The sequence below is a fragment of the Acidobacteriota bacterium genome, assembly GCA_038040445.1.
Classification (GTDB): domain Bacteria; phylum Acidobacteriota; class Blastocatellia; order UBA7656; family UBA7656; genus Onstottus_A; species Onstottus_A frigus.
In genome coordinates, this window is the sequence record JBBPIG010000033.1 from 1 (window position 1) to 57,671 (window position 57,671).

The following is a 57,671-nucleotide window of genomic DNA, read 5'->3' on the forward strand; positions in this document are numbered from 1 at the left end:
AGGGTAAGGCGATTCTGTCTTTGCCAGTTCCCCAGGTTGTATTGTTGGCCGGATTTTGAGAGCCAAGAAAGTAGGTGCCGACAGCCCAGGGATTGCTACCCGTGTTCTTCATAGTAACTCTGACTAGGTAGTCCTGGTTTAAGAGGCCAAAACTGCCGGGTCCGATGGCGAGCCAGGCGTCAGTGGGACAGGGCTCTTTGTAGAGCATAGAAACAAACTGGGCGTCATTGCCATTTACCGCGGTCGGCTCGACTGTCGCGATCAACTTCGTTCCCGCATAGATGTATTCCTTCGATGGGCCGCCTGGGGAAAGGCTCATCACCGATACTTCGCCGGAATCTCTCTTCCCCTTTCCTTTCGACCTCACTTGCGCCAGGAGGCTCGTTCCAACGACACACACCAACGCTAACGTGATCGCAGCCGTGACCTTGTTTCTGCGGCCTCGCGTCGATGCGGTTGCGGGTCTTCGTCGTGTTTGCTTCTTTGACATTGCGGCTCCTTAGACACACCTATCCAACGAATCGCAGGCGAATTTCTTCGGCGATCTCATCTGTCTATTCTGTTGGCTGGCTCTTACCCCGCCGTCCGAACGCGAGACGCAGGAGCAGCTCCGCGCGGGTCCGGCGCTCGAATTTGAGGAGCCACGGTTTGCCCGCTTTCGACTTTCTCTTCGGCCCTCATATGTATATACAAGCGAGCCGAGAAAAATTGCGCACTTTGAGAAAAATATTTACGATTTCTTTTCGAGCCGGCAGAAACGCGCATTGTCCGGTCGAGTTCTATTGAGCCGGTTCTGAACGGATAGGGTCGGCAACCGTGCGCTGGCTCTTGATCGCCAACGCAAGGGTCTTACGACAGAGCGGGCATTCAACAAGGTGAGCCTCCGTCGACGCATTCTGATCGGACGCAAGGTTCTGGTCCAGGTATGCAGACAGCAATTCTATCGGTGGGCAGTCATCGGCCAAGTTTCACCTCACCTTCAATCCACTACGGTCTTAGAAGCATCCCCAAGAAACTGCGGCATGACCAAATACAGCCATGCCAGAAAAACTGCGCAGTAATCTAATGGGGATGGTAGGCGCGACGCAACCGCTCGGGAGAAGGGACCCGAATTCGCCGCGCTTCCGAGGCTAGTTGTGTCGTGGCCGCCGCTGCCTGTTTGCTTACGAGGCCTTCAGAAACACCAGGAGTGAGTGCGCGGGGTTCTCCATCACATCGAGCAGACACTCTTTGATGGCCTCTGGCCCAAGGTGATGCTTCACAGCGAGAACGGAGATGATCTTTTTTTTGAGCTTGAGATGAATGTGCTGGAACTGACGAGTGATTCCTGAAGCGTGAACGCCAAGTACCTTTGCGATTTCAACCAGACGAAGCCCTTCTTCATATCGGAGCAAGAGCATCAGCCGTTCGCGATCCGTCAGGCTTTCGCTTGCCAGCTTGAAGCTTTCGGACAATATCACTGCGTACCTGTTGTTCCTAAGCGCCGCCTCGATTCTACCGAGACTCGCTTTGTCAGCAACCTCAGCCGGGTGATCGCTGCGCTCGAAGCTACTCCACTTGGGCAGATGGTAGTTAATTGCACGCCGGCTGATTACGACTCGCAGCCAAGTGGCCAGGGACTGCCGTCCGTCGAACGAAGCTATGCGGCTACGTCCGGAGCCATCAGGCAGAATCAAATCACTAAGCAGGTTATCAGCAAGCTCGCGGGCCACCTCATCGGTAGGCGAGACAAATCTGGCGACGTCATTTATGTACTTCTGGTACGCATTTATGAACCGCCTCCAGGCTGACTCGGTCGGTTGCGCGCAGGCGAGCGCGAGATAGAGATCAGTTGTGCGAAGCGTGCGGACGAAGCTCAATAGGGTCGACGCCGGTGCGTTTGAGCCGAGATGCTTTTCGATGGCTACATACAGATAGCTCTCGAACACTTCAAACTGCAAATCGACCTCGCCGTGGACCGCATAACCGTTAGAAAAAGCCTGAGCGGCGAGCGAAGACAAAACCACTTCGGGGGAGCTTGTCATTTCCCTCTCCGGATTCTTTTAGACTTAGGCTTAGACGTTCAGCTTGGGACCCAGGCAGCTCGAATCAATCTCTCGCTCACCAAGCTGTCAGAGCTACGGACATTCAGAAAGCCGACACGTTTCTAATACAGCGGGGTGATCTTGTCAACAATAATCGCATTCCCCAACGATTGCGTTTCCTGGTGAGAGGTTGACCATCGCCTCTCTATCCCTTTTAATTGTTCATCAACTTCATCTGTTCAAGATCATCCTATGACCGACCTCCCAAAAGCCTACGAGCCGCACAGCGTCGAGCAGAAGTGGTACCCGATCTGGCACGCCGCCGGGTACTTCAAACCAAGCGGCCATGGAATTAAGTACTGCATCACGATCCCGCCTCCCAACGTTACCGGCTCCCTTCACATAGGCCACGCGCTCTGCTACACGATTCAGGACGTGCTGATCAGATGGAAACGCATGCAGGGCTACAACGCGCTGTGCGTGCCGGGCACAGACCACGCGGGAATCGCCACTCAGAACGTGCTCGAAAAGCAGTTGAAAAAAGAAGGGCTCACTCGCCACGATCTTGGCCGCGAACAATTCGTCGAGCGCACCTGGCAATGGGTGCACGAGTATGGAGGCGTTATCCTTTCGCAGCTCAAGCGGCTGGGCTGCTCATTTGATTGGGACCGCACCCGCTTCACGATGGATGAAGGCTACATCGATGCGGTGATGGAATGCTTCGTGCAATGGTGGGAAGCCGGGTTGATCTACCGCGGCAAGCGCGTTATCAACTGGTGCCCGCGCTGTCTGACCGCGATCTCGGATATAGAAGTCAACCACGAAGATCGCCCGGGCAAGCTTTACCATATTCGCTACCCTTTCCAAGACGGTTCGGGTCTGGTCACGGTTGCGACGACGCGGCCCGAGACGATGCTGGGCGATACGGCCGTTGCCGCCAACCCTTCCGACGACCGGTACAAGAAGCTTTTCGGAAAGCTCATAATATTGCCGCTCGTGGGCCGCGAAATTCCGCTGATAGCCGACGACTATGCCAGGTCCGAATTCGGCAGCGGCGCCGTCAAGGTGACTCCCGCGCACGACGTCAACGACTTCGAAGCTGGAATGCGGCACAACCTGCCAAAGATAATCGTCATCGATGAGCACGGGCGAATGACTGCCGGCGCGGGCGAGCGATACGCGGGGCTCGATCGCTACGAGGCGCGAGAGCTCGTGCTTGCAGACCTGGCGGCGCAAGGACTGATCGAGAAGATCGAGGACTACGTCGTGCCTGAAGCCAGTTGCGACCGATGTCATACGGTAATCGAGCCTCTCCTTTCGGAGCAGTGGTTCGTGCGCATGAAAGAGCTTGCCCAGCCCGCGATCGACGTGGTCAAGCAAGGGCGCGTGAAGTTCATTCCTGACCGCTACGAGCGCACCTACCTGGACTGGATGGAGAATATTCGAGACTGGACGATCTCGCGCCAATTGTGGTGGGGCCATCGCATCCCGGTGTGGACGACTGAAGACGGCGAGTACATAGTCGCGCGTTCCGAAGCGGAAGCCCTCGAAAAAGCGAACGGCAAAGCGATCAAGCAAGACGAGGACGTGCTGGACACGTGGTTCTCCTCGGGACTGTGGCCTCAGGCGGTGCTCGGCTGGCCCAGGCAGACAGAAGACCTGGCGGCTTTCTATCCGACCTCGGTGTTGACCACCGCGCGCGACATCATCTACTTGTGGGTGTCGCGAATGATCATGTCGGGTCTCTACTTCATGCACGAGATTCCGTTCGACGACGTGTACATTTACGCGACGGTGCTTGATGAACAAGGCCGGCGTCAAAGCAAATCGCTGGGCACCGGCGTCGATCCGCTCGATGTAATAAAACTCTATGGGGCGGACCCGTTGCGCTTCGCTCTGCTGGTTCGAGCGGCAAGAGGTCAGGACATCCGTTTCGCAAAGATCGAGAAGGACCGCCAGCCGCAGGTCGAGGAGGCGCGAAACTTCGCCAACAAGATCTGGAACGCATCGAGATTCGTGTTGATGAACATCGGCGGCGGCGGGGACATCGAGCCGCGCTGGGCGCCCTCGGACGCGCTTGCGGACCGGTGGATACTGGCGGAGTTGAACTCGACTATCGAGCAAGTCACGAGCGCGCTCGACGAGTACCGGCTAAACGAGGTGGCCCAGACGCTCTACCATTTCTTCTGGGACAGCTTCTGTGACTGGTACATCGAGCTGACCAAGGCGCTTGTCGCCTCGCGTGAAGTCAACGACCAGGTTCGCGCGGCGCGCTGCCGGATCGCTTACGTGCTGGAAACCAGCTTGCGGCTGCTGCATCCGCTGATGCCTTACATAACCGAGGAAATATGGCAGCAGCTCCCGCACCAGGGCGAATCGATAATGCTTGCTGCGTGGCCGCAAAGCGATCCGGCGCGCGACGATCCGCGAGCGCGAGAGGAGATGGGGACCCTGATCGCCCTGATTACCAAGGTGAGAAACATCCGGTCGGAAATGAACATCCCGATCCAAAGCCGGTTGAAGCTTTGCATTGGAACGACAGACCACGAAGCTCGCAAACTGGTGAATGAGAATTCGGATCAGATAAAGCGGCTCGCGCGGATTGAAGATATAACCATCTCCGATACGCTTCCCGTTTTGGAATCGGCGCCCCGCGACATCGTGGCTGGAATGGAGATCGCGATACCGCTCGGAGGCTTGATCGACTTCGACAAGGAACGGGAGCGAGTCACAAAGGAATTGACCCGCAAAGAAACCGAGGCGCGTAGCCTGGCAGCGCGGCTCGACAATATCTCATTTATGGAGCGCGCGCCTCGCGAGGTAGTTCAGGAGACGCGCGGCCGGCACGAAGAGTTGATCGCCGAGATTGAAAAGCTGAGAGACACTCTCGGTGCGCTGGGCGCAAGTTAGTCGTCTGTCAGTGTGATGCTTTCATCCGTCACAATCATCCTGACTAATTGATGATGTCAGCCGTTTGCTGGCACTGCTGCAATATGGAACTCGACCCCGGAATCATCTACGCTTTCGCCGCCGATCTATTGAAGGAAGATCTTGGACGAGGTGACATCACCACACAAAGCGTGGTGCGCGGTGGCGCCAGGGCGCGAGGACGGTTTCTGGCTAACCAGGATTTCGTGCTGTGCGGGCTTGAAATCGCCGAAGCGGTATTCGGCACGCTCGACAACAACATCCTGCTCGAGTCCACCGTTTACGATGGCGAGAACATCGCCGCCGGCACTGAGTTCGCGCGAATGGAGGGCCCAGCCGCTGCGCTTCTGACAGGCGAACGCACGGCGCTCAACATCATGCAGCGGCTTTCCGGCGTGGCCACGATGACAAAAGCATTCGTGGATCGAGTCGAGGGCACTAGCGCTCGGATCGTCGATACCCGCAAGACAACGCCGGGATTGAGGCTCATTGAAAAGTACGCGGTCACGATAGGGGGAGGGTTCAACCATCGGTTCGGACTGGATGACGGCGTGCTGATAAAGGATAATCACATCGCGCTCGCCGGAGGCGTGCGCCGAGCGGTCGAGTTCGCGCGCCGCGCGGCGCCGCACTTGATGAAGATCGAGGTCGAGGTCGGCAATCAATCACACCTTCGCGAAGCGATCGCGGCTCACGCCGATGTGATAATGCTCGGCAACATGAGCGTCGACGAAATTCGCGAGTCCGTGAAGCTGATTAGAGAGCAACTCCCCGGAGCAATCATCGAAGTCTCGGGTGGGGTCAGCCTCCAAAACGTGCGCGAGTTTGCTGAGTGCGGAGTAGATTTGATTTCAGTCGGGGCGATCACTCAATCAGCGATCGCGGTTGATATCAGCTTGAAGACGAGACCGCTTTAGGGCTTGTGGTTTCCGGTTTTCGGCCGCCAATTCGAGTTCGCGGAAACCGCAAGGCTCAGAAGCAACGAAAGCCAGGAACCAGATCATATGTCAACAAGGTCCGGCAAGACGCGCCTGCGATTCGACCATACCGAAACTGACCAGGATGCCGGCGGTCAGTGCCGTGTAAAGGTCACGCTGGCGCTTGGACAGCTTCTGTTTACGGCAGATTCGGCAGACACCGCCGATGGAAACGGACCCCTGAGAGCGGCTGCCGCGGCCACTTTGAAGGCTCTTCAAGAAGCAGCCGCCAACAAGTTTGCGTGTTTGCTTTCAGACCTCGATCACGTCAACGCTCTCGGCAAGGACCTAATCGCGGTCCTCGTCGACGTCGAGTTTCAGGGACGAGTCAACCAGGTATTCGGGAGCTGCCAGATCGCCGGAAGCGAAATCGATTGCGCGGTGAAGGCGGCGCTCAACGCCACGAATCGAATGTTTGAGCTTGCGATGCGAGGGGAATAATTGCGGATTGCCGGACCAATTGCAGATGGGGATCGATTAAGTCGGCGCGGTCATTCATAAATCCGAAGTCCGACAGTCGCAATCAGAACATGACCAGGCTCGGATCAGCTTTCTTGCGATTTGACACAGTCTCATCGACCAATGACATCGCCAAAGAGTTGGCTGCATCGGGCGCGCCTGAGGGACTCTGCGTCATCGCAAGAGAGCAGACTTCGGGGCGTGGACGGCAGGGACGCTCATGGTCATCGCCGCCCGGCGAAGGACTCTACTTATCTTTGATCCTACGGCCGGCAATCAAGGCCGCGGACTCGGCTGTGATAACGCTTGCCGCAGCCGTCGCCGTAGCGGAAGCTCTCGCCGCGGACTTCCAGGTGCCTGGCGATATCAAGTGGCCGAACGACGTATTGGCATCGGGGCGCAAGATCTGCGGCATTCTGGTTGAGTCGGCCATTGAGAACAACCGGCTTCAATACGCGGTTATGGGAATCGGAGTGAACGTCGCCCAACGCATCTTTCCGCCCGAGATTGGTGAGAGCGCAACTTCTCTTTCGCTCGAAACCGGCCGCCCGGTTGCCCCGGAAGACTTTTTGAAGCCGCTGCTGGATCGGCTCGAACGCTGGTACACGACCGCGACTGCCCGCCCCGATCGAGTGATCGCGCGCTGGGAGGAGCTTTCGTCGTACGCTCGTGGCTGCGCGGTGCGAGTCGAATCATCCGCGGGTTCGATTGAAGGAGTGACTCGCGGACTGACGGCGGCCGGAGCACTTGTGATCGAGCTCAGCAACGGCGAGACACGTGAGATCGTTTCCGGGGAAGTGAGCCTTCGAGCGGTGAGCGCGGGCCGCTGATGCCGTCAGCGGCGAGTCCGCAAAAAAAGGATAACCGCAGACTGGACAGTCTACGGTACACTGAATCGCTGAAGGCAGGCTGATCGCAGTACTCCGCAGACTAGACAGTCTACGGTACACTGAAAAGCTGAAGGCAAGGCTGACACAACTATGCTGCTAGTACTCGATGTTGGAAATACAAACACGACGCTCGGCGTTTACGATGGAACTACGCTCACGCACAGTTGGCGGTTAAACTCCGAGCGCCAGCGAACGGTGGATGAATACGGCATCATGTGCCGGACGCTGCTGCAACTGGCTGGTCTGGATTCCTCTGCGATCAAGAGTATCGCTATTTCGTCGGTCGTGCCCCCGCTCGATTTCACGTTGTACAAAATGGCGGAGGTCTATTTTCAGATCAAGCCGCTGTTTGTCAGCGCCGCCAATGCCGGTATTCCCGTGCTCTACGACGACCCGCGAGAAGTCGGCGCCGACCGAATCGTAAACGCCGTAGCAGCCCTGGCGAGATATGGCGGACCGTGCATTGTTGTTGACTTCGGCACGGGGACCACGTTCGATGCGATCTCCAAAGCCGGCGAGTATCTGGGCGGGATCATCTGTCCCGGCATACAGATTTCGGCCGACGCTTTGTTCCAGCGGGCGGCCAGGTTGCGCAACACCGAGATCCGCCGGCCAGACCATCTCATCGGCACGAATCCCACCGCCAGCATTCAATCCGGGCTCTACTACGGCAATATCGCCTTGGTGGATGGCGTGCTGAAGAAAATGGTGGAAGAACTCGGCCCGGATACAAGAATTGTGGCGACCGGAGGGCTTGCGCCGCTTATCAGCCGGGGCTCGCAGCTAATCGAAACTGTAGATCCTGATATTACGCTTGAAGGACTGAGAATAATCCACGAACGCAACGCTTCTGAAACGCGGCCGTAAGGAATAAACCGCAGAGGACGCCGAGATGCGCAGAGGATTAAGATTCCTCTGCGTATCTCTGTGTCCTCTGCGGTTTGTGCCCTGGTTGCTCTAGCCCGAAATACTCACGGGAGCTGATGTCCCGCCATTTGGGTTCTTCACCACGACGGAATGCGTTGAGCCTGGAGTGAAGATTTGAATTATTCTGAGGCTTCCAGGAGTGCTCCTCGTGCTCTTCAGTACAAGCCAGAGTCCGTCGCCCGCGTCCAGGGCGAACGTCTCCTTGGCATCGACGATCAAGACAGCCCCCGTCACGACATTCGAGCCGGCAGACTGGAATCTGAGGCCTCTCTTCTTGAATTGGAGGCCGGCTATCGTGGGAACGACCACTTGAGTCGTACTCGTGCCTTTGAGCGGGATGAAGGTCAACACCGAGTCAGGGTCATTGCTGATTATTGATATCGAGCTCGTGAACACTCCAACCGTAGTCGGCGAGAATGTAACGGTCAGGGTTTTCTTCTCGCCTCCTTTCAACGTACCCGTTCCACTGCCGGTTACTGCAAACGGCGCGTTCGGCAAGAATATGGCGGTGATCGTGAGGTCAGCCTCACCGGTGTTTTTGAGCTCAAGCAGCACCGGCGTCCTGCCGGTACCGAAATCAATCAGACCAGGGTTGATGTCCAGGTTGGCTACGGCCGCCGCCGTGCCTATGCCGCTCAGACTAACCGTGCTAACCGGCGCATTCGGGTCGTTGCTCTGTATGGTGAAAGAACCGTTTGCGACCCCGGCGGATGTGGGCGCGAAGCGAACGCTCAGAGTCACGCTTCCTGTAGACGGGATAGTCAGCGGAAGCGCGGGCTTGTTGACAATTGAGAACGGACCTCCCGGGTCGCTGATGCCTGAGAGTATCAGGTTCGCGGCGCCGGCATTGGTGATGGTGATCGTCTTGGTATCCGATTGAGTCACACGCACCGACCCGAAGTCTATCGAAGTTGGCGCCACGACTATGACGGGGTTTGCCGGAATCGGATTCGCCGGTGTTTGGGCGAAGGCGATATTCGACGGATCGGAGGTCCCGAAATTGTTAAAGGCCGACACCCGATAGAAGAAGAATGTGTTCTCGAAAACGGTAGTGTCGCTAAAGGTGGTAACGTTCGTGCCGACGATGGCGATCTCGCTAAAGCTGAATCCGTCCAGGCTGCGTTCAACGCGAAATCCACCTTCATCCCCTGAGTTGTCCAGCCACGCCAAATCGATTTGAGTTGCAGAAACCGCGGTGGCCGTAAGATCGCTCGGCGCAACAGGCGAGCGCGGCATTGAGGGCTCAAGCGAAAGTGTGAAGTCGCCGGCATCGCCTCCAAACCCGTCGACGACTACGAAGTAGGTGGTGCCGGCATCCAGGCTGCGTCGAAGTATCTCCGGAGTGCCTGATCCACCCACATCTACGCCGAAGCACCCGGCGATCGTTGCGCAGTCTGTAGTGAGGTAGACGGACGCGTCGAAGCGCCCATTTGGGGTAACCGTAATGATGTAGAGCTGCGAATCACCGGGAGTGAATTGGAAAAGAATATCCGGGCCATGCGTCGATTGTGATGACGTAAAACAGGACGCCCCCGGATCCGAATCGTTTGAAGCGCCAAATGTACTGGCCGACACTGTGAAAGGTAATCGACTGGGATCGATCACGGCCGCGCTTCCGCAAGTGTCGTTGGCGGGAAGCCCTCTGCGGAGCGAGAAGTGGAAACCGGCAGCGTTGTTATCGTGTGTCGGAGTGTCAACCACTATGAAATAGCGAGTGCCGGCGGTCAACACCGGTGTCAAAAACTCGCCACGATCAAACCCCTTTGCGTTCGCACCCGCGACACAAGTGCCCAGCGGGTTCGCGCAGTTGGTCACGACATAGAGGCTCACGTCGAAAGAGGTCTTCTGCGTCGCTCCAATCGTGTAAGTATCGGTCACGGCCGGAGCGAAAGAGTAAACGACGTCGTTACCCGCTCCCAACGCGCAGCCGCCGGGCCCCGGATCGATATCATTGGCAGCGCTGGCAAGCGTCGACTCTTCTGCGAACGGCAGCGTGGCCGGATTGATAACAGTTGCCCCTGCGCATGTGTCCGCCGCGGTCGGAGCCATCGTCTGACCGTTATCCGCGCCTCCGGATGACCCTTTGGATTGCGTTGAAGAGGCTTGTCCCGACCTCGTCAGATCAGCCGCCGTCACGATAGCCAGCAACACTATTGAGAATGCTAGAGGCAAGCGCTGCCTCAGCGATTGGCGTGCTAGAACGAGTTTCGACTTCATAACAACCTTTACTCCGTTCGACCTGAATCCCCGCGTAGATTAGCGCACACGCGCGCAACACGAACGTGGTGAGGATAGAATCCGTCTTCCTGCTGATCGTGGAACGTGGGCCTGTGAACCGCGATTATATCGGAAATCAAAGTCAGTGGTAAAGCATGTAATTTACCCTGAGCAGTTTATTGGATCGAGCGCCGACGAGACCTATGGACGCATCATCAACCAAACCACTGGGCACCAAGCCACTGGGCATCGAACTATTGTGCGCAGCGAGTTGATGGCGCCGGCGGATCGAGCAAAGAGTCGAGGCTGAGCCAAAGGCTACGGGCGTGCCGGTTGAAAATGACCGGAAGCAGCAACGCGAGGGCGAACAAAACTGTATAAGTGATCTGGTCCGCAGTTCGGTGCGCGAGAATGAAGGCGAGGTAGGTGATGAAGATAAAGGATTCAGTTGCTGCAACGTTCAGATAGATCGCCCCCACGAAGTACCCTTGCTCACGGGCAAAGACCAGCCCGCAATAGTAACACTCGCGGCGCATCTTGAAGAAAGATTGGTAAAGCTGACCGAGTCCACACGCCGGACACTTCAGCGTCAAGCCGCGAATCAAATGCCTTCTCGCTCGTGCGATTTCCACTCATCAATCTTAGCTAAGCTGCTCATCGAATCCAACCAGTAACCGGTTGCTCTCTTCCCTGATTTGACACCCTTCGAGCTGGCTGATTACCATAAGCGTCCAATTCCTATTCTTAGAGGTTTCAGATTGTCCACTCCAGCAGCTCCGCCTCTTCCCAACATAAGCTCAAGTGCGGAAACCGATCAGGACGACAAGCGGCCGCTGCTCTTCGTCTCGCTACGCAATCACGCGCTCGTGGGCGCCGCCGCCTCGTCGTTACTCGCTTTAATCGAGCTTACGGACTTGAGTGTTCAGCTCACGCCGGTGTTTCAGTCGTTCCTCGAGCGAGCAATCTTTTGTGTGTATTTCAGCTTGAATGTCGCGGGAGGCCTGGTCATCGGCGTTTTCGTTGGATTGTTTGCTTATGCGGCCTCGCTTTTGAAGAGAACAGCGCAGCGGGTTATGGCAAGAGGAAACCCGGTGAAGTTGATTCACAAGCTCATCGCCGGCGCCGGGCTTTCTGCGCTTTTTGCGTTCGTGCTCAATCAACAGCCCCAGGTTCACGCGTACATTGTCGAGATAATCCGGGAAGCCGAGAAGATTGAATCTTTGACCGAGCCGCTCCTGAATCACGAAAGGGCGGCGTCATACTTGATATTGATTGTCCTGGTTATCGCTTGCTCGATCGTGTGGATGGCAACCCTGGCGTTGAGCCGCTCCAGGCCCCAAATGCGAGCACTATGGGTTTTGAGCCTCGTGGCCCTGATCGCGTGCGCTTACTATGTGGACTCTCGCTTTGAGACGCAGCAATATGGTACTTCGATACATCGTTCGATGTTCCTGTTAAGCACGGCTCTTAGCATGTCCCTAATCGGCTCGATGTTCGGCTCGCTGTTTGGCTCCCTCTTTGGCTCGACGCCCGGCTCGATTGTTTTTCATCCGCCATCTCTACCGTTTTGGCCGGCCCTCGGGTCCCCGATCAGAACTGCGGCGCTAATCGTTGTCCCCATTCTGCTGATCGCGTCCGTGGCTTTTACCTTCGCTCACTTTGACAAGAACCAGAACCTCAAGACTCAGATCTCTTATCGCACCAGCCAGGCCAAACAATACTTCAAGCTTGCGCAGTGGGCGTTGGACTTTGACCGTGACGGTTATTCTTCATATCTTGGCGGCGGGGATTGTGATGACCGCCGTGCTGACATCAATCCGCGTCAGGTCGAGGTTGTCGGCGACGGCGTTGATCACAATTGCATCGGCGGCGAGTTGACGCAACAAGACATCGCCGATTGGAATCTCGAACATAGTTCCCTTCACAAACCGCCCGAGGCATCTGCCAGGCGGTTGAACGTGATCTACGTTTTCATAGACGCACTCAGGGCCGATCACTTGGGCGCGTACGGTTACAACAGAAAAACGAGCCCCAACCTCGACAAACTTGCCGCTCGCTCTTCGTTGTTCGAGAACGCTTACACGCCGGCGCCCAACACCTTTGAAGCATTGCCCAAGTTTACGCAGGGAACGTATTGGGACGCGCATGTTGAAACCTGGCCCGAGATCATGGCTCGCAATGGATACGATGCCCTGCTCTTTCCGCGCCGCATTTCGACTCTGCTGCGGCACGTGAGGGGAATGAGTGTCGTTGAGAGCGCCAGGGTTGGGACGTTTGAGGGGACTATTGATGCGGCGATCAAGGTGTTAGTAGACACACCACCCGATCGCCCGTTCTGCGCTTACCTTTATTCGACCGATACCCACAGGCCCTACAAGCCGCACGAGGATTTTTATTACGGGCCTTCGATCGCCGATCTCTATGACGGCGAGATTGCTTATCTGGATTTCCATCTGGGCCGATTGTTTGACTCAATGGAGAAGGCCGGCAGGCTGGACGACACCATCGTAGTCATAATGGCGGACCACGGCGAATCGCTGGGCGAGCGAGGCGTCTATAAGCACTCGTCGCAATTGTATGACGAGCAGGCCCGCGTACCGATGATAATTCACTTACCCGGTTTGCCGGCGCGGTTGATTACGGACTACGTCAGCACGATCGATCTCGGACCGACCATATTGAATGCCGTCGGACTCGACTATCCAAAAGAGTGTGCTGGGGTGAGCCTGGCGCCGTTGATGCGCGGCGAGCCGTTCACTCATCCGCCGGTGTACGGAGAGCAGACGACGCAGGAAGTCTCTCCATTCGTTCGTCCCGAGCAACAGCTCGACCCAGGGCAAAAGAAGTACATGATTATCACGCAGGATGGATTCAAGCTGATCTACAACCGGGACGCCTACAACTTCGAGCTATTCAACCTGAAAACCGACCCGGCTGAGCTTCGCAACCTGTTCGACCAGATGCCCGAGAGGGCCGCCGAGATGAAGAAGCTGCTGGGCCGATTCATCGACGTGGTTACCGTAAGCAGACCGCGGGACGCAGATGAGAGCCAGTATTTCTTCGGCCCGACCGGCGAGGTTCGGGAAGCGAAGTAAACCAGGCCAGGCACGATCGAAGGCGTGCTTAGCAGACGCCCTGGGAGATCAAATTATCTTGGTTTGACTATTCGCTGGATCAACCTTAAGTCTTTTCCGGCCATCTCCCCGCTGGCTATGAGCGCGCCCACGTACACCACAGTCAGAGCGACGAGCTTAGCCACTATCATCAACCTTGCGGAAGGAGCGAACAGAAGCGAAGCCCCGTAGACGGCGCCGGCAGCGGCAGCAATCCGCACCCCGGACACCGGCGACAACAACGCGCCGAATTTCAGCTTCAAATAAACGCACCCGGCAACAGCGCCTCCAAGCATTGATACGGTAGTTGCCGCCGCCGCTCCCACCAATCCGTAACGCGGAATCAAAACAGCATTCAATCCGGCGCTGGCTCCGAGCGTCACCACCCCAATCAGCAAAGAGACCGCCGGGTGGCCGCTTGCGGAGATGATCGTTGTGACAACATACAACAATCCGAACAGCAGCATTCCGTAGGCTACTATGCTCAACGCAATGCTGCCGGCCTGATAGTTCTGTGGGTATACCAGGCTCAACACTCCCGGTGCATTAGCCGAAAACAGAGTGGCAACCAAAGCCATGACGATCAGTGTGTAGCGGAGCGTGTTAGTGACGTAAGCCCGGGTCTTCTCGCGATCCTTCGCAAACGTTGCCTCTGACACCAGCGGAAAGATGACGAATGTCGCGGATATGATCACTTGATAGGTTATGTTGGCGACGTTGATGGCCGCGCCGTAGTGCGCCGCGTTCTCGCTCGCCACGGTTGCGTCCGGCGACGACAGCGCCTTGACTAGAATCAGGTCAGTCTTCTGCAGCAAGTTCATCGCCAGCGTGAACAGCAACAGATAACTCTGAAACCCCAGCAGATCACGCACTCGCACTTCCCTTCTTCGATCCCCATTTCGCGCAATGATCGCCGAGAGCACGAGCACTGTGGCGGCGGCGAAAGCAAAGCCGCTGATGCCTCCAGCGACACCGAAGCCGAGCCAGACCAACAACACTACGAAGGTGAGCTTGAAGGTCGAATAGGCCGCGTCGAGCGACGCCTGGGTAAGAAATCTTTTGCGTCCATTGAAATATCCGGTGAACACCGCGTAGAACGAGTAGCAGAGAGTGATGAGCGAAGATAGCCTAAGATAGTTTACAAGCCGCGGATCGTTCAGATACTTCGCGACGAGTGGCGCGAGCAGAAAAAACGCGAGTGACGCGCCGCCTCCAACCAGCACCTGCAGCTTGAGCGCCGTCGCCTTTACCGAGCCGGCGCTCTGTTCATCTTCGGAGATGCGCTTCGATACAGTCTGGTAAGTGCCGGTGATGATGACCGCGTTGATGATCGACACCACGCCGACCACAACCTGATAGATCCCGAACTGCTCGGTGGTCATCAACCGAGGAAGGACGAAATGAATGCCGTAGCCGCTCACCATGAACCAGACCTTGGCGGCGGTGATGTAGATTGTTCCTCGCCCGGCGATCGCCGCGATGTTATCCGTTGACGCTGCCGGCTTCAATTCTTCTGCTGCCAATTGAGTCATTCTTCTCTAGCGAGCTTTTAATGATCGCGCTGAACTGAGCTCCAATCCGCGACCAATCGTAAGCCTCAGCCGTGCAGCGCGCGTTCTCTTCGATCTTCCGCCGCAACCTATCACTGCTTAGGACGAGCTTCAACTTTTCGCTGAGCATCCGGCAATCGCCAGGCTCGAAGAGCAATCCATTCTCACCATCGGCTATCGCCTCGGCAAGCCCTCCGGCTCTCGAAGCAATCACAACGCGACCGGCACTAAACGCCTCCAGGCAAACGACCGGCATACCCTCAGTCCGGCCGCCGGCAAGAACGCGAGACGGAATCACAACCGCGTCGCAAACCGAAAGCAACTCTTCCCTTTCCAGCGCGCCAACTCGGCCGATGAATCTCGCGTTGATCGCTAGATCACTCGCCATGCTTTCGAGTCCGTTTCGCAGTTCCCCGTCGCCGGCGACAATCAGACGCAAGCCGTCAATCCCTTTCATCGCTTTCAACAGAACATCGAGCCCCTTGATCTCGATGAGCCGCCCGACGAACAAGATCGTGAAGGTAGCAACAGTACCTGAAGGATCAATCACAGATTGCCCGTTTGGCCTGCTGCAAATCGCCTCCGGACGATTGATTCCCATCGGCACTACTTCAGCCTTAGCCGCAGCCTCCGGGCACAACTTAATAAGCTTGCGCTTCAAGCCGGCGCTGACCGTCACGATTCGTTCGCTGCAAGCGGCGACGAACCTCGCGATGCTGCGCCCGCCGCGCATTCGCTCGAGAAGGTGAACCGCACCTGAGTGCTCGACGACAACATGAGGCTTTCCGAGCAGGCGCGAGATCGCAGCGCCGATGACTCCCGAGGGCACCATCCAGTGCGAGCAGATTGCGTCGGCTCGCAAGGCCAGGACGAAGGCGTGCGCGAAAAAACAGAGTAGTGAGATCAGGGCGGCGAGCTTCACCAGCAAGTTTGCAGACGCCAACTGATTCAGATCGCGACCGGCCTGAAAAGGGTCCAGCAGGAGCGGCAAAACGGGGCGGCATCGTTTGAGCGTGAACGCGGTGTACGCATGGCGGGGGGGCCATTCAACTGCGCTGCGATCACGCGGCGCGAGAACGGTAACACTAAACTCTACAGAAAGGGCGCGGGCGAAGTCTCGAATGTAGCCACACGTTTCGTCGTCGGGCGAGGATGGAAACGAGCTCGTCAGCATCAACAGCTTTGGCTTGTGACTATGCTTCAAGATGGGCTTCAAGATGGAACTCTGCGGGGTCGGCAACAACGGGCGGGAAAGCCAGGACGCTCGCATCTGACTTTGTTAACCGGCGTCGTCGAATGTAGCCCCGGACGATAAGGTAGAGTATCGCTGGTATCGTGCTATAAGGGTTGATGCCCGACACCTCGTCACCGTAGACGGTCTTGACCGGTACGCTTTCAACCACAAGGCCCGCACGGCGCGCCGCGAAAAACATCTCGGTCGGAAAGCCGTAGCGATCATACATCTCATCGAGTGCGAGGCGCTTCAGGGCTTGATTGCGAACGACCGCATAACCGCAGTGAGCGTCCACGCTGCCGTCGAACGCCGCGGCGTTTCGCGCCAACCAGCTAAAGAACCGGTTGCCGAGATAACGCAACCGAGGCATTGACGTGATGCTTACTTTGTCCAAGAACCTGTTTCCCTTTACGTAATCGGCCCGCGTGATCGCGCAATCAAGCAAATCGGCCAGGTCGCGCCCGTCCATCTGGCCGTCTCCATCCATCACGGCAATCAAGTCAATTTGGGAGTTCAGCACTATTCGATAGCCGGTCTTCGTAGCGGCGCCGACGCCGCGATTGGTTCTGTGTCTGACTGTTGTTAGTCGCTTATCCGTTAATCGACCAAGCACCTTCCACGTGTCATCAGTGCTTCCGTCGTCAACCGCCACGATAAGATCGACAAATGCCGGCACTCGTTTGATGGCCGGCTCGATGTGAGTTTCCTCGTTGTGCACGGGCATCACTACTGCGACGCTTTGGCCTCGATACATTTACTGTCCCTTTGCGATTCAGATGTCTCAGGTACCGTAGACTGTCCAGTCTGCGGATAACTCAACCGCAGACTGGACAGTCTACGGTACACGCGCTCGTAGCCGCAAAGCCAGTCTTAGTCACTCCCGCACCATCTCGAAAAGGCACCTAATAATTGACGGTCTGATACGGCTGTCGTAAGATGCCGCAATCACAGTCCGGTCCTCGGTTCCGCGAGAGCGCTTATGAAGCTCAGTGACAAGAACGCGATTGACGAACTCGTGGGCACTCTGCTCGACGACAAATACAGGCTTGAAGAGAAACTCGGCGAAGGCGGAATGGGGATCGTGTACCGGGCCACCCACATCCAGATGTCAAACACGGTTGCCGTCAAGTTACTGCACCCGCGTCTAGCCTCAGACTCGACGGTTGTGGAACTCTTCCGGCGCGAAGCGCGCGCGGCTGCTCAAATCCGTCACCCTAATGCCCTGGTAGTCACCGACTTTGGAGTCACGAGAGACGCTGGAATCCCTTACGTGGTGATGGAATTCCTCGAAGGCGAGGACCTGAGACACAAGTTAAAGCGACACCGTCAGCTCGACTTCGAAGAAGCCTTCCGAATACTGAGTCAGACTTGCGCGGCCGTGTCCGCCGCTCATGCCAGAGGCGTGATCCATGGAGACCTGAAACCCGACAACATCTGGCTAATCAAAACCGAGCCGGAAATGCAGGGTGTCAAGGTGCTCAACTTCGGTATCGCAAAGTTGAAAGCAGGTACGGATTCGGAGAACCTGGCGCAGAAGGGAATGATCGTCGGAACGCCCTCCTACATGTCGCCCGAACAGTGTCGCGGTGAAGAAGTCGATGCTGCTTCAGACGTCTACAGTCTCGGTGTGATTCTCTACGAGATGCTCACCGGGCAGGTGCCGTTTGATGGCTCTGCGCCGCTGACAGTAGTGCTCAAGCACATCACCGAAACTCCCCGCCGATTGCGCGAACTGCGGCCAGATATTCCCGAAGAGGTTGAGAGGGTAGTTATGCGCTCGCTTGAGAAGAGGCCAGCAGACCGGCAGAAATCGGCGGTCCAGTTGGCGCAAGAATTCGAAGCCGCGCTACATGGCGCGACCAGGACTGTAGTTCTATCTGCGCGCGATAGAACTGCGGGCTCGCCCGTTCCGTCAGCCGCGCTACCTCCGATTGAGTCTCACACCGCTGATTCTGAAACGAAGCCTCTCTACCTGGACGAGAATGTTCAGTTCACGGTCTACCGGCCACAGACGGTCCAGCCGCTCGTCTGGTCAACCTTGCTTGCCTTCGCTCACCTGTCGGAGCGACAGCCCGATGCAAACGAGAATGAGCCTGATCCGATCGAAGAGGTTCAGAGGCAGGCGCAGCGCCTACTCGGGGAAAGAATCGAGGACTACCAGAAAATCGTCCATGATAGTTCGCAGGCTGTTCCGCGCGAGGGTGAGATTACGTTTATGCCCGCGGTGCCGGGAATCGAATTCAATCCGCCAAGCCGAACCTTCAAGTGGCAAGAGAGCGTGCACCGCGAAGACTTCAGGCTTCGGGCGCCGCAGTCGCTGGACGGGCAAACGGCGCGCGGCCGGCTGTGCGTTTTTCTTGGGAGCATTTTGCTCGCGGAAGTCACACTTACCATCCGAGTTGACAGCGCGCAAACGCTCGAACCCGCAAGCTTCGACCCGGCCTCCGCGCGCTGCTATCGAAAAATCTTCGCGTCGTACTCGCACCTGGACTCGGTGATAGTCGATCAGTTCGAGCACTTCGTTCAAGCATTCGGAGATGAGTACCTGCGCGACGTAAGTCATCTGCGCGCCGGGGAAGTATGGAGCGACCGGTTGGAGAAGATGATCATCGAAGCGGACATCTTTCAGCTCTTCTGGTCGACGAACTCGATGGGCTCTGAGTTTGTGAGGCGTGAATGGGAATTTGCATTGTCGCGTCGCCAGCCCAATTTCATTCGGCCTACCTACTGGGAAGAACCATTGCCGTCCGCGCCTGAGAAGGACTTGCCACCGGAAGCTTTATCGCGGTTGCACTTTCAGCGGCTAAGCGTAGCCGGCGTCGCGCCTCCCGCCCACCCTCGCACCCAGCCATCAGTTGGCTCTCCTCCGATGCGCGCTGAGCCGGTTGCCGCTTCAAAGGCGCGCGAGGCGCCGGCGCCGGGCGGCGCTGCGGCTCCTCCGCCCGCGCCCGTGATGGAGTGGGTTCTCTGTGGACACTGCGCTGAAAAGGTTGGATCCGACGATGTCTTTTGTGCTCATTGCGGCTCTCGTCAGCCAACTCCGGGGAGCGCGGCCGCTGCAGGCTGCGCCTATGTGGGGGCGGGACCGCCCGATCGCATCACCGCGGAGCTTGTGGTCGTTGGCACACCCACCGGGTCGCTCGCCGAGGATGCTCCAGCAGCGCGGAAGTTCGACGATCGTGATTGGTCGCATCACCGGATTCGCTCACGCCCGAAGTCTCTATTGGCTCGCCGGCTTGTTCGGCTAGCCGTAATAGTATTGGTCTCTAGTGTGGTGTTTGCGGGTCTGTTCTCTTACACAAGAGCATGGGAGTCATCTATCTCGATCGACACCGTGGAAACGCGAGCCAAAGTTTATCGTGGTGATCAGCTCATCGGCACAACACCTCTTGTCTTTCAAGTCCCAACCGGCCAACGCGTCAAGCTGACGTTAAAGGCTGATGGCTATGTCGATAAGGATGTAGAGTTCACTGCGGCAGCGGGTAAGTCAAACTTCACGTTTTTGATGGAGCGAACTAAATGAATGCGCCACTAATAGGTTGCCGGCTTGTCGGACGCACCTCTGACTTTTGCTGTCGATATATAAAGGATGCCGCCGAGGATTGCATTCAGGTAGACAGGTGCGAATGCCAGAATAGAAAACGTCAGCGCCTGCTCGCGCGCTATGCCTACGCTTCCAAACAGCGCGATCATTGCCCACTCTCGCACGCCCAGTCCGCCGACTGAAATCGGCATCAGCCTTACCAGATCAACCAGAGAGATGAACGCAAACACCGTCAGCAGTTCGACCGGCAGTCTCATCGCCCACGCGACCACATAGCACCCCAGACTCCACACGATTCGGATCAAGACCGAAATCACCAAGGTTCGAAACAGCAAGGCTCCGTCGCGCCTCAACTGTGACACCGATTCGAGCGTTCGCGCCGCGGCTTCGGCCAATCGGACCGTTCTAATCCGCCGGCCAATTGCCCGGATGATTCGCGCCAGCCGCGACGAAACATAGTCGCTCATCAACATCGCTATCGCGATGAACGCAACTCCCAAAATCGTTTCGCTGACGTAGATCATCGGGTCCGTCTGCCCATACGCGCGAGTCATCAGCGTCGCGGCCAGCCCGATCAGCAATAGCGTAAAGACTCCGACCAGCCGTTCGTAAACCACAGTCGACAGCACTAACGCCTTGTCGCGCGCTTCGCGGTCAGCATAGATCAAGCGCGCCACGTCGCCGCTCACACCTCCGCCCGGAACGAAGCACGTGAAGAAAATGCCGATCAGGTAGTAGGCAAACAGACGCCGTGTCTTGAAGCGAAGGCCGCTCGCGGCCAGAATAGTTCCCCATCGATAAGCCATCAGCCAGGTCACCGCAAAGGAGGCGGCTACGGCAAGCGGCAGATAGATGACCCGCGTGTTCTTGAGCGCTTCAATCAGGCCGCGTGCGTCCGATTTCATCACCACGAACGTGAGCGCCCCGATGCCGATCACTACCTGCACCAAACCGCGCAACTTGACTCCACGGCGAGTGTCCGCGCGCTTAACGCCGGATACGGGTTGTTCCGCATCTTGCCTCGTCATTGTTGATTAGCGCTTCCCTCGAGGCTTCGAGTGGATGTTGATCCACATACGGCCGAGCTCAATAAGCGTCGCCGGAATATGGCTCGCGCGGATCGTCGAGCGGCCAGCGGGCCTTGGATAATGCCGCACTCCTACTTCGGCCATTCGAAAGCCGAAGTATCTAGCTTTCGCGAGGACCTCCGCATCGACGAAGAACTTCTTCGATTCGATACTTACCTTGTCAAACACCTCGCGCCGAAACAGCTTGAACGCGCAGTCGATGTCGCGAACTTTGATCCTGAATATGACCCTGACCAGGAGATTGAACCCCCACGAAAGCACCAGCCGCGTCAACGGGTCGAAGCGGTAGATGCGAAACCCATTCACGATATCGGCGTCGTCAATGAGCGCCAGCAGACTGGTGATCTCGCGGACGTCGAACTGATTGTCCGAGTCGGTGTAGAAAATAAGTTGATGTCGCGCGCTTGTAAAGCCGGTCTTGAGCGCTTCGGCGTAACCGCGATTCGGGTTGTGATGAAAGACGCGGATGTGCGAGGGGTCGGCGGCGGAAAGGCGATCGGCAATCTGCCCGGTTCGATCTACGGAACCGTCATCGACGATGATCACTTCCCAATCGCGCAGGTCGAGCGAGCGAAGAACGTCAGCGACTCGCTTCGTAGCTGTCTCGATGTTCTCTTCTTCGTCATAAGCCGGGAGCACGGCTGAGATGGTATCGAATGGCATAGCTACAGAAAATGATTGGTTCAAGTGAGAAATCAAGAATTGAAAATTGAAAAATGAAAATTGAAAGTTAGCGACATTTGTCAATTTGAGATTTTCAATTTTCAATTCCCGGTTCAATTCCCGGTCCCTATCCCAGGTATCCCAGTCCTCTCAGCCGCGCGCGGATTTCCTCGCTCTCCTCGTCGGTCATCAAAGGCGAGCCTTCGGGCGCGTGGTAATCAAGACCCGTCTCCCTCGAAACTCTCACCGGGTTCCCCGCAAGGTACTCCTCGGTGAAGATCTCTTCCAGCACACGGCCATCCATGTCCGGCGGGATATCAACGCCGAAGGAGTGGAGAATCGTCGGCGCGTAGTCGATAATACGGGCGCCTTCAACCCGCGCGCCGCGTCGGATCTCCGGCCCGCGCCCCAGCATTATCCCGTTCATTCGATGATCTCCGGAGTTGCCGTACACCGGGGTTATGAACTTGTTAGAGGTAAGGTCCAACGTGCCGAGCGGCTTGTTGGCCATGTCGCTCGGCAGGAATTGAATATCAGGAGACTGCTCGATATAGGGACCGGTGTACAGATCTTCACGCCGCCAGATCGGGCCGATCAGAGGTTGGTGCGTCTCAGGATCCATAAGAGCGCGCAGCTTATCGATGATCTGGCGCATTTCTGTTTCGTAGGCCGCTCCAGGTTCGACGATACCGTGCTCTTCGCGCCCGCGCAGGTTGATGAATATCTGCCCGTAGTTCCCTTTTGAAAACGCAACCGTCCGCGACCAGTCCACGTCTTCAAGCGACAGCATGAGCAAATTTGCCAGCCTCATCAGCTTCGAGCGGTTGGTCACCCCAACCGACAATCGCAGGTGCGCCAGCCCCATCTTCATCGCCGAGCGGTAAGCGAGATCAGGCGTCAGACCCAGCCTGAAAAGCGCGCGCTTGAATAGAGTCATCGCGTCGCGCTTCAGCACGAGCAGCCCTTCATCAATCAGCCACACGTTAAAGCAAAGAAACTTCTCGATTGGGCCGAAACCGTGATCCGAACCCATGTAAACAGTCGTGTCAGGGCCGGCGTCGTCAAACAACTCGCCAAGAGTCGAATCTACCGCGTGCCAGTACTCGTGTATGCGGCCTATGTGAGCGTCGTGCTCCTTGCGGTCGAAGAAGGGATGCGTTTCATCCAGCAGGTGCCACAGCTCATGCTGAAACCGGTCGGTTCCCCAATAGTGAGTAGCGAAGACCTCCCAGCCATACTGTTCCATCAGGTAGCGGTTGACCTTGGTCTTGTATTCGAGCTCGGTGAAGAGTTGGTCGAGAATCTTATCGACATTGCCAGGCGTGTAGACCTCGGTTATGTAAAGCTCATAAGGCCCAAACCTGCTTTCGATCTCTTCAACAAGGCTTTGCGGATAGGTGAAGTCGCGGCGTCCTCTTGGGGTCAGAAAATCAGAAACCATCACGCCGTTGACCATCATCGGAGGATAAGTGCAGGGGACGTTGGTTACGATCGCGCGTTTGCCCATCCGGCCGAGGATGTCCCAGAACGGAAGCCCGTCTCGCGAGTGCGAGCTTACAGGCATATCGGGCAGCGCGCCGCTTCCCTTTCTCCGTAGAAGGAACTCGAAAACGCCGTGTTTGCCAGGGTTTTTGCCGGTCATCCACGATACCCAGGCGGTCGGAGTGATCGGAGGTATAGTCGTTTCGAGCGGTCCGCGAACGCCTTCCTCGATGAACTGTTTCAGTCGAGGCATCAAGCCTCGATCGATCAACGGATCAAGCACGTCGAACGTCGCGCCATCAAGACCGATGAATAGAACTTTCTTGCTCATAGCAAAAGACCTGAACTATAGCTGATCGATTGAAAAGTTTTCAACCGAGGCTCCAAAACTGGGGGTGCTGGCTAATTGACGCGCTCTGCACAATATGGTTAACCTACAACTGCAGTTTTGAGGAATGTATGTCTGAAGAAACAGAAATCGCCTTCGTTGAGGAGCTTAGAAAGCACGAGAATCAATGGGTTGCTATCCATGAATCGGGTGAGAGCGAGACGATTGTGGGTAGTGGGTTGAATGCTGTCGAAGCCACGCGCGACGCGGAGGCAAAGGGATTCTACGACACGGTACTGTTCAAGGTCCTACCGACGGACCAAGCTTATGTTCCTGGTAACCGCAATCTGGCGCGACTCGTCACTTCAAATCTGCCTCGGAACCGCTCAAAAGTGATGCGGTATGTCACTGGCAAGAATCGAATTGAGAAAACTTCCTGAAAGTGACAGGAACGTGGAACGCGTTAGAACGCGCTTGCCACGTTACCTCGATACATGTCACGATAACACCCCCTAAAAGGAGGTCGCTATGGCTAAGCACACCGCGAAGAGTCCTGCCGTATCTAAAACTATTAAGTATTCGGGTGCCGAGAAAGTCGTGTCTATCTTTGCGGATAACTACGTTATTGCACATAAAGGGACTTCGGCTACTCTATATTTTTTTCAGGCGCAGTTTTCACGTCTCACCGGTACGCAAGCTACCGGTACGGCACCTGGCTACAGCCAGCAAGTCAGGGCCTCAGACGCGGAGTATCAGTGTGTTTCTCGTGTTGCGATGGATAGCGCAACATTTGATGGCCTTCTCAGAGCGATGGCAAAGAATCGAGGCCTTACTCTTCAGCCAGAGAAGAAGCAGGAAGATCAATCATGACCTTGAACATAGATGTCACATTGTCTGCACAGACGCCGAGTACGCGTGTAACGTTTGCGGAAGACGGTCGCCAAGAACAAGTAGTTACAGCGTCACCCCTGCCGGACCGCTGGGTCTACGATTTTCGAACCAACACTGCGACCGGTATGTATAGCCTTGACGAGTCATCGGCCGAACTTGAGCAGACGTTTACCAAGCTTGCAGAACAGTGGCGCAATGAGACTGCCCATTTATCGCTCGCCGGTGAGAAAGCGAATAGCTTCGCCTACCATCAGATCATGGCGATGGGCCCGAGGGTGCTACCTCTTATTTTTCGAGAACTCGAAGCTACAACGAGCGATTGGTTCTGGGCATTAAGGGCGATTGCCAGAGACAAGGCGCCAGTCATTAAGCCGGAGGACAGAGGAAGGGTCCGAAGGATAGCAGAAATATGGATGGACTGGGGGAAGCAGAATGGGTATGTCTCCGGCTGACGCCTGGGTGCGGCGCCATTTCCCAAATCTACGCAACGGCCAGTATAGAGTGACAAGTCTAGACACGCGAGATTACAACTGTCTTGCCTGGGCTGCCGGTGAGACTGATAGAAAGTGGGATCCTAATGACCCGGATCAGCATTGGCCAGATGGCGTGCCGCGCGAACAGACCATTCCTGCTTTCATTGCTGCCTATTCGACCTGTCGTTATGTAGAGTGCGACAATGGAGCTTTTGAGGAGGGTTACGAAAAGATAGCAATCTATGCTAATCAACGTGGCCCGCAGCACGCGGCTAGACAGTTAAATGGGGCGTGGAGCAGTAAACTAGGCGATGGCTGGGACATAGAGCATCCAACACTTGAAGGCGTAGAAAACAACGATTACGGTAAGCCTGTCGCCTATATGAAAAGGCCGATCATTCACGACGCGGAAATCATTCCATAGTATTTGTTGAAAGCCATTAGACTGGTGAGTCAACGTGCTCGCTCATTTACTGGCGTCAACAAATCTCAACCACGTCCGCTGCCAGCCCATATCATCAAGTATAAAAGAAGGATCACGCCGCCCAAACCAATGGCTATCAGCCAGCTCTCAATAAACCAGCGCCGCTTCAACGTGACCGTGACCTTCTGCCATATCTCCGCGATCCTGCGAAGCTCGCGCTTATCAAAAAAGCGAAGCGCGAACAGCAACAGCGGGAACAACAATGCCAGCGTCGCCTTGGTCGCCATCGACGCAAAAAGAGTGGCGCGATTTTGCGTGTCACCGTGAAACCAATCGTTGAAGTAGAAAGCCCCGACAAGCAGCGTTCCGACAGCCAGGATGGCAAACACTCGGCCCCACTCGTACCGGACTTTGAAAAACAGATTCGAAGCCCAATATCTGAGCGCACAAAACACTACGTACGACAGCAGCGTCGAGACGGTCGCTCCCATGATGCCGTATCGCGGGATCAACCAGAAGTTCAATCCGATGTTCACCATCAACGCCGCGAGGATGACTATCGGTGCAAAGATCGTCCGCTTCTTTAGAGTAATGCCGATGTTCAGCACCCGGGACGCGCAGTCGAGCACCGCTGCCAGCCCAAGCAGCGGGATTATCGTTGCCGCCGGCCAGTAGCTCTTCAAGCCGTACAACCGAAGCCCGTCTCCGGCTACCGCCGACACGCAAAGCGCGAAGAACATGCTCACGAACAGAATGTAGGTCAGCACCCGCGAGTAGTATTCTTCTGCGCCCTCTTCGTTCATCACCGAGAATCGCATCACCGTCCACACCTGACTGAACGGCACTGTCACCAGAATGGTCACAACCGATACCAGCGTGTTTGCCATCGAATAGGCGCCGAGCTCTCTCGGGGTCCCGTACCGCTCGAGGAAAAAGCGGTCGATCATCATGAATAAGTGAAACGATATCTGACCGAAGATCAACGGCGCGCCAAACGACAGCATCCCGCGAAGCTCGGTTGCGGAAAAACTCAGGCTCAAGTCGCGCCTCACCATCACGTAGAACAGCACGGCTTCAAACGCCCCGCCCACCAGCCGTCCGATCAGCACGTTACGAATATTCGCGCCGACGCCAATCACCAGGTACGTGATCAACACGAGCTGGAACAGAAATGCCGTGATGTTAAGAGCGGAATATTGGGCGGACTTGAACCTTGCGCGCAGGATCGAGTCCGGGATAAGCGTGATGACATCAAAGAAGCTGATAAGAAAAATAATCTGAATCAGGTTGGCGCGCGATCGATCGCCCTGAAAGACAATCGCCGACACCTGCGGAGCGGCCATCCACAAAAGCGCGGTCGCCGCGGCCGACGACCCAAGCAAGAAGATCAACGTCGAACCGACTATCCTACGGCGATGAGCCGTATCCTCAGTCTCGTAATAGTGGCGAAAGAACGCGTGATTGAGCCCGAACTTGAGTACGATCGTCACCAGCGTCAGCGTAACGGTGAGCAGCGACAATACGCCGAACTCGCCTGCCGGCAGATAGCGGGCGTACACCGGCACCAGCACGAGTCCGAAAGCGCTGTTGACCACGCTGCCGATGCCGAAGATCAGCGTGTGCTTGACCGTTTTCTTGATCTTGTCGTATATCGTGGCCGTTACTCCCGCCTTCGCCTGATGGACACAATCAGCGCGGCCAGCGTCAGCGCCGCAGCCGCGAGGCTAACGTACACTGATAGGAAAAAGGCCTTTGGCATAAACGCAAATGATACCACATGGCGGCCCGCGGGCACGTTTACCGCTCGCATCGTATGATTCGCCCGCAAGACCTCGACCGGCCGGCCATCCACATACCCGCGCCATCCGGGATAGTAGTTGTCGCTAAGCACGAGCAAGCCGTCTTGAGCGCTCTCGGTCTCAACTACCACCCGATTGCGTTTGTCTTCGATGATCGTCGCGGACGCAGCGCCCGGGTCGGCCGTCGCGATCCCATTCCCCGTCGCGATGACCACCGCCGTGTGCGTATCGAAGCGGATATCGCGCAACGCCTCGAGTGATGCCGCTGCGTCTCCCACCTCGATTACTGAGCTTGCGAAGAAGGCGCGAGGCATCGCGCCTTTGTTCTCGTACACGGACAGCCCTTCCGCCGTGGCTAACAAATCATAGCCGTCAATCGGGGGCGCCGATTGGCGAGTCAACACGTATCTGACGTTCAGAAGGTCGAAGAACGGAGAGTGGTACTCATCGAACACAACGTGGCTGAGGTTTTGTTGCGGTTCGATCAGCGACGCGAATTCGCGATACCATTTTGGAAACTGCTGGTTCTTTCCGGTCACCGTCGCAATCTGATAAGGCAGCAACGTATTGGGCGGCGCGATGATTTTTTCCGCGCCGGCTTCGCTCGTGACTCTGCGATTAGTCTTGAGATCAGACGGCACGACCAGCACGCGGCCGGGCAGCAACGAATGTAGCAGCTCGGTTATCTCGGTCTTCGGAAACACACGCGAGCGATCAAAGCTGCGGTCGAACTGGGAGCTGTTCCAGAACAGATCAGCCACCAGCAGCATGGTTATCAGAGCAAGAAAGCTCGGGCCGGCAAGTCGCCGTTCGCTGAACGCCCACACCAACAAGACGGCCAGGAAAAGAAGCCCCAGAGGAATCAGTATGCTCAAGCTGGGCGGCGCGAATTGAGCGCTCAGTGCAACGACCGCTCTTCGGATGAAAGCTACGCGGCCTCTCTCACCCGCATCAACGGTGACTCCGCTGAGCGACAACAAGTACGAACCGATCACCGCAAGCAGGACGAACGCTGCAATCCCAATGGCGAAGCGCCGCGCGAGCTTGCCGAATGCGCGAAGCCGCTCCGCGCCGGACCAAAGAAGCAAGTCCGTTCCAAACGCTACGAGCACCGCCGCCCCGAAAAGAAACAGGACGCCGGCGCGAACCGCGACTCGAATGATCTGAAGGATCGGTATGTATCGAGTAAGAGGAACATACAGGGGCGTGGTCATCATTATGATCAGCGACAACCCCGCGAGCATAGCGAAGAAGGCGACGTGATTGCGAAATGCAACGTCGGAGTTCGAAGTCTGAAAGAGACGTTTACTTCCTGTCTGCCTGAGCAAGTAAATACAAAAGCCAAGGGGCGCTAGCGCCGCTACGCCAAGATAAAGAATATGGTCGTGCGAGACCCCAAGCGCCGTGAATAGCGTGAGCATCTTCGCGTCGTAGGCCGCACCGAACAGGTTCGGAAAGATCAACGTGCCCGCGTACCACGGCGGCAGGTAGACGTAGCCAAGCTCCGCGCCCACTATCTTGCGATTCGAGTACGACAGCAGCTCCAACGACGGCGCCCATTGCGTCGCTGAAAGCGCGAAGCCCACAGCCAGCGTCAAACCCATCATCATAACCACGCGCCTGATCGCGCGGCTCCCGTTGGAACGCCGGACGAACGCGAAGAAGAGGTAGTACACGATAACCGCGCCAACGTAGTAGATCTGATTCGGGAGATACCCGCAGAAAAACTGCGCCGCCAGACACACACCCGCCAGCATCGCCTGCACGTAGCTCTTGCGTTGGATGCTGCGATCCGCAAACAACATGATCAACGGGAGCCACATCAATCCGCCCCACCAGCCGAGCCCGGTCAGGTGCAGCATCGAGTGGGCGGAGAACTCAAACACCAGCGAGCCCATCAAGGCGCCGCCCCCGCCGGCGCCCATGGACACAAGGAAGATGTACATGAAAACCGCCGCCAGCATTAGCTCCGTTATGCGCGCGACAGAATAACCAAGCGGTACGTCGAAGAACTTGTAGAACAACAGAAAAGGCGAGAGCGTGCGGGTGACTCCGTCAGCGTAGATGGGATGCCCCGCCATCGTGAAAGGGTTCCACAGCGGAAGCTCGCCATCACGATACGCGGACACTACGAAGTAGTCCCGAGTCACGTATGTGTCCGTCAGGTCGCGGCGATTGTAAGGGTAGTCCGATTGTCCGGCGTGGTAGCCCCAGGGCAACTGATTGTTAAGCGTGTTGACGTCGATGAGCGTTTCGCCGAGAAAGAACACGCGCCAGAACATCGCGATGACGGCTGCCACTATCACGATGACGTTGACTGCATGCCTCGTGAGACCAGCGTTGCCGGATGAAGAGTCAAGTGGACGCGAGTCGTTCGGTGATGCGGAACGCTCGACCTCTGGCTCAGCCATCATCCTTCATCCCCTCATCCTACAAGTAGCCGAGACCGCGCAGCTTGTCCTCGACCATCCGCTCTTCTTCCGCGGTCAGCCGAGTCTGATCGGAGCCGGTCTGCAAACCGGCGGAGTCGGCCTGCAATGGGTGCGCTGCCAGGAAGGCTTCTGTGAAGGCTGCTTGAATCACGTGGCCGTCCAGCTTATCAGGTACCGGCATGCCCGCTGCGTAGGTCATCGTCGGAACCAGGTCATAGACCGATGGCGAAGCCGTCAGCCTGGTCGAGCGCAGGCCCGGTCCTTTGCAGATCAAGATGCCCTCAGGCCGGTGATCGCCGCTCCACCAGAATCCGCGCGCGCGAACTTCTTCTGGCGGCCCACCAAGCCGGGCCGCCGAGTTCCAGTAGACATAAAGATCGCTCGCACGCTCGGTGAACGGGCCCGAATAAACCTCGTCGCGCCGAACTATCCGGTCGACTACCTTGTTTCCCCCGTCGTCGGTCCACTCGCTTAGATCTTCGATAATTCGGGAGCAGACTTCCTCGTAGGCGCTGCGCTTGACGATGCCGCCAGCGTTACGTCCTTCAAGGTTGATATTGATGACGTGGCGGCCGGGCTCGGTGTAGGCGATCGTCCGCTCCCAATCGATCGAAGAATAAAACGAATCCTTCTCCGCAGTCTGTAATCGCGCGATGCGATCTTCACCCACTCCGGCCTTGACGCGTTCCCTGACGGACACGGGCAGGAGACTGCGAGCAGCGCGGCGGCCGGCGCTGATAAACGACAGCCGGCCCGACGAGCGTCCGCTTCGAACCATGTAGCCTTTTCCTTCGAGCCACGCCGCCAGATGATAGGACGCGCCGGTGTGTGGTCCCATCCCGTGGTCCGAGATCACAAAGACTTGAGTCTCATCGTTCGCGCGGTTCAGCAGCCGCGCAATTGCTCGATCAAGCGCTCGATAGATTTCAAGAAGCGGATTGCTCGCCGCCGTCTCGGAAGGTTGATCGCCATGCAAGCCTTCATGGTATTTCCACAGATTGTGCCCCGCCCAATCGCTTGCCGTGTAGACCGTCATGAAAAAATCAACCGGCCTGTTTGCGATCAGATACTCCGCGGCGTCCGTCTGAGTCTCGATCAACTTCATCCAGGCGGTTGTCGCATCGTCGAGCCGGCCGGCTCTCATCAAATCACCCAGACCCTGCGGGGCGAAATCATAATTTGAGAATCGGCTGAAGAATTCGCCGCGGAGCTTTTCTGGACAGAACGCGCGCTCGTTCAAAGACGGGGCGTCGAGCCCGCTAACCATGAAGCCGCCAGCCTCGCACTGAGCCGGATAGGTCATCGGCACGTTTAGAAATCCGCAAGTGAGCCCATGCCTCGATAGATGTGAGCTGAGCAACTCGCCCGTTCGGTCCCCGCCTTTGAAGAAGACTTGCTTGCCGGTTGCGAAGTCGCGATCGGAAAAAACAAACAACCCGTGACGGCCTGGAATCAGTCCCGTCAGTATCGAAGTCCATGCGGACGCGCTGTGCATATTCGGAGTTGACATCAAACGCGATGACGCTCCTTCGTTCATTAGCCGCGCCAGTGCGGGAAGATGGCCGGCCGCGGTCCACGGTTCGATGAGATCCATCGTGGCCGCGTCAAGACCGATGACTAGAATCTTCATAAACAGCTCAATGACATCGGAAACGGAGAAAGCGTTGAAAAATGAAAATTTCCACTTTCAGCGGTTTCGCTCGCAGCAATCTTCAATTTGCAATTTTCATTTTCATTGTTCAATTCACTCCGGCTTGCGCGGATGAAACTTGTACCGTCTTAGATAACGCGCCCCGCCTACTCGATATAGCCCAGCGCTTTCAGGCGCTCACGCAGTTCTGCCTCTTCGCGCGCGTTGTAGACTGACTGAACCGACGCTTCGCTTGTAGTTGCCGCCGGTTGCTTGTATGAGGTGCCCCGTCGCGGAGATTCCATCGTCTCATCAAACACTTCTGTCAGCACGCGGCCATCCATATCCGTCGTCAGCGAACAACCTAGTGACGCCAGCGCGGTGGGACCGACATCGCGCAAGTTTGGCTGATTGAAAAGACTGGCCTCGCGTCCGATGCGGCGACCCCATGCGATGAATATCCCATCGCGTGAGTGAGTGCCCGTCGTCGAATCCGCCGGCACGACTACCTCGCCGTAGCTTGGACGCTCATTGTAAACATACTCATCGCGACGCGGGACCATCACCAGATCCGGCAGCCTGCTTGACCACGCGCCGTTGAATGCCTCCTCGCGGCGCATTGCCCGTTCAAACACCGGCTCTCCATCGTCAGGCGCGATCAGTTGCAGCAGCGCGCTCCGGGCTTCTTCGACAACGCTATCGAATGCGTCTTCGCTCACGATGCCTTCGCTTTCGCGGCCCGCCAAGTTCACCCAGACTCCTTTGTCTTGAGAGAAGAACGCGCGCGTCCGCGACCAGTCGATCTCTTCAAGAAAGCCGCCGCCGTATTCCACTTTTCTATCAAGAACGCTTCCATTCGGAACTGCCGCCGAAATTCTCCGCGCGATCTTTCCCTTAAGCGCTCTGACTCGAGCAATGCTCTTGCGCGAAGCGGGTGACTTGAATGTCAGCAGCCCGGCGGAAGCCAGCAGCTCATTGACTCGGACTTCAAACAGCTCCGAACAGAAGCCGTGGTCCGAGACCACCAGCACTCTGGTCTCGGCGGGAAGCTGCTCGATCAATCTCCCAACTGCAAGGTCGAGCCGTTGATATGTCTCGTGAATGAACTCTCGAAACTCGGGCGGTGTTTTTGGGTCGTGGCGTGGATGCGCCGGGTCCATATCGGCCCAGTAGTCGTGCTGCGCTCGATCGAGCACCGAGAAGACCACCATCAGAAAATCCCACTCGCCTCGCTGCATCAAAAATCTGAGAGCGCGTTCGCGGACTTCGGTCGCTCGCCGAAACTCATTCGCGCGTGCATGCTTGTCGGGGATTCTCTCAGGCTCGATAACGTAATTTGGAAACTCCGCGAGCAATTCGCTCTTGAGCGAAGCCGGATGCGTAAACTCTGACCCGCGGCCCGGCGTTAGCATTCCGGTCACCATCAAGCCGTTGATCGGCTCGGGCGGATAGGTCGTCGGGACATTGAGCACAATCGAGCGTCCGCCGTGTTCAGTCAAGATATCCCACACCGGTCTCGTCATTATGTCGCGCCCGCTCATAGCGCGTACCGTGTACTTCGAAGGGTTCTTGATGAACGGCGAGAAGACTCCGTGCATGCCTTCGCTGGTGCCGGTTGTGCAGCTAGCCCAGCCGGGAAAACTATTTGGCAGGATGGTGGAGCGAAGCGGCGCACTCACGCCCTCGCGCATCAGCCGCGCAAGAACCGGCAAACGGCCCGCGCTCGCAAGCGGATTGATTATGTCGAACGTCGCGCCGTCCAGTCCTATGATTACCGTCTTCATTCTTGTTTCTTAGGTCTCAAGCTGAACGATCATTAGCAACCACAAAGGCACAAAGACACTAAGACAGGATTTCTTTGTGGCTTTGTGCCTTTGTGTTTAGGTTCCGTCGTCTACGCATAGCCAGGCGCTTCAAGTCGGCGGCGAACTTCTTCCTCATCCTCTTCGGTGTAGCTGCTCGGCGCGGACGCCACCAGGGACATGTTTTCAAGCTTCGCGATTATTCGAGCCGCGCTTTCCTCGGGCAATTCTCGATCCGTTTCAACGATTACTTCCGAAGCAAGCGGCGCTTCATAAGGATCGTCGACGCCGGTGAAATTCTTGATCTCACCGGCGAGCGCCTTCTTGTACAGGCCCTTCACGTCGCGCTTGGCCAACACGTCGATCGGACACTTCACGTACACTTCGACAAAGGCGCCGATATCGCGCCGCAGTTCGTCGCGCACTTCGCGATAAGGCGAGATCGCCGCCGCGATCGCGACGACGCCGTTGCGAGTCAGGAGATTGCACACAAAACCAATTCGTCGAATGTTTGTGTCGCGGTCTTCTTTAGAAAAGCCAAGCCCCTTTGAAAGATTAGTCCGGATGACATCGCCGTCGAGCACTTCTACCCTGTGGCCTCGAGCGTCCAATTCGCTTTCGACAAGCCGAGCAAGCGTGGTCTTACCCGCGCCCGAAAGCCCCGTAAACCATAATGTAAACCCCTTTTGTTCCATCTGCTCTCCCGTTTGATAGATAGTCCGTTCATTCTATTGCGAAAGGCGCTGATCGTGCAAAGGAGCGAATATACACGACCACTTCGACTTGCGAAAGAACGCGGCCGATTCGGTAGTGTCCTAATCTTGTGTTGATATTTGCAGGCGCCCTGGAGCACGACACCGATGACGGGCGACGGAATATTTGGACTGCGGCGGCCTTTGTGCGTTGCCGCCGCTTTTGGTTATCGCCCACGAAACGACACAAAGCGGTGGCAACGCAAAGACGCCACCGCAGTCCAAATACGCGGTCGCCCGATAGTGTCCTAGTCGACCAACACAAGATTAGGACACTACCGCCGATTCGAAGCGAGCAGACTGAAGTCCGCAACAGCAGGCCGAAGATCATCGACTAGCCAAGGCGCCGCCGGGCAGGGTCTGAGAAGGTACCTGCCTGAGAGCGGCGCAGTCCAAAGCGGTATGAATGTTCGCCTTGACATGACTCCGCCTTAAAGTTAATAATCGCGGCGCTTCAACGACCTATTTCCGGTCTGCCAGCGTTTTCATTTGAGCTGCCTACTGGTCCAGAGCCCGCCTCTGCGGAGCTCTCATCCAACATCGAGAGGGGAACGCAATCGGATGGAGACCAAGCGAGCCGATCAGCGGAGCGTCAATCGAACGACGTTCCGGGGGCTGTTCCGGGTCAAGCCACTCGATGCGATTCTCGAAGACGCCGAAGAGCCTGAGCATCAACTAAAGCGCGCGCTCGGTCCCGTCCAACTCACCCTCTTTGGCATAGGCGCGATCATCGGCGCTGGGATATTCGCCACAATCGGTACGGCTGCCGCGGGCGACGCGAACAGGCCAGGCGCGGGACCGGCGCTGATGGTTTCGTTCCTGATCACTGCAATCGTCTGCGCGTTTACCGCGCTCTGCTACGCCGAATTCGCTTCGATGGTCCCGATTTCGGGCTCGGCCTACACATACTCTTACGCGACGCTTGGCGAAGTAATCGCCTGGATCATCGGCTGGGACCTGATCATCGAATACGCGGTTGGAAACATCGCGGTCGCGATAAGCTGGGCGAATTACTTCAAGACGTTGCTCGCCGGTCTGCACATCCCGGGGGTTGCGCCAAGCGGCATCCACATTCCTGATTGGATATCGATGGACTATCGCACCGCGGCGAAGGTGCCTGGAGTCTACGAAAATGCTCCGCACATATTCGGCAAGCCGATAATCTTCAACGTGCTTGCGGTTGCCATCGTCGCCCTCGTCACGATTGTCCTGATCTGGGGCATACGCGAGAGCGCTCGCTTCAACGCGGTGATGGTCGGCATCAAAATCCTGGTGCTCACGTTTTTCATAGTCGTCGGGTTCACTTACGTTCAACCCGCCAACTGGACCCCGTTCAGCCCGACTGGGTTTGCCGGCATCAGCGCGGGCGCCGCCATTGTGTTCTTTGCGTACATCGGCTTCGACGCGGTTTCGACCGTCGCCGAAGAAACCAGGAATCCGCGGCGCAATTTGCCGATTGGGATCATCGCTTCGTTGATTATCTGCACCCTCTTTTACGCCGTGGTTGCTTGTGTGTTTACCGGCCTGATCTCGTACCCCGAGTTGAAGGCCAAACTCGCAACCGAGCAAGCCGAACCGCTCACTATGGCCTTGCAGCACGTTGGGCAGCAATTTAATACCGACCTGGGATGGGCAGTCGGCATCGTGGCGTTCGGATCGGTCATCGCGCACACGGCGGTTCTGTTAGTGTTTCAGCTCGGTCAGCCGCGCATCTTTTTCTCGATGGCGCGCGACGGATTGTTGCCAAAGGTCTTCTACAAGGTCCATCCGCGATTCCGGACTCCACACATCTCGACGATACTGACTGGCGTCTTCGTAGCCTCGTTCGCAGCGGTCGCAAGCATCGACGAGATGGTCGATCTCACTAACATCGGGACGTTGTTCGCATTCATACTGGTCTGCGCCGGAATAATAGTCTTGCGGGTCAAAGATCCCGAGCGGCACCGTCCATTCCGCGTGCCCTTTGGCTTGGTGATTCCGGTTCTTGGCATCATCTCCTGTCTTTATCTGATCTACTTTTTGCCGCCGACCTCGTGGCTGCGGTTCGCGGCGTGGCTGAATCTCGGATTCGTGATCTACGTCGGCTACGGCGCCGTTCACAGCCGCTTGACCGGGCGCGAACACGCAGAGCGGCCAGCCGAGCACGACGCGCGAACGGCTTACACGGGCGCCTGGCTTGCGATCATTGGAGTTGGGCTGCTCGTTTTCATGCGAGGCTTCGACATATGGCTTGAAGCGCTCAAGGCGCGTGCAGACATGACCGGCTTGTCGAAGATGATTGCTGCGCTTGGCGACGTATTCAAGTCGGCGCCGTGGCTGGAAGTCTCATGGTTCTTGATCGTACCGCTGGCGCTGAATGCATTCGTGCTTTGCCCGATCGTGATAACGCGGGCGCTACGGGCATCGCGCAAAGGCGGGGGCGAGGGCCAGGCCGGCATCACATCGGCAAGCTTGATCATTGCCATCGTTCTTGCGGCGGTGACGGTAGTGTATTTCTTGCTGCTAGCGAGGCACAATCCTTAGGGCGAGGCCTGTCCGACAAACTTCAGTTTGTCGTGACTTTCGGCATCTGCTCTTCAGGGTAAGCAGACGACAAACTGAAGTTTGTTGGACAATTCTTCGGAGGAGACCACAATGGCGGACGCTGCCGTCGCAGTCGAAGACAAAAAGACCGGATTTGTTCGCGGGCTCGGACTGCTGGACTCAACGACGATTGTAGCCGGTTCGATGATCGGGTCGGGAATCTTCATCGTCTCGGCCGAGATGGCCCGGCAAGTCGGCTCGCCCGGTTGGCTTCTTGTCGCATGGATTGTCACGGGGTTGCTGACGGTGATAGGCGCGCTCAGCTACGGTGAGCTTGCCGCGATGATGCCAAAGGCTGGAGGCCAGTACGTCTACATTCGCGAGGCTTTCTCGCCAATCTGGGGATTCCTCTACGGATGGACCCTGTTCATGGTGATTCAGACGGGGACGATCGCGGCAGTCGCAGTGGGGTTCGCCAGGTACTTTGGCGTAATGTGGCCGACGCTTTCGGAAAGCAACTACATCGTGAGGCCGATTCATCTCGGGTCGAGCTACGCGATTTCGCTTTCGACCGCGCAGTTGGTTGGTTTGTTGATGATTGTGCTGCTGACGTGGATGAACACGCGCGGGCTGAAGCTCGGCAAGTTCGTGCAGAACGTTTTCACCTTTGCCAAGACTGGCGCGCTGATAGCTTTGATCGTGCTTGGACTTGTCATAGGTTTGCTGAGCGGAACCGCGGCACACGCCAACTTTGCAGACCTCTGGACTGTGCGGGGCAAGCTTCAAGCTGTAGGGCCCAACCTAACGGCGATCACCACCCTCGGTTTGTTCGTGGGAATTTGCGTTTCGCAAACCAACTCGCTGTTCTCTGCCGACGCATGGAACAACATCACTTTCACCGCTGGAGAGGTGAAAAACCCGAAACGCAACATCCCGCTGTCGCTTGCATTCGGAACCTCTCTGGTCATCGCGTTGTACCTTCTGGCGAATTTCGCTTACCTGGTGACGCTTCCGTTCGAGACGATTCAAACCGTACCCAGCGATCGAGTGGCTTCAGCTACTGCCGACGTCATCTTCCCGGGCGCGGGCGCGACGATAATGGCAGTCTTTATCATGGTGTCGACCTTCGGCTGCAACAACGGGTTGATTCTGGCTGGGGCGCGGGCTTACTGGGCGATGGCTCGCGACGGATTGTTCTTCAGATCGGCCGGTGAGCTGAACACCAGGCACGTGCCGGCGTGGGGCCTCGTGATTCAGGGTATATGGGCGGCCGTTCTGGTGTTACCGCGGACGATAACTGGGACCAATGCGGCAACCGGCGATCCCACCTACGGGAACTTGTATGGAGACCTGCTGACTTACGTGATTTCGGCGGCGCTTATCTTTTACATCCTGACGATTGCGGGAATCTTCAGACTGCGACGGACGCGCCCCGACGTCGAGCGGCCGTATCGGGCGTTCGGTTATCCGATAGTTCCGGCGTTGTACATCGTCGGAGCGGCGGTGATTTTGGCGGTGCTGTTGATGTATCAGACGGCAACGACTCTGCCGGGCTTGATCATCATCGGAACAGGCATCCCGGTTTACTTTATCTGGCGAAAAGTAGGTGTGGCTTCGCCGGAGCAGGAAGCGCAGTGAGGTCCCGCAGTGAATGCAGGTTTCGAAACAATGAGTGATGATACAAGTGGAACGAATCGATAGGGAGACCACTAGTTTCTAATCTTAGACTCATCACTCATCACAGTCACTACTCTTAGGACTCGCGGAGGATTTATTGATGGCCAATCAACTTTTCGCAAGAAAACCGCTCGAAGTATTGCTCGCTGAAATGAAGGGCGATCACAGGCTTCGCCGAGTACTCGGCCCGGTTCAGCTCACATCTCTTGGGGTCGGCGCGATCATCGGCGCCGGCATCTTTGTAGCAACCGGGGCGGCTGCTCATAACACCGCCGGTCCCGCGCTTATGATTTCGTATTGCGTCGCCGGCATTACATGCGTGTTCGCGGCCCTCTGTTACGCCGAGTTCGCCTCTATGGCGCCGGTTGCGGGTTCGGCGTTCACCTATGCCTATGCCACGTTGGGCGAGCTATTCGCCTGGATCATTGGCTGGGACCTGGTGCTCGAATACGCGGTGGGATCGGCAACGGTAGCCAACGGCTGGTCGAGCTTCTTCCAGAGTCTGCTTCCAGGGATGGGCATCCACTTGCCCGATGCGATCAGGCAGGCGCCCATTGTCTACGACGCCACTGCGGGACATTTCGTCAGAACCAATGGCATCGTGAATCTTCCTGCGGTAATCATCGTGCTCATCGTCACGGCCGTGCTGGTGAAGGGCATCCAGGAAAGCGCCAGCTTCAACGCCACTATGGTCTTCATAAAGGTAGCGGCCGTGCTATTCGTCATCGTAGTGGGCGCCTTTTACATCAACCCCGACAACTGGAAACCTTTCTCGCCCTATGGATGGGGCGGGCTGAACGTCATGGGATATACGGTGTGGGGCGAAACTGTCGGCGGCACGCCAGTTGGGATGCTCGCTGGGAGCGCGATCATCTTTTTTGCTTACATTGGCTTCGACTCGGTTTCGACGCACGCCGAGGAGGCAAAGCGGCCAAGCCGCGACGTCCCGATTGCCATCGTCACCTCATTGCTCATCTGCACCGTGCTTTACGTGGCGGTCGTGGTCGTGCTCACTGGCATGGTGAAATACACTCGGATCGACACGGGAGCCGGTGTCTCGGCGGCCTTCAAGGAAGTTGGGCTGCCCTGGGCCGAGATCATAATCGCATCGGCGGGCGTCGCCGGCATCACGTCGGTGCTTTTGGTGATGATGCTGTCCGGGCCGCGGGTCTTTCTGGCGATGGCGCGCGACGGGCTTGTTCCGCCGAAATTCTTTGCCGATATACATCCGCGCTTCCGCACGCCTTGGAAGACCACGATGCTTATCGGCGCCTTTGTATCGATAGGAGCTGGGCTGCTACCCATCGACGCCTTGCTCCAGATGACCAACATCGGAACGCTCTTCGCATTCGCGGTGGTCTGCGGGGCCGTGCTGATCATGCGCCGAACACACCCGAACGCGGAGCGCCCATTCCGTTGCCCGTTAGTGCCGCTCGTCCCCATCCTCGGCATCCTCATGTGTTTGATGCTGATGTTTTCATTGCCGGCGGCCAACTGGTTGCGCCTGATTGTCTGGCTTCTGATCGGGCTGGTCATCTATTTCCTCTACGGCCGGCGTCATAGCTTCATGAAGAAGTATCTTGCTCATGAAATCTCTGCCCACGGCGTTTCGCCCGGCGGGGCACTGGTAGACGACGTCGAGACCAAGGACGAAGCTCATCCCGATAAGCACAAGTAAACGCTTTGACAATGCCTGGGAAGCGCCGTCCGGGTCGCTCATCTCTTGCGGAAGTGAAACTGAAAAGTAAAGAGCGGCCTGGACGGTCAGGGCTTTCAGCACGCAAGTTGACGCTCATCGCTCCCCGCAGCTAGAATCTGCTTTACTTTGAAGCTATCATCGCGCGGTTAAATCTAGGGGGATGTGGCGGAACTGGCAGACGCGAAGGTCTCAAAAACCTTTAAGGGTAACCTTGTGTGGGTTCGATTCCCACCATCCCCACCAAGATCAGCAGGCAGAAGGCAGCGGGCAGAAGGCAGCACGGCTCAATCTAGTTGCATCGCGCTGCCGTTAGACCCCCTGACTTCTTTCTGGACACTCCCACTGTCTTATGAAGAAGCCTGAAATCAGCTTCGACACAATTCCGCGCTCCGCGGTCTCGAAGACCACTCTAAAGATTTGCCTCAAGTGCGCGTTCGACGTATTCACTAAACAGCTCAAGCTCACGCCGCGCACCGCCTACTCGGAACTCAAAAAGCACGTACCAGAAGAAGCCGACATCACCGGCTCGGCTACCTCGCGCCCTCACTTCTTCGGCGAGCCCGGCGTCGATCATTGTCCATATTGTAACGGCCCGAAGCGTTGGTTCGCGGAATTTCATGCTATTCGCATCGACGCTCATCCGTCATTCGAGAAAGAACGGAAGAAGCTTTGGGCCGTGCTCAAGAAGCAACCGGATCGCTATGCGCTCTGGAGCCTCGAACGAACCCAGATGCAAATCTTTTCTGAGTGGCTCGAGCGGTTGAACCGCAGCGTTAGCTTTGAGGGTGATCAGTGGTTGCTCGAAGCCGCGGTCTCGCACATCAAGCGCTCCGCGCCATCGCATGACTGGGACACCTTGCTATCAAGCGGAGTGCGAAGGGTCCAGCTCTCGCGGCAGGCGGAAGAGACCTTTAGTTACCAGGACGCGTGGCTGTACGTCTCGCCTGCGTTGTATGGCGACGTGATTATGGTGCAGCACCTGATCTCGCGCTCACATCAACACGGCGGGCGAACCTTCGAAGGAAGACTCACGTTTCAGGAACTGATCAGGCGGCTGCGAAGGATCGGCTATTTCGAGGCGAAGGGCATCGATGCGAACGATCAGTATGAAGCGTTCGAGCAAGCGATTGCCGCGCTGGTTGATTCGGGACCCGGCGCCGTGTACTATGCGGTGGACCGCAAAGACTATCTGGACAAATTGAAATCAGTTTACGAGAAGAAACGCGACAAATGAAAATCAAGACGATATTGATCAGCATTGTCATAGGACTGCTCCTCGCAGTTCCGGTCTGCGCTCAGGACACAAGCGGATCAGGATTCGTGATCTCGCTCAAAAACGGAAGCACGATTCGCGGCCGCACGCTCTCGCGCGATGACGCGACCGGCAAGCTCCGCCTGGCGATGACCGAAGCGATCGGCGGTGAAGCACGGAGCTACGCCGTCATCGCTCCCGAGGACACGGCGGAGATTCGTTCGTCGACTAGCGACGCCGACTCGATTCGAATAAGGCTAAAGGGCGGGAGCGACCTGCGCTGCAAAGAATTCGCGCTCAACGGCGACTCCGTCGCAGTGAAGCTCGGCTCCGCGAGTAAGGTGGAAGTTCGGTGGAGTGATATCGAATCGATAAGCTTTGTGCAGTGAAGGCCGAGGATAGAGGATCGAAGATCGAGGATAGAGGATAGAGGATAGAGGATAGAGGATAGAGGATAGATGATCGAGGATAGATGATCGAAGATCGCCTGTTTGCATCCTCTCGTCTCGATTCTCAATCTTCTATCCTCAATCTTCTATCTATCCCCAATCTTCTATCCCCAATCTTCTATCCTCAATCTTCTATCCTCAATCTTCTATCCTCAATCTTCTATCCTCAATCTTCTTCTATCCTCAATCTTCTATCCTCAATCTTCTATCCTCTATCTTCTATCCTCTATCCTCGATCCTCTATCCTCTATCCTCTATCCTCTAATCCCCGCCAGTACCTCATTCAACTCAGCCCACGCCAATTTCACGTGCTCGCGCGTCGTGCGGATGTTCCCTATCGCGAGCCTCAACGTCAGTTTCCCAGCAAGCTTGGTGTGAGAGAGGTACACTTTCCCTCTGCGATTCACCTCGTCCATTAAGCGTTCGTTCAGGGTATCGAGGTCGGCTTCGTTCGACACGTCTTGCGGATGAGCCCTGAAGCACACAAGGCTGAATGGAACCGGGGCGAGCCGCTCGAAGTCTTCGCTCTGCTCAACCCAATTCGCGAACTCGCCAGCCAGCGCGATCTGATGCCGGATGCGCGCTTGTAGACCTTCGACCCCGAAGTAGCGCATCACGAACCAAAACTTGAGCGCGCGAAAACGTCTGCCAAGTTGAGGCCCGTAGTCCATGAAATTCTTGACCTCGTCGCCTTCAGCGGTGCGCAGATATTCAGGCACAAGGCTGAACGCGCCGCGAAGCACGTTCATCCTTCGACAGTAGAGCACGCTCAGATCGACCGGAACAAACAAGCCCTTGTGAGGATTCACGACTAAAGAGTCGGCGCGGTCGGCCCCCTCGAGCACCCATCGCATCTCCGGCACGACTGCCGCTGATCCGCCATAAGCCGCGTCCACGTGCAGCCACAAGCCTTCATGCTCGCAGATATCCGCGATAGCCGGGACGGGATCGATGCTGGTCGTCGAAGTGGTGCCCGTGGTCGCTACGACACAAAACGGCCGCCAGCCATTTGCGCGATCCTCCTGTATCGCATGCGCGAGTGCGCCGGCATCCATTCGATAGTCGGCGTCGGTTGCGATTTTGCGCAGGCCGGCCTGTCCGATGCCGAGAGTAATCGCCGACTTATCGACTGAGGAGTGCACGTGTTCGGAGGCGTACATGCGCAGCTTCGCGCCTGTCGCTCCGAGGCCTTGCTCGCGCACGTTCAATCCGGCGGCTTCGCGAGCGGCTGCAATTGCGCACAGGGTTGATATCGAAGCGGTGTCGTAGATCACTCCCTCAAAAGATTCCGGCAATCCGAGCATCTTGCGCAGCCACTCGAGCGTGACTTCTTCAAGCTCGGTTGCAGAAGGCGACGTTCGCCACAACATTGCATTCACGTTGAACGCCGCGCTCAGCATCTCGCCCAATATGCCCGGCGCGGAACCGCTGATGGCAAAGTAGGCAAAGAAGCCGGGATGATTCCAATGCGTGACTCCGGGGACAATCACGCGCTCCAGATCGGCGAGCATCGCTTGCATGGCTTCGCCACGTTCCGGCGCGGTCGTCGGCAGCGCTTGCTTCACCTGGCCAGGTTGATTTTGAGAGAGTACAGGATAGCGCTCAGGGTGAGAGAGGTAGTCGGCAATCCATTCGACAACCTGATGGCCGTAACGCCGAAAGTCCTCGGCGGTCATATCGCCGATGTACTCTGGTTGTGATCCTGGTGTTTCGGGTTTCATTCTGGTGATGGGTATGGGTGTGATCTTCTCGCCGCAACGTGGCACGGCCTGAAAAAGGGCGCGCAAGACGCGCGGGCATCATAGTTGTCACATCATCCGGAGAGCCGAACATAATCCGCTCTGCGTTTCACTGGTGTGAAGCCCTCCGCGACGATCGCCTCTCGCAGCATCATTTCAGTCGCGCGGTGGTTCGCTCCCGCCGGAGTGATGACGTTTTCCTCGATCATCGTGCTGCCCAGATCGTTTGCCCCGTAGTGCAAGCCCTGCCGCCCGACATCGAGGCCTTGAGTGAGCCACGACGCCTGGAGATTGGGAATGTTGTCTAGATACAACCTACCAATTGCGAGCCATCTCAGATACTCATCGCCGGGAATGCGATCAGGAAACCGCTTGCCGATCGGCGTATTGTCAGGCTGAAGCGTCCACGGAATGAATGAGACGAATCCAGGACTGCGGTCTTGAAGCTCTCGCAATCTTTCGAAGTGCATAAGCCGATGATCGCGAGTCTCGCCCATCCCGAACATCATCGTTGCCGTAGTCGGTATGCCCATCGTGTGCGCGACGTCCATCACGCCCAGCCACTCTTCGGTGTTGCAATGAGTGCGCCGCTTGCGTCGAATCTCGTCTACGAGGATCTCGCCGCCGCCGCCGGGTATCGAGTCAAGACCCGCCTCTCGAAGCTCGCGAAGCAACCCTTCGACTCCAAGCCCGGTGATCTTGGCTAGATGATCGAGCTCCGGCGGGGAGAAGCAATGGAGATGAATCTTGTATCGAGTTTTCAGTTCGCGCAAAAGTCCGGTGTAATAATCAAGCGGAAGATCAGGGTGAAGACCACCCTGCATCAGCACTCCGCTGCCGCCCAGCTCGATCATCTCTTCGACCTTGCGGAAGATCTCTTCGTAACTATGAACGTAGCCTTCGGGCGAGCCCGGCTTTCGATAGAAAGCGCAAAAGGTACATACCGAAACACAGACGTTTGAATAGTTGACATTGCGATCGACCACGTAGGTCACGACGTCATCGGGGTGAAACGCCTTTCGTAGTTTGTCAGCCAGGCGCCCGAGTTCCTCAGTTGAAGCCGAGTCCTCAACCGCTTTCCACTCTTCATACGTCAGCCGTTCGCGCGCCTCGACGCGGGCGAGCAAATCGCCTACTTCGGTTCTCTCCAAGGTGTCTTCCATAGCAAGCCTCGCCGGGATTATAGCCAACGAGGAACCCAAATCAAAAACAAACGGGGCAAAGGCATTGGTCATTTGTCATTGGTCATTGGTCATTGGTCATTAGTTCTTCGTCAATGGCAAAGGTAAGCAAGGGACAAATGACCAATGACCAATGACCAACGACGAATGACAAATGACCAATGACTGTGGTAAACCGTTAGGTCAAGCGTTGCGCTCCCGTTTTGCCGCGCCGGGAAACCGTGTTGGTCTCTCGCCAATATTAACTATCGAGAACACTCACGCCGATGGACGCATACAATAAGGTCCAAAACATATCGTTGATAGTCCAACCCGGCGACAGTTTCTTCCCGATCGTCGACGCGATAGACAGCGCCACCTCCAGCATCAAGATGACCATCTTTCGAATGAACGATCCCATCGTCCGCGAGGCGATGACCTACGCCGTGTCTCGCGGAGTCAAGGTGCAAGCCCTGGTTGCTCCGGCCTCGAAGGGTTGGACCAAGCGTAATAAACGGCTTGCGGAAGAACTGTCAAAGGTCGGCATCGAGGTCACCGTGCCGAGAGCGCGGAAGGAAAAGATCAAACGGTATCACTACAAGATAATGACCATCGATAATCAGGTATCGTTGATCTTGACCTTCAATCCTACTCAAAAGAACCTTCACTACGCGCGGGACTTCGGTCTGCTGATACGAGACCAGGAGATCGCAACCGAGTTGAGCCGTCTGTTCGACTGCGATTGGTCCGGCGAGAGCTTCAAGCCGAGCGATTCGCCGCTGCTCATCAGTCCATACAACAGCCGTCAAAAAATGATGGAGTTGCTCGGTTCAGCGGAACGGACGATTCGGATACTTGATGCGAAGGTCCAGGACCAGCAAGCAATCGGGCTGCTTCTGCGCAAGGCGTCCGCCGGGTGCAGCGTAAAGATAATCAGCGAAGATACCTCCTACCACGAGGTAGTGCCGAACTATCATGTGCGCAAGCTCGCTCGTTACAAGCTGCACGCAAAGTGCGTCGTGGTTGACGGCAGCAGGTTCTTCATAGGCAGCCAAAACATCCGCGACGAGAGCCTGGATCGCCGGCGCGAAGTCGGGATCATCGTGGAAGACGACGCGATGGCGCGAAAAATAGAACGCGTGTTCGATGAAGACTGGGAGAATACAACTGAGATGCGCGCGGCCACGGAGGGCGTCGTAGCTGATGCGTGATCCGTGAAAACGTGATGCGTGAAACGTGATGCGTGACCGGATGAGTCTGATTAAACGCTTACTTCGACTGTCGGTCCGGTCACGCATCACGTTTCACGCATCACGTTTCACGCATCACACACTCCTATGACTTGCCTTCGATGCCGAATCAAGATGATCGAGAAGAAGCGCAGCTATCACAAGAAGCGCAAGTGGGCTTGTCCCAAATGTGGCGCGGCGCGTATGCAAACTCAGAAGCCGCGGCCGGCAAGAATCAATCGAGGTACACAAGTATGAACAAAGGCCATCGGACAGACTTCAAGAAGGGCGACGAGGTGAGCTTCGCCATGCCTTCCGGCGTGCTCTACGGCACTGTCACTCGCGTGCTCGGCGCGGATGAATCGGCCGCGGTTGAAATTGAGTTCGAAGACGGCCGGAAGGAAATCAAGAAGGTGCGCGACCGGGCGCTGAGCCTGCTGAGGCGAGCAAGCGGAGTCAGCGAGGTAGAGGAACGCCACTCTGACCGCGAACGCTTGAGCGATCCGGAAATCCAGCGCCTCTTCCGCAGCGAGCAGCGAAGGAAATCGTAACAATAGTGAAGCCGGGCAGAAGATCGACCGGCGTTAATGCCGGATCACTTTGCTGGTTGGCGAGTACCGCATGAGTTCACGGTACCTACTTGAAGATCGGCGAATGGTTCAGAATCGGGTTCTTGAAGCGTCAACAGGAGCACACCCAGTCCGAGATCGACCACCTGGCATTCACCATTGATGATGAAGATCTCGCTGCCTTGGCGCGGCGGCTGACGGAATACAAGATCGAAGTGGTCGATCAAAGCGCGGACCGAATGATCATCCGCGATCCATTCGGAATGATGCTGGAGCTGTGGCCCAGATCAGTTCTGCAGAGGATGGGGTTGCTCTGAGTGACGATAGTTCAGTGAATGAGCCGCGCAATGAGCTGCGACAGAGGGCTATCGTGAAAGGTTAACGGACGATAAGCAAGCAAGTAAATAATTCGGACGAAGCCGTATGCTCCAAGCCCAATTGCGAAAGCGCGCACGAGGTTGAACCGCTCCTCGAAATGATCAATCCGCTGAACTACGCTGCTTTTGTTCAACAGCACGCTCGCTGACCTTATCCAGACGACAACCAAACCCAAGAACAGGACTGGCCCGAGCAGGTTGAAGCCGAAAGCGTTCGCGAAGTCACCTTTGCCCAGCGCGCAGAACGAATGGGTCAGCCCACAACCGGGGCATGGCAGACCTGTGAAATTCTTAAAGCCGCAGATGGTGAAATACTCGCTGGCGGAGGGCTTGAACAGCACGCTCGCCAGGAACACGGCGGATAGTCCAATCAGCGCAAACACCGCGAGCCTCTTGGACTGCCCTTCCCTCGCAGGTTCAACCGCGTTATTAACTTGGTGTCCGATTGCCGAGTCAACTTCCATAAGCGCACGGCTCACAATCTGCGAAGGGCTCGACCACTCGCGGCCTCTTCCCGACCTGAGACGAAATCTTCAACCAGCTTCACGAACTGCCGCCGGTATTCTAGCATAGGCAGAAATCCGCAGTCCCGCATTGTCGCCAGCCTCCCAGCTCTTGCCAACGAAAACAATCTGCGCGCTTCCGCCGCGCCTTTCTTATCCTTCTCTCCACAGATCAGCAGGGTCGGAGAGTTGGTGCGTTTGATAACGTCTTCAAGTAAAGCGACTGCTTCCCCGGTCGATGCTGAAAGAGCCGTGTCATAAGCAGCGCGCGGGCTCAGACTCGCAAAATCGTTGAACAGGCGGTCGCGATAAGGCTGAGGAGCGCGGCGGAATCTTCTCGCGACCAGGTTTCGCAAAAGCGGATACGCGGCTAACTCACGCAGCGCAAGCGAGGCCGGCGTGAGCACCGCGAGGTCCTTGACGTCATCTTGCGCGAAGCCTCGGCGGGGGCTAACGACGATCAATGAGCGCAGGTCTTGCGGATGGCGGTCCGCGTTGACCGCCGCAATCAACGAACCCATCTCGTGGCCGACGATGACAGCGTCGAAGACATTCACCGCACTAACGACCGAGTGCAAGTCCTCGGCATGGTCTTCAATAGTGAAGCTTGCGTTGATCGAAGCAGGCTGCGAACGCGCTACGCCGCGTGAATCGTACATCACACACCGATGCCGGTTCTTGAGCAGCGCTACCGCCGGCCGCCAGCACTCACACGACATCGCCCATCCGCTAACAAAAACAAGAGGGGGCCCGTCGCCGGTGATCTCGTAGTAAAGCGGCCCGCTGTTGGAGTCCAAAAACATTTCTATTCCGTACCGACGTGCTACGTTACCTGGCGGTCACGCACAGCCGCACTTCCCGCATCGAGACGTTGATTCTGCACTTCGCGTCCCGTCATTGCAATCGGGCGTCGAGCCGCTAGCCGTTTTCTTGACACTCCTCAAACGGCCTCAGTAACATTCGCATTTGTCTCAACGGTTGGAAACGCAACATGGAACACGCTGACGAAGAGTTCATGCGACAAGCGCTGGCCGAGGCCGATGCCGCGGGCCAGGACGGCGAGGTTCCAGTCGGCGCGGTTATTGTGCTCGGCGGAATCGTGATAGCGCGCGGTCGCAACAGCGTGATTAGAGCGAGCGACCCGACTGCACACGCCGAGATTGTCGCTCTGAGAGAAGCTGCGCGAGCCGCTGGCAACTACCGGCTTACGGGCGCAACCATGTATTCGACCATCGAGCCTTGCGCGATGTGTGCGGGTGCGCTGGTGCATGCGCGCATTGCACGCTTGGTCTACGGCGCGAAGGACACGAAGGCTGGCGCGGTGGAAACTCATTTCGGTATCTGTTCAACCGATTTCCTCAATCATCAGGTAAGCGTCGAAGGCGGCATCCTTGAGGACGAATGTCGGCGGGTGCTACAATCCTTTTTTCGCGAAAGACGTAACACCCTATAGCATGCGGAGAGGTGCGAGAGTGGTTGAATCGGGCGGTCTCGAAAACCGTTGAACCCGCAAGGGTTCCGTGGGTTCGAATCCCACCCTCTCCGCCAGAGAATCAGAAGGCAGTAGGCAGCGCGCAGTAGGCAGCAAGGGCGGGTAGTTCCCTGCTCGGTTTTCTGCCTTCTGCCTTCCGCCTACTGCCCGCTGATTCAGGAGAGGTGCAGGAGTGGCTGAACTGGCAGCACTGGAAATGCTGTGTACGGGAAACTGTACCGTGGGTTCGAATCCCACCCTCTCCGCCAGAAACAGAAGGCAGAAGGCAGAAGGCAGAAAGCAGAAGGCAGAAACAGAGTCAGTGAAAGCCAACTTGGTTCTGCCTTCTGCTTTCTGCCTTCCGCGTTCTGTTTTATCAGGCTCCGGACGCCGTGCAATCGCGAGGCTGCAAACCCCGCCAGGCCGGGAACGGAGCAACGGTAGCGGTCCTCGGATGTGCCGCGGCCTCTCCGGAGCCTGACCAGTTTTTGCCTGGGAGCGTGGCGCTGACTTTAGTCTGTGTGCGAGGGTCCAATTTAACGATTTCCATAGGCTAAAGTCTGCGCCACATCGAGTAGCGTTTCACCGCAGTGCTCATTTGATCTTGCGAACCTCAATCATGTCGGACTCACACGTACTAGCCCGAAAGTTCAGACCGCAAACCTTCGATCAGGTCATCGGACAAGAGGCGATCACTCGCACGCTTAACAACGCGCTGAAGAGCGAGCGGATACATCACGCCTACTTGTTCACGGGGCCGCGCGGAGTTGGGAAAACCACGACTGCGAGAATCCTGGCCAAATCGCTCAACTGCGCGGAGCGGATCACCACAACCCCCTGCGACGCTTGCTCCTCCTGCATCGAGATCACAGCTTCGCGGTCGATAGACGTTCTGGAGATCGACGCCGCATCAAACACCGGGGTCGACAATGTGCGCGACGTCATTATCAACTCGATAACTATTGCGCCCGCGCGCGACCGCAACAAGATCTTCATCATCGATGAAGTTCACATGCTCTCGACGGCGGCATTCAACGCGCTGCTCAAGACGCTGGAGGAGCCGCCTCCTCGAGTCGTCTTCATTCTGGCGACCACCGAACAGGGTAAGGTTCCGGATACGATCTTGTCGCGCTGCCAGATATTCGAGTTCCGTTCAATAACGCTTAAGAAGATGGTTCAGGAACTGCGCCGGATAGCGGTTGCCGAGAAGATCGAGATCAGCGACGCAGCGTTGCTTGCGATCGCGCGGGTCGGCGAGGGCTCGATGCGCGATGCTGAATCGGCGCTCGATCAGGTGATAAGCTTTGCCGGCTCGACTGTGAGCGACGACGACGTGTCCGCGGCCCTCGGGCTTGTCGATACTGAAACGCTTAACAACACTCTTCAGTCGATCGCGGATCAAGACTCCCAGCGTCTTGTTCGCATAGTCGATGAAGTGGTCTCGCGCGGCTACGATCTGCGTAACTTCTGCCGCGAGATGATGGTGCATATCCGCGCGCTGCTCGTGGTCAAGATCGCCGGATTCGATTCGGAGCTGGTCCAGTTGCCTGAAAGCGAGGCCGATACACTCACGCGGCTCAGCGAATCCTTTTCAGAGCAGGATCTGCTGCGGTTCTTTTCGATCCTTACCAAGACCGAACAGGACATTCGATTGTCATCGCAGCCGCGGTTTCAACTCGAGATGGGACTCGTGAAGCTGGCGCAGGCGCGCAGGCTCTTCTTGCTCGAAGAAGCTCTTGGGCGTATTGAAGCGCTCGAATCAAGACTTGGCGTCGCAGGACCTCCGTCGAGTTCATCACCGGGCCGGGGGCCCGGTTCGCAGAGAGGTTCGCAGAGAGGCTCGCAGAGGGCCTCGCAACCAGCTCAGGACTCGACTCGTTCGTCAACAACGCCGCGCGCTGCGCCGCCGGCAACTCGGGCTCGCGATGGCCAGTCAGCCGCGGAACAACCTCAAGCGGGAGGGCAAATAGCGACATCTGCCGAAGTCGCCGGTTCTGCACCGCCAACAGCAGCGGCGGCGAGCGCCACTCCAGCGCGGTCGAGCCTGAGCGCCGAACCGACTCCGCCTCCTGAAGTCGGGGTCCCGCCGCCCCCGATTGATGAGCCTTACGACGTCGCGCCCAGTCGTGCGCCAAAACCGGCCTCCCCCCCTAAAATCGCGAGCAGCGAGAGAGGCCCTGTTGACAAGATCAAAGATGCACTCGAAGCGAAGGGGAAGACCAGGGTTGTAGCGGCACTCGACAAAGGAACGATCTCGATCGATGGTGATTCTCTTCGCGTCGCGTATTCGCCTGAGAACAGCAACTGCAAAGCAGAGATTGAAGATCGCAACAGACGCATCGCGATAGAAGATGCGTGCGAACAAGTTCTCGGCCGCAGGCTCACGCTTCGGGCTTCGATCGACGGCCAAGCGGAAGCCGCAAACATCGACGCCGCGACTGGAAGCGAGCGCGGCCCAAAGCGAAAAGAGAGTATCAAAGACGCAGCCCAGGATGAACCTAAACTTCGAGCGCTCGTCGACAAGTTTCACGGTGAGGTCATCGAGGTCATAAAACCGGAGCAGTAGCTCTCGCGGGCAGCGCGGTTTGTCTGTTTGAGCGAGCCGCAGGTCCTAGTTGTCGAAAAGCAGGAGGCAAGACGATGAAATTTCCAGGCGGGTTGGATTTGCAGGAGATGATGAAGCAGGCGCAGCAGATGCAGGAAGAGATGCAGCGCGAGATGCAACGCATTCGCGTGGATGCGAGTGCCGGAGGAGGAGTCGTAAGCGTTGCGATGAACGGCTCGAAGGAATTGGTCGATCTTAAGATTGATCCTGAAGCGGTAAAAAGCGGCGATGTTGAGATGCTTCAGGACTTGATCATCGCGGCGGTCAATGAAGCGTCCAGAAAAGCCGACGAGGCAATGAAGGGTAAGCTCGGCTCGAAGCTCGGAGGGATGGGGCTGCCCGACGGGCTGCTCTGACGCCTGCGCGTCAGACCCTTGCCTGCGGGCGCAAGATCTGTTCATCAACGTCATCCCTCTGAAAGCGAGACTATGCTCGACTACGCAGAACCCGTAACCAAGCTCATCGATGAACTTCAGAAGATGCCGGGCGTCGGGGCGAAGTCGGCTCAGCGCATGGCGTTTTACATCTTGCGTGCCGATCGGCAAGAGACCGACCGCTTGATTGAAGCCATCCAGGAAGTCAAAGACAAGATCATCTTCTGCTCGTTGTGCAACAACATCACCGACGTCGACCCGTGCCGTTATTGCACGAGCCCGCAGCGCGACCGGCGAGTGCTTCTGATCGTCGAAGAACCCTTCAACCTTGTCACTGTCGAAAAGACTCGCGAGTACCGGGGTCTCTATCATGTGCTTCACGGCGCGCTGTCGCCGATTCGGGGGATCGGGCCTGATCAACTGAAGATCAAGAACCTGTTCGAGCGGCTCCGCGTGGAAGACGTCGAAGAGATCATCCTGGCTACCAACCCCAACACCGAAGGCGAAGCAACGGCAAATTACCTGGCGAAGCTTCTGAAGCCGCTCGGCATGCGAATCACTCGCATAGCGATGGGCGTGCCTGTAGGGTCAGACCTTGAGTACGCCGACGAAGTGACGATGCACAAGGCACTCACGAACCGGATTGAGGTATAAGCGGTCGTGCGTTGGCGATAAATCGGTTTTGAGAAGCCTTGCGGTCGTGCCGCTGGCGCAGAACGATCTCGTAATCTGAAATCCTGTCAGGCTTGCCACTGATCCGTCACCGGTGTATAGTCGCGCCCGTAAACGGAGCTTGCCATGCAGATCCCCGTCTCACGTGTGCCGCCCAGGAGCAGACTACAGCCGCAGGAAGCAGCCGCAGTTAAGCCGAAACTCTTAGATCAGGTCCGGCAGGCTATTCGCACCCGGCATTACAGCACCCGAACACATCATTTTCACGAGACCGCTGTGCAGAAGGCAATGAAGCTGGCCGTCAATCGCGCCCGCATAGGCAAGCCGGCCACGCCTCATACGTTGCGGCATTCATTCGCTACGCACTTGCTGGAGGATGGCTACGATATTCGGACGATTCAGGAGTTGTTGGGACACAACGATCTCAATACCACGATGATTTACACTCACGTGTTGAACAAAGGCGGCCGGGGCGTGCGCAGCCCGGCGGATCTGTTGTGAGTCGCAGCCACCTGATTATACAAAGCGGGAATATGCGGAAACGAACGGTCTGGCTAACACTTCGAGAATTTACATCAGCTTCTGCGAAGTAATCTGTTGAACGATGACAGAATAACGGACCCAGACGGTCTCGGATCGCATTGGATTATGCGGAAAGAATCTTCTGGATAAAAGGATTATACAGGGCCGTATAATTCATGTTCGGCGGCGGCGGTGAAATAAGTGGCGCGGCAAGCTTTACCAACGCCCTTTTCTTAGTACTCAATCCAATGTGGGAGGCACAATGAAAACTCTATTTATTCTAGTTGTCACGGTAATGTTACTGTTTGCGATACGTGAATCGGCTCAGTCTCAAAGTAAGCAATCGAAATCAGCAAAACCTGAAATAACTAACGTCCAAATGCTTGAAGCACTTGCCCGACAAATGGCGAGAGACGATAATGCGAAGGTCAAGTCGTGCCAAATGTGCGGTGGGGGTGGAGATGATGACGTAAAGTGGTTTGTCAAAAGTGTCACCACCCGGAGCGTCGATCTTAATGAAGATGGAAGGCCAGAGTGGATAATGAGCCTCTGTGGTAATCACACTTGTTCGGGCTGGATTTACAGGGCGGTTGCGGGCAAGTATGAAATGCTCTTTGCGGGTTATATGGGCGATGTTTCTGAAACCGCTCCCGTGGATACCGTCAGTAACGGTTATAGAGATTTGCGGCATGATGGTGGAGCTTACGCAATGATTCTCAAATATGATGGTAGACGCTATAAGCTGACAGAATGTTTGGAATATAAACCAACCTATAATCGCCAAGGGAAGATGTTGCGCCGAAAGCTAGTCCGTCGTGGTCCGTGTCCTAAATGATTCTGGATTAACTGGCACAAATGCAGTCATTGAATATGAACAACCAAGTGTCCCGAACAACTGCGATTTGCCTTTTTACCGAGTCGCTACCGCTCCCCGTTCTGACGGGCGCAACTCCCTCTGCCGAACAACACGGTGCAGCGGAGCGCGCGAAGCGGATTCTTCATGGTTAATCGGAGTGCCTCGCGCGCGCCCGCTGACCGTGAGCGTTAGGCGGCGCTCGCCACCTTATCGCTCGATTGTTGAGAAAAATTACTTACCAGAGGCGGAAACGATGAACGAAATTCAGGGTATAGCCAGGCTTATGATTCATGAGGGAAAGCTTGAGGAATTCAAGCGTCTCGCCGCTAAGTGCATGGAACGGGCGCGCACCAGGGAGCGCGGGACGCTGCGGTACGACTGGTTCTTCAGCGCCGACCATTCCGAGTGTGTGGTGTACGAGAGATATCGTGACTCGGACGCTCTTCTCGAACAACCGTCCGACGACTTAGTAAGAAGTGTGGTGCCGCAAATAAAGCAGACACATCAACACTCTCTGACAGGGCGTCACCTCACGCGGGCATCCGTCTCTTTCATGAAAACGACGTTTGCGTTGCGGACGGTTCTGTAATCTTGCAGTCCGCTGGCTTTCTAATTCCGACAGCGTCAGCAACAAAACTTCGGCTAAGACTTTCGGCTGCAAGCCAAAGAGTGCTTTAATGGTCGCGGCAGAGTGTCGGTTGAGGCATTTGATTGTCATACCTTAACTTTAGCCTAAGTTCTCGGCCCTTTCCTATCGAACTTTGTTGGAGCATGTAATGAAATACACAATAACGATTCTTATCGTGATGTTTTTGTTGGCTCTGGTATCGTCCGCAGCCGGACAGGCTGTCGCGAAGGAAAATGGATACAAGCTTATGCCTGGTACGGAAACACCGGCTTTTAAGAAATCGTCAGATGGTGAAATGTGTCTGGTTTTCCGCGAATACATTGTAAAGACTTCCCAACGTCGAGACACAGGAGAAAACGTTACAGTTTACAAGCGCGAAGCCTCGGCTATTGCGGAAAGCGCCTGCAAGGAAACAGGCAGTTCTTATTTTGATACCGAATCCAGCGATCAATTTTTTTTCGGGCTCTCCGGCTCGCTGTTGTTCGTAAACAAAGATTCCAGTGTCGAGCCTTATCGCGACTTGACAATCTACAATTTGAAGACGCGTGAGTGGCTAACTGAAGAAACTTACACTGGAGAACCAAAACTCGTCGATGGAAGATTTGTGGTATTCGATTCAGATTCCGACAAAAGAGGCGAGGAGAAAACTTGTAAGGATTACGCGAAATGGATAAGCGAGGACTTGAGCATCACCTGGGTACAGGGAAAAAAGCTTGATCTTCAAACGCTGAAGGTATCAAATGTCGGCGGGCTTCGCTGCCTTTCGTATCGACTACGGATCCCTGGCGCATGATTGTAGGCGCTAATCCGAATTGTTCGTTAAAGGGCGAGCATCAAACAATTCGTTTGGAAAACCCGGGAGAATATTCATGAAACAGTCTAGTCACAAAATTTTTTCAGGTCTGTTCTTTGCGTTTATTTGCGGTCTCTCGATCCCGCACGTGGCTCTTGGCCAAACCGAGAAGCTGGGCATTGTCCAATACACGCCTCCGAGAGGCTGGACTAGAACGGCAAAGGTGGAAAACGTGGTGGCGTTCAGCGATATAAAACAGAGCGGCGTATTCTGCATTGTCACGCTTTACGGCGCAACAAACGGCACTGGAAATCCGGCCGGAGACTTCACGCGCGAATGGAATAATCTGGTCGCGGGGCAGATGAAAGCGGATGAAAATCCGAAGCCGGACACGCAATCGGCTGAAGGCTGGACAATACTTTCGGGCGGTTCTCCGGTTGTGGCGGATACCGGCAAAGCTCTGGCGTTTCTAACCGTTATCAGCGGATTCGGGCAAACCGTCAGCATGCTGGCTGTTTTCAATGATCCGGCATATGTAAAACAGGTGGATGATTTTGTCAGCGCGCTGGAGTTGGATAAACCCGCCGCGCCGGCAAAAACTTCGACCGCACCTGCCCCGGCGGCTGTCGATGCCAACGGCAAACTCATCATCCCACTTCCGACGCGGCAGCTCACCGTCGCCGATCTGGCGGGGGAATGGGGCGAGGGCGATAGTCGTATCGCAACGGCGTATTACAGCGCCAACACGGGAGACTACGTTGGGACAGACAGGCTCGCGTTCAGAACCAAGCACGCCATCACACAGAGCGGCGGCTATCTGAACGATTTCTTTGAGATCAGAAACGGCAGAAAACTTTCCGACAAGACAACCGGAACCGTCGCGATCAACGGGTCGGTTTTTTCTATCGTCCGAGGCAAGAGCATATCGAAGTATGTTATCCGCGGCTGGCTGGAGCTGCCCGACGCGACGCTGATGAAGATCACGGGCCCCTGGTATGACGGTGAGATTCCGCCCCAGGTATTTACCAGTCTTGAACACGCCGCAAACCTTGACAGCATCTGGGTTCGCAAGAAGTGAGGTTGGTTTTCGGTATCAATCCTCGCCGTTAAGTGCATGGAATCGAATCGCACCAAGGATTCCGGGACATTGCAGTACGACTGGTTCTTCAGCGACGATCAGTCCGAGTGTGTAGTGCACGAGAGATATCGGAACTCCGAGGCTCTTCTTGAGCACACCGCGAAACTCGGAGAGACGATGGACGCAATTTTTGCGACAAGCTCCGTCTCGGGCGAAATCTTGGGGACGCCTAGCCCAGAGCTGATGAAGGCACTCGAGGGTAGCGATGTGCGGATCTATTCTCCGTACCAGTCGATATAATTCGCACACTTGATCGCGGAGTGTACTTTGACTGGATGAGGGCGCGTGCCGGTCGTGGGCACGCCGCCTAACAAGTCATTCAACCGGAGCGCGAATAGCGTTGCTTTCATGCGCGAGACTTGTCGCTTATGACGTTGTCTGCGCGCCCGGTTAATTCGGGCGTTAGGCGGCTTCAGTATTATCGTCAGCAGAAAAGGAGTGTATCAAAGCATGAATGACGGATTCGTGACAGTTCCCCAGGGTCACAAGATAGTCACTATCCATCCCAGCACTCAGCCGCAGGTGTGGCAACTCGAATCGAAGTTTCTTGTATTGGACTTCGGCCTCAATAGCGATTGGCGAGCTTTCGTTTCAGATTTCGATGAGAGGGTAGGTCAAGTTGAAGTTCAGCCGACGGTAGCGATTCTTCAAGGCGCAATGCTCGATAGGCTACAGGCATCGGGCGAAATCCACGACTTTGTGTCGGAGTGGCAGCGCCTCAGGGAGCGAGGATGGCAAGCGGTCTGGGTATTGCCTCGGGAGGCAGCCGAACGAATGGACGCAGTTGAGTTGCTCAAGTCGGCTGGCTTCGGTGTTCATGGCTCAGCCAAAGACGGGGCGTGCTTTATCGAGGTTCACAAACCCGACGGGACGATTACCATCGGCATGACGGGGCCGAGTATTTAGTAATAGGCTCGACCTTGTAGCCATCGGCCGAATCAGCATTTGCACCGGAACCGGCTCAATGTGAGTCAAGAACCTGAGCGGAACCAGCTTTCATAAAGCGTGCGGCCTAACAACGGCATGCACCCGACGCCCCATCACGCTGCCTCTTATGAATCTTGAATTGGGGCGCGGGTGATGCCGGGCGTTAGCGTACCGCCTGATAGCACGACCGTTGAGCCCGACGAAAGTGAACGGCATGCGCTGCTAGAACACGCGACGACGGGAAGCGCGCCAGTGAAGTGAGAGGAGTAATGAAATATGAAAGGCGACCAAGCCAGTCGGCCCATTCCGCTGTTCGGGGCGAGGAAGATGGCGCGCGAACTCCTTGCGGAGGTCGACTCTCTCAGAGCGCAGTGTGACCAGTCGAGAGAGACGCTAGCGAGGCTCGGAGCTCTGTCGGTTCTTCAGCTCGAGGCCAAGCGAGCCGGTCTTGAGCGCGAGATCGTTGAGCAAGCAGCGCGGCTAGAACGAGAGCGCGCGGATGCTGCGGAAGCGCTGTGCGCAGCCAGTACGCAGCTTGATGAGGCGCGGAAGGCGATCGTTGTGACCGAGGAGTTGGCCCTGCTGCAAGAGGTCGGGATATACCGGTATAGACATCCGTTGACCGATGCTGTCGCTTATCAGAGGGAACTCGATGCCATGGAGGAGAGAATCAAGGCGATGGCGCGAAAGGACGGCGGCGCAGTTCTCGCGGCGACGGACTGGACTGTCAATGGATCGATCGTGCAAGGTCGGGCAATGGTACGAGACTTCTCGAAGCTGCTACTGCGGGCATTCAACGCTGAGGCAGACAATTTGGTCAGAGGTCTGAAACCCTACAAGCTCGACGCCGCGATCGAGCGGCTCACGAAAGTGTCGGAAGT

At 56.5% G+C, this 57,671-nt stretch carries 46 protein-coding genes, 3 tRNA genes, 1 other RNA gene and 2 pseudogenes (1 of these 52 running past the window's edge); 33 read left to right on the plus strand and 19 right to left on the minus strand.

All coding sequences use genetic code 11. The annotated features are described in order from the left end of the window. Both AABO57_25350 and AABO57_25355 read right to left on the minus strand, forming a co-directional pair. Window positions 1-490 (minus strand): hypothetical protein (locus AABO57_25350; GenBank protein MEK6289060.1); only part of this gene is annotated, 490 nt, incomplete at its 3' end. 673 nt (window positions 491-1,163) lie between these two features. Then, complete coding sequence (locus AABO57_25355; GenBank protein MEK6289061.1) at window positions 1,164-2,024, minus strand: sigma-70 family RNA polymerase sigma factor; 861 nt, start codon at window positions 2,022-2,024, stop codon at window positions 1,164-1,166. A 252-nt stretch (window positions 2,025-2,276) separates the two neighbouring features. Here AABO57_25355 and AABO57_25360 point away from each other — a divergent pair, with 252 nt between their 5' ends. From AABO57_25360 to AABO57_25380, 5 genes are all read left to right on the plus strand, one after another. Then, window positions 2,277-4,934 (plus strand): valine--tRNA ligase, encoded by a 2,658-nt coding sequence (locus tag AABO57_25360; protein ID MEK6289062.1) that lies wholly within the window; start codon window positions 2,277-2,279, stop codon window positions 4,932-4,934. Between the two features lie 83 nt (window positions 4,935-5,017). Further along, the gene (nadC, locus tag AABO57_25365) at window positions 5,018-5,869 is read left to right on the plus strand and encodes a carboxylating nicotinate-nucleotide diphosphorylase (protein MEK6289063.1); all 852 of its coding nucleotides are present in this window, start codon (window positions 5,018-5,020) and stop codon (window positions 5,867-5,869) included. An 87-nt stretch (window positions 5,870-5,956) separates the two neighbouring features. Then, window positions 5,957-6,370 (plus strand): hypothetical protein, encoded by a 414-nt coding sequence (locus tag AABO57_25370; protein MEK6289064.1) that lies wholly within the window; start codon window positions 5,957-5,959, stop codon window positions 6,368-6,370. 113 nt (window positions 6,371-6,483) lie between these two features. After that, entirely contained in the window at window positions 6,484-7,218 is a 735-nt protein-coding gene (locus AABO57_25375; protein MEK6289065.1) for a biotin--[acetyl-CoA-carboxylase] ligase, read from the plus strand. A gap of 150 nt (window positions 7,219-7,368) precedes the next feature. Next, complete coding sequence (locus AABO57_25380) at window positions 7,369-8,145, plus strand: type III pantothenate kinase (protein MEK6289066.1); 777 nt, start codon at window positions 7,369-7,371, stop codon at window positions 8,143-8,145. 90 nt (window positions 8,146-8,235) lie between these two features. Here the strand turns inward: AABO57_25380 and AABO57_25385 are convergent, their stop codons facing one another. Together AABO57_25385 and AABO57_25390 are read right to left on the minus strand one after the other, a co-directional pair. Continuing rightward, window positions 8,236-10,422 carry a choice-of-anchor D domain-containing protein gene (locus AABO57_25385; protein ID MEK6289067.1) on the minus strand — a complete coding sequence of 729 codons (2,187 nt, stop codon included), beginning with the start codon at window positions 10,420-10,422 and terminating at the stop codon, window positions 8,236-8,238. Window positions 10,423-10,676: 254 nt separating this feature from the next. Then, window positions 10,677-11,054, minus strand: a complete 378-nt coding sequence (locus AABO57_25390; GenBank protein ID MEK6289068.1) for a DUF983 domain-containing protein — start codon at window positions 11,052-11,054, stop codon at window positions 10,677-10,679. A gap of 126 nt (window positions 11,055-11,180) precedes the next feature. Here AABO57_25390 and AABO57_25395 point away from each other — a divergent pair, with 126 nt between their 5' ends. Further along, window positions 11,181-13,517 (plus strand): sulfatase-like hydrolase/transferase, encoded by a 2,337-nt coding sequence (locus AABO57_25395; GenBank protein ID MEK6289069.1) that lies wholly within the window; start codon window positions 11,181-11,183, stop codon window positions 13,515-13,517. 53 nt (window positions 13,518-13,570) lie between these two features. On the opposite strand, the gene AABO57_25400 is transcribed toward AABO57_25395, so the two are convergent. The 3 genes from AABO57_25400 to AABO57_25410 are packed head-to-tail and all read right to left on the minus strand — an operon-like array spanning window position 13,571 to window position 17,073. Next, window positions 13,571-15,058 carry an oligosaccharide flippase family protein gene (locus tag AABO57_25400; protein ID MEK6289070.1) on the minus strand — a complete coding sequence of 496 codons (1,488 nt, stop codon included), beginning with the start codon at window positions 15,056-15,058 and terminating at the stop codon, window positions 13,571-13,573. Next, on the minus strand, window positions 15,018-16,301 hold the full coding sequence (locus AABO57_25405) for a glycosyltransferase family 4 protein (protein MEK6289071.1): 1,284 nt from the start codon (window positions 16,299-16,301) through the stop codon (window positions 15,018-15,020). The genes AABO57_25400 and AABO57_25405 overlap by 41 nt, the downstream gene beginning before the upstream one ends. Then, complete coding sequence (locus AABO57_25410; GenBank protein MEK6289072.1) at window positions 16,279-17,073, minus strand: glycosyltransferase family 2 protein; 795 nt, start codon at window positions 17,071-17,073, stop codon at window positions 16,279-16,281. The genes AABO57_25405 and AABO57_25410 overlap by 23 nt, the downstream gene beginning before the upstream one ends. A 225-nt stretch (window positions 17,074-17,298) precedes the next feature. On the opposite strand from AABO57_25410, the gene AABO57_25415 reads away from it, so the two are divergent. Continuing rightward, on the plus strand, window positions 17,299-19,842 hold the full coding sequence (locus AABO57_25415) for a protein kinase (protein MEK6289073.1): 2,544 nt from the start codon (window positions 17,299-17,301) through the stop codon (window positions 19,840-19,842). Window positions 19,843-19,850: 8 nt separating this feature from the next. Here AABO57_25415 and AABO57_25420 read toward each other — a convergent pair whose 3' ends face one another. The 3 genes from AABO57_25420 to AABO57_25430 form a co-directional block, all read right to left on the minus strand. Continuing rightward, a complete protein-coding gene (locus tag AABO57_25420; GenBank protein MEK6289074.1) occupies window positions 19,851-20,891 on the minus strand; it encodes a lysylphosphatidylglycerol synthase transmembrane domain-containing protein in 1,041 nt (346 codons plus the stop codon). A 6-nt stretch (window positions 20,892-20,897) separates the two neighbouring features. After that, complete coding sequence (locus AABO57_25425; protein MEK6289075.1) at window positions 20,898-21,614, minus strand: glycosyltransferase family 2 protein; 717 nt, start codon at window positions 21,612-21,614, stop codon at window positions 20,898-20,900. Between the two features lie 127 nt (window positions 21,615-21,741). Then, window positions 21,742-23,427: an alkaline phosphatase family protein gene (locus AABO57_25430; GenBank protein ID MEK6289076.1), complete on the minus strand. Its 1,686-nt coding sequence runs from the start codon at window positions 23,425-23,427 to the stop codon at window positions 21,742-21,744. Window positions 23,428-23,555: 128 nt separating this feature from the next. Between AABO57_25430 and AABO57_25435 the strand changes: the two genes are divergently transcribed. From AABO57_25435 to AABO57_25450, 4 genes are all read left to right on the plus strand, one after another. Next, window positions 23,556-23,864, plus strand: a complete 309-nt coding sequence (locus AABO57_25435) for a hypothetical protein (protein ID MEK6289077.1) — start codon at window positions 23,556-23,558, stop codon at window positions 23,862-23,864. Between the two features lie 88 nt (window positions 23,865-23,952). Further along, window positions 23,953-24,294 carry a hypothetical protein gene (locus tag AABO57_25440; GenBank protein MEK6289078.1) on the plus strand — a complete coding sequence of 114 codons (342 nt, stop codon included), beginning with the start codon at window positions 23,953-23,955 and terminating at the stop codon, window positions 24,292-24,294. Continuing rightward, entirely contained in the window at window positions 24,291-24,767 is a 477-nt protein-coding gene (locus tag AABO57_25445) for a hypothetical protein (protein MEK6289079.1), read from the plus strand. The genes AABO57_25440 and AABO57_25445 overlap by 4 nt, the downstream gene beginning before the upstream one ends. After that, entirely contained in the window at window positions 24,754-25,212 is a 459-nt protein-coding gene (locus AABO57_25450) for a hypothetical protein (GenBank protein MEK6289080.1), read from the plus strand. The genes AABO57_25445 and AABO57_25450 overlap by 14 nt, the downstream gene beginning before the upstream one ends. Window positions 25,213-25,277: 65 nt before the next feature. On the opposite strand, the gene AABO57_25455 is transcribed toward AABO57_25450, so the two are convergent. From AABO57_25455 to cysC, 5 genes are all read right to left on the minus strand, one after another. Next, the gene (locus AABO57_25455) at window positions 25,278-26,864 is read right to left on the minus strand and encodes an oligosaccharide flippase family protein (protein ID MEK6289081.1); all 1,587 of its coding nucleotides are present in this window, start codon (window positions 26,862-26,864) and stop codon (window positions 25,278-25,280) included. Between the two features lie 8 nt (window positions 26,865-26,872). Continuing rightward, on the minus strand, window positions 26,873-29,425 hold the full coding sequence (locus AABO57_25460) for a YfhO family protein (protein ID MEK6289082.1): 2,553 nt from the start codon (window positions 29,423-29,425) through the stop codon (window positions 26,873-26,875). A gap of 16 nt (window positions 29,426-29,441) precedes the next feature. Further along, a complete protein-coding gene (locus AABO57_25465) occupies window positions 29,442-31,073 on the minus strand; it encodes an alkaline phosphatase family protein (protein MEK6289083.1) in 1,632 nt (543 codons plus the stop codon). 167 nt (window positions 31,074-31,240) lie between these two features. Next, window positions 31,241-32,857: an alkaline phosphatase family protein gene (locus AABO57_25470; GenBank protein MEK6289084.1), complete on the minus strand. Its 1,617-nt coding sequence runs from the start codon at window positions 32,855-32,857 to the stop codon at window positions 31,241-31,243. Between the two features lie 110 nt (window positions 32,858-32,967). Continuing rightward, a complete protein-coding gene (gene cysC, locus AABO57_25475) occupies window positions 32,968-33,570 on the minus strand; it encodes an adenylyl-sulfate kinase (protein MEK6289085.1) in 603 nt (200 codons plus the stop codon). Window positions 33,571-34,188: 618 nt separating this feature from the next. Here cysC and AABO57_25480 point away from each other — a divergent pair. From AABO57_25480 to AABO57_25505, 6 genes are all read left to right on the plus strand, one after another. Beyond that, entirely contained in the window at window positions 34,189-36,150 is a 1,962-nt protein-coding gene (locus AABO57_25480; protein ID MEK6289086.1) for an amino acid permease, read from the plus strand. A 111-nt stretch (window positions 36,151-36,261) separates the two neighbouring features. Continuing rightward, the gene (locus AABO57_25485) at window positions 36,262-37,788 is read left to right on the plus strand and encodes an amino acid permease (GenBank protein ID MEK6289087.1); all 1,527 of its coding nucleotides are present in this window, start codon (window positions 36,262-36,264) and stop codon (window positions 37,786-37,788) included. Between the two features lie 139 nt (window positions 37,789-37,927). Beyond that, window positions 37,928-39,505: an amino acid permease gene (locus AABO57_25490; GenBank protein MEK6289088.1), complete on the plus strand. Its 1,578-nt coding sequence runs from the start codon at window positions 37,928-37,930 to the stop codon at window positions 39,503-39,505. Window positions 39,506-39,682: 177 nt separating this feature from the next. Beyond that, window positions 39,683-39,769: transfer RNA gene (locus tag AABO57_25495), tRNA-Leu, on the plus strand. Between the two features lie 106 nt (window positions 39,770-39,875). Beyond that, window positions 39,876-40,760 (plus strand): hypothetical protein, encoded by an 885-nt coding sequence (locus AABO57_25500; protein ID MEK6289089.1) that lies wholly within the window; start codon window positions 39,876-39,878, stop codon window positions 40,758-40,760. Then, window positions 40,757-41,167 carry a hypothetical protein gene (locus tag AABO57_25505; protein MEK6289090.1) on the plus strand — a complete coding sequence of 137 codons (411 nt, stop codon included), beginning with the start codon at window positions 40,757-40,759 and terminating at the stop codon, window positions 41,165-41,167. Before AABO57_25500 ends, AABO57_25505 begins: the two co-directional genes overlap by 4 nt. A gap of 314 nt (window positions 41,168-41,481) precedes the next feature. Here the strand turns inward: AABO57_25505 and AABO57_25510 are convergent, their stop codons facing one another. Further along, window positions 41,482-42,948, minus strand: a complete 1,467-nt coding sequence (locus AABO57_25510; protein MEK6289091.1) for a pyridoxal-dependent decarboxylase — start codon at window positions 42,946-42,948, stop codon at window positions 41,482-41,484. A 92-nt stretch (window positions 42,949-43,040) separates the two neighbouring features. After that, window positions 43,041-44,129, minus strand: a complete 1,089-nt coding sequence (gene mqnC / locus AABO57_25515) for a cyclic dehypoxanthinyl futalosine synthase (GenBank protein ID MEK6289092.1) — start codon at window positions 44,127-44,129, stop codon at window positions 43,041-43,043. Window positions 44,130-44,413: 284 nt separating this feature from the next. Here mqnC and AABO57_25520 point away from each other — a divergent pair, with 284 nt between their 5' ends. From AABO57_25520 to AABO57_25530, 3 genes are all read left to right on the plus strand, one after another. Beyond that, window positions 44,414-45,337, plus strand: a complete 924-nt coding sequence (locus AABO57_25520) for a phospholipase D-like domain-containing protein (GenBank protein ID MEK6289093.1) — start codon at window positions 44,414-44,416, stop codon at window positions 45,335-45,337. A 140-nt stretch (window positions 45,338-45,477) separates the two neighbouring features. Beyond that, window positions 45,478-45,906 carry a hypothetical protein gene (locus AABO57_25525; GenBank protein MEK6289094.1) on the plus strand — a complete coding sequence of 143 codons (429 nt, stop codon included), beginning with the start codon at window positions 45,478-45,480 and terminating at the stop codon, window positions 45,904-45,906. Window positions 45,907-45,995: 89 nt separating this feature from the next. After that, window positions 45,996-46,241, plus strand: coding sequence for a hypothetical protein (locus AABO57_25530; GenBank protein MEK6289095.1), 246 nt, complete (start codon window positions 45,996-45,998; stop codon window positions 46,239-46,241). 11 nt (window positions 46,242-46,252) lie between these two features. On the opposite strand, the gene AABO57_25535 is transcribed toward AABO57_25530, so the two are convergent. Then, on the minus strand, window positions 46,253-46,765 hold the full coding sequence (locus AABO57_25535) for a DUF2752 domain-containing protein (protein MEK6289096.1): 513 nt from the start codon (window positions 46,763-46,765) through the stop codon (window positions 46,253-46,255). An 11-nt stretch (window positions 46,766-46,776) separates the two neighbouring features. Then, window positions 46,777-47,607 carry an alpha/beta hydrolase gene (locus AABO57_25540; GenBank protein MEK6289097.1) on the minus strand — a complete coding sequence of 277 codons (831 nt, stop codon included), beginning with the start codon at window positions 47,605-47,607 and terminating at the stop codon, window positions 46,777-46,779. 188 nt (window positions 47,608-47,795) lie between these two features. Here AABO57_25540 and tadA point away from each other — a divergent pair, with 188 nt between their 5' ends. The 13 genes and pseudogenes from tadA to AABO57_25605 all read left to right on the plus strand — a co-directional run. After that, entirely contained in the window at window positions 47,796-48,257 is a 462-nt protein-coding gene (tadA, locus tag AABO57_25545) for a tRNA adenosine(34) deaminase TadA (protein ID MEK6289098.1), read from the plus strand. A gap of 5 nt (window positions 48,258-48,262) precedes the next feature. After that, window positions 48,263-48,352: transfer RNA gene (locus AABO57_25550), tRNA-Ser, on the plus strand. Window positions 48,353-48,454: 102 nt separating this feature from the next. Continuing rightward, window positions 48,455-48,544 (plus strand) — tRNA-Ser (locus tag AABO57_25555). A 112-nt stretch (window positions 48,545-48,656) separates the two neighbouring features. Then, window positions 48,657-48,754: signal recognition particle sRNA small type (gene ffs, locus AABO57_25560), an RNA gene on the plus strand. 140 nt (window positions 48,755-48,894) lie between these two features. Beyond that, window positions 48,895-50,841, plus strand: coding sequence for a DNA polymerase III subunit gamma/tau (gene dnaX / locus AABO57_25565; protein ID MEK6289099.1), 1,947 nt, complete (start codon window positions 48,895-48,897; stop codon window positions 50,839-50,841). Window positions 50,842-50,915: 74 nt separating this feature from the next. Beyond that, window positions 50,916-51,236 carry a YbaB/EbfC family nucleoid-associated protein gene (locus tag AABO57_25570; GenBank protein ID MEK6289100.1) on the plus strand — a complete coding sequence of 107 codons (321 nt, stop codon included), beginning with the start codon at window positions 50,916-50,918 and terminating at the stop codon, window positions 51,234-51,236. Window positions 51,237-51,308: 72 nt separating this feature from the next. After that, the gene (recR, locus tag AABO57_25575) at window positions 51,309-51,908 is read left to right on the plus strand and encodes a recombination mediator RecR (protein ID MEK6289101.1); all 600 of its coding nucleotides are present in this window, start codon (window positions 51,309-51,311) and stop codon (window positions 51,906-51,908) included. Between the two features lie 264 nt (window positions 51,909-52,172). Further along, a pseudogene (locus AABO57_25580) lies at window positions 52,173-52,427 on the plus strand (tyrosine-type recombinase/integrase). A gap of 283 nt (window positions 52,428-52,710) precedes the next feature. Beyond that, a complete protein-coding gene (locus AABO57_25585) occupies window positions 52,711-53,283 on the plus strand; it encodes a hypothetical protein (GenBank protein MEK6289102.1) in 573 nt (190 codons plus the stop codon). Between the two features lie 797 nt (window positions 53,284-54,080). Next, window positions 54,081-54,725 (plus strand): hypothetical protein, encoded by a 645-nt coding sequence (locus AABO57_25590; GenBank protein ID MEK6289103.1) that lies wholly within the window; start codon window positions 54,081-54,083, stop codon window positions 54,723-54,725. 76 nt (window positions 54,726-54,801) lie between these two features. After that, a complete protein-coding gene (locus AABO57_25595; protein MEK6289104.1) occupies window positions 54,802-55,803 on the plus strand; it encodes a hypothetical protein in 1,002 nt (333 codons plus the stop codon). Between the two features lie 510 nt (window positions 55,804-56,313). After that, on the plus strand, window positions 56,314-56,769 hold the full coding sequence (locus AABO57_25600; GenBank protein MEK6289105.1) for a hypothetical protein: 456 nt from the start codon (window positions 56,314-56,316) through the stop codon (window positions 56,767-56,769). 777 nt (window positions 56,770-57,546) lie between these two features. Further along, window positions 57,547-57,671 (plus strand): annotated as a pseudogene (locus tag AABO57_25605) (DUF4041 domain-containing protein) (it continues 740 nt past the right edge of the window).

What these genes read in the sequence shown, in the direction of transcription:
- AABO57_25355 (MEK6289061.1), bottom strand. Translation starts at nt 2,024, where the DNA reads ATGACAAGCTCCCCCGAAGTGGTTTTGTCTTCGCTCGCCGCTCAGGCT.
- AABO57_25360 (MEK6289062.1), top strand. Translation starts at nt 2,277, where the DNA reads ATGACCGACCTCCCAAAAGCCTACGAGCCGCACAGCGTCGAGCAGAAG.
- nadC (MEK6289063.1), top strand. Translation starts at nt 5,018, where the DNA reads ATGGAACTCGACCCCGGAATCATCTACGCTTTCGCCGCCGATCTATTG.
- AABO57_25370 (MEK6289064.1), top strand. Translation starts at nt 5,957, where the DNA reads ATGTCAACAAGGTCCGGCAAGACGCGCCTGCGATTCGACCATACCGAA.
- AABO57_25380 (MEK6289066.1), top strand. Translation starts at nt 7,369, where the DNA reads ATGCTGCTAGTACTCGATGTTGGAAATACAAACACGACGCTCGGCGTT.
- AABO57_25385 (MEK6289067.1), bottom strand. Translation starts at nt 10,422, where the DNA reads ATGAAGTCGAAACTCGTTCTAGCACGCCAATCGCTGAGGCAGCGCTTG.
- AABO57_25410 (MEK6289072.1), bottom strand. Translation starts at nt 17,073, where the DNA reads ATGTATCGAGGCCAAAGCGTCGCAGTAGTGATGCCCGTGCACAACGAG.
- AABO57_25415 (MEK6289073.1), top strand. Translation starts at nt 17,299, where the DNA reads ATGAAGCTCAGTGACAAGAACGCGATTGACGAACTCGTGGGCACTCTG.
- AABO57_25420 (MEK6289074.1), bottom strand. Translation starts at nt 20,891, where the DNA reads ATGACGAGGCAAGATGCGGAACAACCCGTATCCGGCGTTAAGCGCGCG.
- AABO57_25425 (MEK6289075.1), bottom strand. Translation starts at nt 21,614, where the DNA reads ATGCCATTCGATACCATCTCAGCCGTGCTCCCGGCTTATGACGAAGAA.
- AABO57_25430 (MEK6289076.1), bottom strand. Translation starts at nt 23,427, where the DNA reads ATGAGCAAGAAAGTTCTATTCATCGGTCTTGATGGCGCGACGTTCGAC.
- AABO57_25435 (MEK6289077.1), top strand. Translation starts at nt 23,556, where the DNA reads ATGTCTGAAGAAACAGAAATCGCCTTCGTTGAGGAGCTTAGAAAGCAC.
- AABO57_25440 (MEK6289078.1), top strand. Translation starts at nt 23,953, where the DNA reads ATGGCTAAGCACACCGCGAAGAGTCCTGCCGTATCTAAAACTATTAAG.
- AABO57_25445 (MEK6289079.1), top strand. Translation starts at nt 24,291, where the DNA reads ATGACCTTGAACATAGATGTCACATTGTCTGCACAGACGCCGAGTACG.
- AABO57_25450 (MEK6289080.1), top strand. Translation starts at nt 24,754, where the DNA reads ATGTCTCCGGCTGACGCCTGGGTGCGGCGCCATTTCCCAAATCTACGC.
- AABO57_25460 (MEK6289082.1), bottom strand. Translation starts at nt 29,425, where the DNA reads ATGATGGCTGAGCCAGAGGTCGAGCGTTCCGCATCACCGAACGACTCG.
- AABO57_25465 (MEK6289083.1), bottom strand. Translation starts at nt 31,073, where the DNA reads ATGAAGATTCTAGTCATCGGTCTTGACGCGGCCACGATGGATCTCATC.
- AABO57_25470 (MEK6289084.1), bottom strand. Translation starts at nt 32,857, where the DNA reads ATGAAGACGGTAATCATAGGACTGGACGGCGCGACGTTCGACATAATC.
- cysC (MEK6289085.1), bottom strand. Translation starts at nt 33,570, where the DNA reads ATGGAACAAAAGGGGTTTACATTATGGTTTACGGGGCTTTCGGGCGCG.
- AABO57_25480 (MEK6289086.1), top strand. Translation starts at nt 34,189, where the DNA reads ATGGAGACCAAGCGAGCCGATCAGCGGAGCGTCAATCGAACGACGTTC.
- AABO57_25485 (MEK6289087.1), top strand. Translation starts at nt 36,262, where the DNA reads ATGGCGGACGCTGCCGTCGCAGTCGAAGACAAAAAGACCGGATTTGTT.
- AABO57_25490 (MEK6289088.1), top strand. Translation starts at nt 37,928, where the DNA reads ATGGCCAATCAACTTTTCGCAAGAAAACCGCTCGAAGTATTGCTCGCT.
- AABO57_25500 (MEK6289089.1), top strand. Translation starts at nt 39,876, where the DNA reads ATGAAGAAGCCTGAAATCAGCTTCGACACAATTCCGCGCTCCGCGGTC.
- AABO57_25505 (MEK6289090.1), top strand. Translation starts at nt 40,757, where the DNA reads ATGAAAATCAAGACGATATTGATCAGCATTGTCATAGGACTGCTCCTC.
- AABO57_25510 (MEK6289091.1), bottom strand. Translation starts at nt 42,948, where the DNA reads ATGAAACCCGAAACACCAGGATCACAACCAGAGTACATCGGCGATATG.
- mqnC (MEK6289092.1), bottom strand. Translation starts at nt 44,129, where the DNA reads ATGGAAGACACCTTGGAGAGAACCGAAGTAGGCGATTTGCTCGCCCGC.
- AABO57_25520 (MEK6289093.1), top strand. Translation starts at nt 44,414, where the DNA reads ATGGACGCATACAATAAGGTCCAAAACATATCGTTGATAGTCCAACCC.
- AABO57_25525 (MEK6289094.1), top strand. Translation starts at nt 45,478, where the DNA reads ATGCCGAATCAAGATGATCGAGAAGAAGCGCAGCTATCACAAGAAGCG.
- AABO57_25535 (MEK6289096.1), bottom strand. Translation starts at nt 46,765, where the DNA reads ATGGAAGTTGACTCGGCAATCGGACACCAAGTTAATAACGCGGTTGAA.
- AABO57_25540 (MEK6289097.1), bottom strand. Translation starts at nt 47,607, where the DNA reads ATGTTTTTGGACTCCAACAGCGGGCCGCTTTACTACGAGATCACCGGC.
- tadA (MEK6289098.1), top strand. Translation starts at nt 47,796, where the DNA reads ATGGAACACGCTGACGAAGAGTTCATGCGACAAGCGCTGGCCGAGGCC.
- dnaX (MEK6289099.1), top strand. Translation starts at nt 48,895, where the DNA reads ATGTCGGACTCACACGTACTAGCCCGAAAGTTCAGACCGCAAACCTTC.
- AABO57_25570 (MEK6289100.1), top strand. Translation starts at nt 50,916, where the DNA reads ATGAAATTTCCAGGCGGGTTGGATTTGCAGGAGATGATGAAGCAGGCG.
- recR (MEK6289101.1), top strand. Translation starts at nt 51,309, where the DNA reads ATGCTCGACTACGCAGAACCCGTAACCAAGCTCATCGATGAACTTCAG.
- AABO57_25585 (MEK6289102.1), top strand. Translation starts at nt 52,711, where the DNA reads ATGAAAACTCTATTTATTCTAGTTGTCACGGTAATGTTACTGTTTGCG.
- AABO57_25590 (MEK6289103.1), top strand. Translation starts at nt 54,081, where the DNA reads ATGAAATACACAATAACGATTCTTATCGTGATGTTTTTGTTGGCTCTG.
- AABO57_25595 (MEK6289104.1), top strand. Translation starts at nt 54,802, where the DNA reads ATGAAACAGTCTAGTCACAAAATTTTTTCAGGTCTGTTCTTTGCGTTT.
- AABO57_25600 (MEK6289105.1), top strand. Translation starts at nt 56,314, where the DNA reads ATGAATGACGGATTCGTGACAGTTCCCCAGGGTCACAAGATAGTCACT.